This is a genomic window from Corynebacterium kalidii (genome assembly GCF_022869005.1).
GTDB lineage: Bacteria > Actinomycetota > Actinomycetes > Mycobacteriales > Mycobacteriaceae > Corynebacterium > Corynebacterium kalidii.
In genome coordinates this window covers 1-57,671 of the sequence record NZ_JALIEA010000005.1, presented here as the reverse complement: position 1 = coordinate 57,671, position 57,671 = coordinate 1, and the positions used below count along the sequence as shown (strand labels likewise).

The following is a 57,671-nucleotide window of genomic DNA, read 5'->3' as shown; positions in this document are numbered from 1 at the left end:
ACACCACAGGCCATCAGGTTCGGCACGGCGACGACCGGCGGCATCATCACCGCGGCGGCGTTGATTATGATCGTGGTGGCCGGGGCGTTCGCGTTCTCCGACATCGTGATGATGAAGTACATCGCCTTCGGCATGATCGCCGCCCTGGTCATCGACGCGACGGTGATCCGTATGCTGCTCGTCCCCGCCGTGATGTACCTGTTGCGCGAGGACTGCTGGTGGGCACCGAAGTGGGTGACCGCGCTGTCGAGGAAGATCGGCCACAACGAGCAGCTCGAGGGCTTCAGCCACGACAGCACGATAGCCGGGCCCGCCACCGATACTGCCACCGCCGCCGACACCGACGAGGCACCCGAACCGGTCACCGTCGGTGCGCCGGCAGACCCGTCCGAGGTGTCCCGTCCCGCTGGCGCGGTCGTCTCGCGCTCCCCGATCCCCGAGGCGTACGAGGCCCCTGAGGCACCCCTCGACCCGGCCGACCATGCCGATTCAGTCGGCCTGTCCGACTCTGTCGACTCCGCCGACCCGGCCGACCCGGACGCGGACTTCTACGGGGCCCACGCCACCACGGACGGGGCGATCCCCTTCACCGAGCTCATGCGCCGCCTGCAGGATGAGCGAGAGCGCCGCGAGAAACGGGAGCACTGAGCGACATCATGGCACCGAAACGCAGGTCGAGTCAGCTCCGCCACCACTGGCGGGTCTTTCTCCAGTGGGTGAAGGACCCGCGGGTGCGGGCACTGATCACCCTCATGCTGCTCGGCGCCATCATCTTCCTCGCGCGCGACCACTACCACTTCCTCGAGGAAGGGTGGGCGGCGATGCTGCAGGCCAACAACTGGTACATCCTCGCCGCCGTTGTGGCGATGGGGTTGTCGATGGTCGCCCAGGCCGAGGTGATGGTCGCGCTGCTGCGCCCCGCGGGCGTGCCGGTGAAACGCAGCAGCGCCAATGCTCTGGGGCTGTCGGCCAACGCCTGGTCCTCAACCTTCCCCGGCGGCCCGGCGATCTCCGCGGCGATGATCTTCCGCGAGCAGATGAAGTGGGGCGCCACCGGTGTGGTCGCCAGCTGGTACCTGGTGATCTCCGGGGCCCTGTCCGGCGCCAGCATGGCGTTGCTTGGCTTCGGCGCGGTGTTCTTCCTGCAGGCGAACGTGCACGTGTTCTCGCTGACCGCGTCCCTGCTGGTGCTCGTGTCGCTGATGCTGGTGGCGAACTGGGCCTCACGCCACCCGGACAAGGTCCAGGCGAAGCTGCTGTCCGCCATGACCTGGTTCAACACCAAGCGCCGGAAACCGGCGGAGCGTTTCCACGAGCAGATCCGCAGCTTCGCCCAGCAGCTCCGGGCCGTCGACCTCTCCCCGAAGTGGCTGAGCTACGCCGTCTCGGTCTCCCTGCTCAACTGGGTACTCGAGATCGTCTGCCTCTTCCTCTGCATCCTCGCCATCGGTGCGGAGCCCAGCATCGCCGGGGCGATCCTGGCCTTCATCGTCGCGAAGCTGATGGGCCAGGCGCAGATCACCCCCGGCGGTCTCGGCCCGGTCGACATCACGCTGACCACGATGCTGGTCGGCACCGCCGGGCTGGGTTCCGGCCAGGCCGTCGCGGCGGTGATCGTCTTCCGCATGGTCAGCTTCGCCCTGCTCACCCTGGTCGGCTGGCTGGTGTTCCTGTGGACGTTCGTCCGACCGGAGGAGGAGGGCGCCGACGACACCGGCGATCCCGGACGCCGTCGATCCGGTACAGGGCTGACGGTCCGGCAGATCACCGGCGGCTCCGCGGCCCGGGACCCGCGGCACACGACGAGCGACCAGGACGACGGGGTCATCGACCGCCTGCCCCGGTACCCGGGCCACCAGGAGACTGACGAGCGTCGGAACCGACAGGACCATGGTGAGCCGCGGCATACCGACGCCCCGGAGCCGGAGACCGACTGAGAACCCCGACGTCACAGTCGAGGGCGCCGGGCTCACGGTCACGGGGATCCCCGATCCCCTGCCCGGACTGCGGTAAGCGTACGCCGCAGCGACGATCAGCAGCGGCAGGATGAAATACCCCGCCAGCCAGTCCCAGACCGGCCAGTTCCAAGTCTCACAGTGCGTTGATCCGGTCCTGCAGCTGTCCGTTGATCGCCTCGACCGGCCTGTTGGATGCTCCGATGCCGACGTACGCCAGGATGTCCTCCCGTCGGAGCCGCAGTGTCCCCCGAGTTGCACCGGCGCCTCCACCCCCCTCGGCAGCCCCGTGCGCAGAGTGTTGATCAGCCGTGTCATCACCTTCTTTCCCTTGGGCCTGCACGGATGTGAGTACGCGGCGATGACCTCCTGGTAGAACCCGCAGGTGACCTGCAATGCCACGTAGTCATCGTCGGTGTCCCACAGCAGGGCCCGGCAGTGCTTGTACAGTGGATCATCCTGTCGTCCCCGTCGTCCGGAGGCTTCCTTCTGCAGTCGTTGACGACACCCCGTGAACTTGTCGGCGGCCAGATACACAACCTGAAACCCTTCTATGCTCACGACCTGCATCCCGGCCCGGAACTGCGGATCATGCTCAGCGAACCAGGTGCGCAGAATCTCGATACTGCGCCCCGAGACGTATGTCGATCAACCGTGCCGGCAGGTGCCAGGCGGCCAGTGGAGTCAGATCCACCAGGACCGTGACCCTCGAAGACGGCTACCCGGGGTCTGCGGGTGCGTTTCCACCCGTGCTCGTCGACACTGAGGGGCCGGCCCCCTCCCGGATGGGTCCGGGCAGCATTGACGGGCTCGGCCCCTGGGAGCCCGGGGCATTGTCGGTTTCCGTGCATCGAAACCACCATTGCCCCGGGTTCTCAGGCGCAGAGGGCTTTCCCAGAGGGCTTTCACTGTCACCGCAACACCCATGGACGTCGACCGCGAGGCGCTGGTAGGCGCCAGCGAGTCGCCCGACCGGTGAGTCTCGCCCTGTCGTCAGCACAGGCCGGTGAGGTCTGGAAGATCTTCCGGTCGCAGGAAGCCTTAGCGCAGGTGAAGCGTGGTAGCCGGATGCGTAGGCGAGTCGGGTAGCCGACCGTGGGCAGGTCGACTAGCTGCCGGGGCAGTGGTCGTCGACGGCGACCGAGGTGGCGTTGATGATGGTGATCGGTCCGGTGTCGGCGACGAGGTTCCCTGAATGGGGCACTTCTAAGGTCCTGGTTTGCCTCAGCTGGTGACTTCGCAAACTCCCCTCTTGCACCGGTCAGGGCTTCCTCCATGTTGTGCCACACCGCGGTCACCACCCACACTAGGTAGGTGTCGTGACACCCAGCAGCTTGGGAGCGAACCCGGGTCACGAGGCTGCTGGGGCCAGCCCCATGTGAGTCCACCTCCCGTCCACCCGGGGGCGCGTACACGGAGCAACAGCACCATGTCGCGCCGACCACCTAGAATGGAGGTCATGACGAACTCCCCCGACGCGACGTCCGGCCCCGCAGGCCCCCTCTCCGCCACCGCCGGCATCTCGACGACGATGGCCCTGGCCGTCGACGCCATCGCTGTCCTGGTCTTCGCCCTGTTGGGCAAGCTCTTCCACGCCTCCGACGGCTTCAGCGTGCTGGGCTGGCTGGGCACGGCATGGCCGTTCCTCCTCGGCCTCGCGGTCGCCTGGGCGGTGCTGTTCACCGGGGTCCTCCGCCCGGCGCCGGGCTCGGGGCTCGGGATCCTCATCGTCACCTGGTTCGTCGGCATCGTGGTGCGCGGCATCGTGACCATGTCCGTGGCGTGGGGATTCGTCGTGACCTCGCTGATCTTCCTGGGCATCCTGATGCTCGGGTGGCGGACGGTGGCGTCCTTCGTCAGCCGGCGACAGTCCGCGTCCTGACGAACTCCAGGAAGTCCGCCACCGGCGGCACCAGGTCCGCCGGCGCCGTGCCCGCGCCAGCCGACCAGACCACGCCGAGCTCGCGGACCCGCTCCGTGTCCAGGGGGATCACGGACATGCCCTCCATCTGCAGGTTCGGGTCCCCCAGGGGCAGCAACGCCACGCCGAGCCCCGCGGTCACCAACCCCGCCACCGTGGTCAGCTCCATCGACTCGAAGACCAGCCGGGGACGGAAACCACTGTCGGCGGCCAGGGTGTCGAGCAGCAGGCGGGTGCCGTAGCCCTCCAGCATCGCGACAAACGGTTCCTCGGCGGCCTCCGCCAGGTCGATACTGTCCCGGCCTGCCCACGGGTGCCCGCACGGCACGGCGAGGCCCAGCCGTTGCTCCGCCACCTCCTCCCAGCCCACGAGACCGTCCCGGATCGGGCCGACAGGACACGGGCCGACGATCGCCAGGTCCACCGTCCCCGCCGTCACCTGGTCCACCAGGTCGAGTGCGGCCCCCTGCACCAGCTCGAAGTCCACGGCGGGCCGCCGTGCCCGGAAGCCGCGCAGCAGGTCCGGCACGAGCCACGTCCCCAACGAATGCATGAACCCCAGCCGGACGGTGCCGCGCTCCGGGTCGACGAGACGGCGCACCTCCTCCACCCCGGCCCGCCACGTGTCGGTCGTGGCCCGCGCCGTCGCCGCCAGGACCTCGCCCCGCCGGTTGAGGACGAGGTGACGGCCCCGCCGGTCGAAGAGTTCGGCCCCCACCGTCCGCTCGAGGGCGGCGAGCCGGCGGGACAGCGTCGACTGGCTGACACCGGTGGCCACGGCGGTGTCCACCATGTTCCCGGTCTCCACCAGGTCCAGGAACCAGTCGAGGTCCACCGGTGCGGCCATACGGTCACCCTCCTATGCGTCAAACGGGACAGAGACGTCATGGTAATGCATTTTGATCGTCGGTGCGGAACACCGACGATGGGTGCATGGACGCGACCGACACCCCTCCCCGCCCGGGACTCTCCCCCGGCGACCCCGGCTACCGGCGGATCATGCTCGCCGCCGCCACCGCCGGCCTGGCGAGTTTCAACGCCATGTACCTCACCCAGTCCGTCCTGCCCGCCATCCACGACGGGCTGGGGGTCTCGCCCACCACCGCGGCGCTGACCGTCTCCGCCACCACGGGCATGCTCGCCGTCACGGTCATCCCGGTCAGCATCCTGTCCGAACGGATCGGACGTCGCCGCGTCCTGCAGGTGTCGGTCGTCGCCGCCGCCGCCCTGAGCCTGCTCCTCGCCGCCGCACCCGGCATCGGCACCCTGGTCGCCGTGCGCGCCCTGCAGGGCATCGCCGTCGCCGGTGTACCTGCGGTGATGATGAGCTTCCTGTCCGAGGAGATCCACCGCGACCACCTCGGACGGGTGATGGGCCTCTACATCGCCGGCACGACCCTCGGCGGCCTGCTGGGCCGGCTCGTCCCGTCCAGCGTGCTGGGGTTCACCGACTGGCGCGGCGCCGTCCTCGCCGGCGGGGCCGTCGCATTGCTGCTCGGGCTCGTCTGCGCCTGGGCGCTACCACCCCAGCGGAACTTCACGCCGAAGACACTGACCCTGCGGCACGAGCTCGCCGCCTTCCGACGCCACTGGCGCGACCGCCGGCTCATCGCCCTGTTCATCCTGCCGTTCCTGATGATGGGCAGCTTCGTGTCCCTGTACAACTACCTCGGCTTCCGCTTCACCGGGCAGTTCGGCCTGCCCGAGGCCGTGGCCGGCGCTGTGTTCCTGCTCTACCTCTCCGGGACATGGTCGTCCGCCCGCGCCGGTGCACTGGTCGCCCGGTACGGGGCGGCGCGGGTGCTGGTCACCGGTGTCGCACTGACCACCGTCGGCCTCGCCCTGGCCCTGGTCCCGAACCTGGTGATCACGGTCCTGGGCGTCCTGGTGTTCACCGCCAGCTTCTTCGCCGTCCACTCCACCGCGTCGACCCTGGTGGGGCAGATCGCCGACCGCGACCGCGCCGAGGCGTCCTCCACCTACGTGATGAGCTACTACCTCGGCTCCTCCGTGGTCGGATGGCTCTCCGGGTACTTCTTCCAGACCGGCTGGGTCGCGCTGATCGTTGTGCTCGTGGCACTACAGGCGACTGCGCTGGTGTTGTGCCTGATCACCACCGGTCGGACTGGATCAAGGTGACACACCCCACTACAATTTACGAATTCTTCACAGAAACAAGTACGACGGCGTTACGATGTTCGGCAGTCGGCTTCATATATACCAACCGAGGGTCCGCGGACAGCGTCCCTCATCTACGGAGGAACGAACATGGGACACACCAAGGGAAAGCGGTTCGCCGGGGTCATGGCGGTCGGACTCCTGGCCACGGCCGGAGTGGGCGTGGCCATGGCCCAGGGAGGCCTGTCCGCCAACCTGGCCCTGTCCAACACTGTCTTCAACCAGGAGGTCAGCGGTCTCGACGCCACCGGCGTCTCGATCTTCGGCGGTGTCGACAGCCAGCATGACGGCGACACCGGTGTCGCCCGCCTGATCTTCGAGGACGCCACCATCACCGACATGTGCATGACCGCACCGCTGAACCTCCCCGGCCTCGGCGAGAAGCGCTTCCAGATGCTCGTTCCCGGCGAGAACACCACGGCCGAACACCTCGTCCTCGGTTCCCCGGGGCTCGTCGGTGGCCTGAGCCTGTCCAACGCCCAGATCGGTGTCGACGCCAGCCAGCTCGACGACGAGGCACCGGCCGGCTCGTGGGGCCTGCACGCCGACGGCCTCAACGCGAAGGACCAGGTCATCAAGGCCACCTCCATCGCCGCCGACAAGCTGACCGCCGCCGGCTCCAAGGTGGGGATCGTCGACGCAGACAAGGCTGAGTGCTGATGTCCGACGACTCCACCACACCCCCGGGTGTGAACGGGGCCGGGGGTGTCTCCGACGACACGACGTCGACCGAGACGGTGGAGACCACGGAAGCGTCCGGCACCACCGAGCCCCGTTCAGAGAAGCTCGAGAAGCAGAACCGACGGTTCAGCACCTGGCGCAAGGAACGTCCTTTCGGCGCGGGCCTGCTGATGATGCTCGCCGGCATCGTGATCATGGCCCCGGCCTACCTGTCCTTCGAGATCTCGAACATCCAGATCCAGATCTCCACCATGGGCGGGGTCTCCACCCTGGTCATCGGCATCCTGCTGATCACCTGTGGCCTGATGTGCTGGTTCCGCGGTGAAGGACGGATCCTGGCCGGTGTCGCCGCACTGATCCTGTCGATCCTGGCACTGTGGCAGTCCAACTTCGGCGGCTTCGGGATCGGCCTGATCCTCGGTCTCATCGGCGGTGCCCTCGCACTCGCCTGGGACCCGCAGTCCCGGGAGGACGCGAAGACGGAGAAGGCCGCGAAGAAGGCGGCGAAGAAGTCCGGTAAGGGCGGCGGGAACGGCACGGCCGGCACCGCCGCTGGTGCTGGTGCTGGTGCGAAGTCGGTCATCGCCGTCCTCGCCGCCGTGGCCGTCGGTGTGGGCGTCCAGACGCCCGAGGCACGCGCCCAGATCCCCGGTCTGCCCGAGTTTCAACTCCCGGAGCTCCCGATCCCCGGGCAGGGCAACGGCGACGGCAACGGGACCGGCGACGGCGGGACGGACGGCACCCCGGGGGACAACAGCCCCCGGCTGCCGAGCCTGCCCCCGCTGCCCGAGGCCCCCGACCTGAACCTCCCCGAGTTCCGGATGCCCGACGGCAACCGGCTCCAGGAGGACCTGGACAACTCCCTGGAGAAGCTCGGCGTGGAGATCCCGGGGCTGAACGTGGCCCCGCCGGCGCCCGTGTCGACGATGCAGCCGCCCTACGGCGGGACGTTCACCATCAAGACCGACACCGCGAAGATGACGCCGGGCATGAAGCTGTCCTACGTCACCCTCGACACGCTGCAAGGGCCGAAGAAGGCCCTGCGTATCGACGCGGACCAGGCGGTCATGGAGAACCTCCGGGTGCAGTTCCCCAACTCGCTGGGCACCGACCTGCTCGACGACACCGAGGGCGCGACCAGTACCCTCACCGGGAACTTCCATATCTTCGTCCAGGAACTGACGATGACCCTGGAGCTGCTCGGCGTGGACACGATGATCCCGGTCACCATCAACGCCGACTGGGCCCCGGACGACATCGCCAAGGAGCTGTCGAAGATCGGACTGGGCCTGCCCGACCTGCTGTCCGGCAAGACCCGGGTGCTCGACGTCCGCCTCGAGACCTACCACGTCATGGCCGACCACATGGACTACCCCCACAAGAACATCGGCCCCTGGCACGAGAACTGACCCGTCGTCCCCGCCCGTCGTCCCCACGACGCGGCCCAGACGGACGAAGACCCCGGACAGTGCAACTGTCCGGGGTCTTCCCGTGCGCGCGGTGCGGGTGGGCGGCGGGGCCACTCACATCGGCATGATGGTGTGCTTCTTCTCCGGCTCCAGCACCCGCTTGTCCCGCAGCAGCCGCAGGGACTGACGCAGCCGCAGGCGAGTCTGCGAGGGGTCGATGATCTCGTCGACGTAGCCGCGCTCCGCGGCGACGTACGGGCTGGTCATGTTCGCGTTGTAGAAGTCCATGAACATCTTCTTCGCGGCCGGTCGCTGCTCCTCCGGCAGAGCCGCGAGCTGACGGCCCTGGATCATCACCGCGGCGCCTTCGGCACCCATCACGGCGATCTGCGCGGTCGGCCACGCCAGGTTCACGTCCGCACCGAGGTTCTTCGACCCCATCACCGCGTACCCGCCGCCGAACGCCTTGCGCACCACCACGGTCATCTTCGGCACCGTCGCCTCCACCATCGCGAAGCCCAGCCGGGCACCGCGGTGGATCAGCCCCAGCTTCTCCTGTTCCGCGCCCGGCAGGTAGCCGGGTGTGTCCACCACGAAGACCAGCGGGACGTTGTAGGCGTCGCAGATCCGGATGAACCGGGACGCCTTGTCGGCGGCCTCGGCGTCGAGACACCCGGCCAGCGACATCGGCTGGTTGGCGACGACTCCGACGGAACGTCCGTCGATACGGGCGAAGGCGGTGATCACGTTCTGGCCGTAGTCCGGCTGGACCTCCAGGACGTCCTCGTCGTCGAAGATGCGGGTGAGCACGTCCATCATGTCGTACCCGGAGTTCGGGTCGTCCGGGATCAGGCCCACGAGTTCGGCGTCCCGGTCGTCCAGGGCGTCCGGCGGTGCCGGGACGTGGGGCGTGGGCTCAAACGCGCTGCTCGGCAGGTGCGCGAGGAGCTCGCGGACGTAGCTGAAGGCGTCGTCCTCGTCGGCACCGACGTAACTGATGTTGCCGTTGGCGGCCTGGACCCGGGCGCCACCGAGGTCCTGCATGCTGATCTTCTCGCCGGTGACGGACTCGATGATCTGGGGGCCGGTGACGAACATCGTCGTCTGCTCCTCTACGGCCACCAGGAAGTCCGTCGTCGCCGGGGCGTATACCGCGCCACCGGCGCAGTTACCCAGCAGGACGGAGATCTGCGGCGACTGCCCCGACAACGGCAGCTGGCGCCGGGAGATCTCCGAGTACATCGCCAGCGACATCACCGCGTCCTGGATGCGGGCGCCGCCGGAGTCGTTGATGCCGATGACCGGGCAGCCGATCCGGGTGGCCATGTCCATGACCTCGCAGACCTTCTTGCCGAAGGTCTCGCCGACCGAACCGCCGTACACGGTCTTGTCGTGGGCGTAGATGGCGACGGGGCGCCCGTCGACACGGCCGTAGCCGGTCACCACGCCGTCGCCGTAGGGGGCGTCCGGAGTGCCGGGGGTGCGTCCGAGGGCGCCGATCTCGGTGAACGACCCCTCGTCCAGCAGCGCGTCGATGCGCTGGCGCGGGGTGGTCCGGCCTTCCTCGTCACGTTTCTGCCGGGCGCGTTCGCTGCCCGGGTCCTGGGCCTCCTCCAGCCTGGAGTGCAGGTCCTCCAGTTTCTCGGCGGTGGACCGTCCTGTACCGGGGGCGGTGCGTTCCGCGGCGGCGGTCTCGTCGCCGAACCAGGGGTGTTCCGGTGTTCCTGTCATGGGTCCCACGCTATCGCACCCGGTTCCGCTCGGAGAGGTCGCGCAGGTGCTCGGTGATCCGGGCACCGACGATGCCGATGGCCGGTTCGTCCGGGACGGCCAGGTGGTCGCCGGCGAGCTGGACGAGCTCCAGGTCGTCGACGACACCGTCCCACCCGCCGTCGGCGGGGATGTCGGCGAAGGACGGCTCCAGTTCGATCGCGCCGTCGTGCATGCCCTCCGACTTGAAGAGGGTCACCGGTGCGGTCACCTGCGACCACCGTTCGAAGTCCAGCGTGTTGAGGATCCGGGTGTCGACGAAGCTGGCCCGCTGGTGCTCCAGCACCCCGGCGGCCAGGCCGTGGGAGGAGGCGTCGGTGTTCTGCAGGAACATCGTCATCATCCCGATGAGCGCCTCCTCACCCTGGCTGTCGAGCAGGTCGTGGGGCACCGGCATGTCGATGCCGTAGGTCTTCTTCGCGAAGGCGGAGTAGCGGTCCCACCGTGCGTGCATCTCCTCCGTGGTGTCCGGCGCCGGGGTCGTTGGACGCACCAGGTCGAGCAGTTCCAGGTGTCCCACGGTCACCTCGCCCGAGGTCTCCAGCCGGTGGGCGACCTCGAAGGCCAGTGCACCGCCGAAGCTCCAGCCGCCCAGGACCACGGGTCGGCCCTCCGCCAGCGCGGTGATGTCGGCGACGTAGGCGTCCGCCCGCTCGTCGAGGGAGCCTTCCAGCCGCTCGACGCCGTAGACGGGGACGTCAGCGGGCAGCCGGCGGGTCAACGGCTCGTAGACCACGCTGGAACCACCGGCGGGGTGGAAGAGGAACACCGCGGGGCTCTCCGAGCCCTCGGGACGGGCCCTCAGGACCCGGATGTTCCCGTCGACGGAGGTCTCGAAGACGTCACGGACCAGGTTCGCCAACGGTTCCAGGGTCCGGGCCGCGCTGACCTGCTCCGGGGTGATCTCCGCCCCGGAGCGTTCGCTCAGCCGGGCGGCGACGGCGGCGGCGGTGGGGCCGTCGACCGGTGCCAGGGTGCTGGTCACCCCGGCCGGGGCCACACCGGTGAGCGAGGCCCAGGTGCCGAAGACCATACGTTCCGAGGCGTCGCGCGGCGCCACACCGACGCCCTCACCGGCACCGGCGGTCTCGCCGGTGCGCTCCGGACGCGACGTCGAGTCGGCGGCGGCAGGTTCCGCAGCGGCGCCGGCGTCGGCGGCTTCCCCGTCCTGCTGCTCGTGCACCATCTGCTCGACCAACGCGATGACCTCGTCCACAGAACCGTCGCGCAGTGCCTGCACGTTCAGCGGGGGCAGGGCGAAGTCGTACTCCACCCGGTTCTTGATGCGCATGCCCATCAACGAGTCCAGGCCAAGGTCGATCAGCGGCAGCTCACCGGGCAGGTCGTCGATGTCGTAGCCCATGGACTCGGAGACGATGCTGCGCAGCCGGTCGGCCACGGTCTCCCCCGACTCCGGGTCCCACCGCTCGGCGTCGGTGTCCACCGACGGCAGAGCATTGCGTCCGGGCTGCTGCCCGGCCTGCCCGGCCTGCCCCGCCTGGGCCACCTGGGCCGCTGCGTCGCCGGCGGCCTGCCCTTCCTGTGCCTCCTGCACCGCGCGGGACTCAGCGGCGGCGGCCCCGGTGGTCGGCGACGCGGCGAAAGCCTCGCCCGCCAGGCGGGACTCGCCCCGGTCGCCGTCCATGGCGTGGACGTGCACGCTCAGTCCGCCGAGGGTGCGGGTGACCAGCGTGGTCACCTCACCGTCGGTCGGCAGGGTGCCGTGGGTCTCCACCGCGGCGAGGACCGCGTCCGGGACGACCGCGCGCGCAGCCGCCTCGGCGACGGCGTCGACGCTGGGTACCTCCGCCGCGGAGACGGCGAACGCCGTCCGGCCGTCCGGCAACGCCACCCGGCGCCCCGGGAGGCCACGGACCGATCCGCCGCCGGGGCGTGCGGCGGTCCAGTACCGCTGCAGGTTCCAGTGCACCCCGGGGATGCCCGCCACCGCGCGACCGGGCAGCGCCGGGCGGCCGTCGACGGCGTTGAGCCGGCGGAAGTCCACGTCGGCGCCACGGACGTACAGCTCACCCACGGTGGCCAGGAGCGTGTCGATGCTCGGCTCCTTGCGCTTGAGCAGGTACATCAGGCTCGACTCACCGGCGTCGTGGGCGAAGGCGGTGTTCATCATCGGCATGAGCGCAACCGGGTTCGGGGAGAACTCCACGAAGGTGCGGAAGCCCTCGTCGAAGAGCGTGCCGGTGGCGTCCGACAGCCACACCGGGTGCCGGGTGCACCGCAGGAAGTAGTCGGCGTCGTGCACCACCGCGCCCGGACGGTACGTGACGCCACGGTCGACGCTGCTGTAGACCGGCGTGTGGATCGGCAGAGGGGTGATCCCGCTGATCTCGGCGTGGAGTTCACCGAGGATCGGGTCGAGCATGCTGGTGTGCCCGGCACCCTTCACCTTGAGCATGCGGGCGAACTTGCCCTCGCCCTCCAGGTGGGCGACGAGGTCGGCGACCGGCTGGGCCGGCCCGCCGACGGTGGTCATCCCCGGCGCGGCGTACACCGCCGGTTCCACGGCGGCGAACTCCGGGTGCTCCTTCTGGAACTCCACGAGGTCCTCTACCCCGAGTTCCACCACGGCCATCGCGCCCTGCCGGTCCTCGGGCAGCAGGGTCTCGCCCTCGCCCATGAGGCGCGCGCGGTGGCAGGCCACGGTCACCGCGTCCTCCATGGACAGCCCACCGGCGGCGTAGGCCCCGGCGATCTCACCCATCGACTGACCGACGACGGCCGCGGGACGCAGACCCAGGCCGGTCATCAGGTCGGTCAGGGCGATCTGGATGGCGGTGATGCCCACCTGGGCGGTCTCGGTGCCGAAGGTCTGTGCGTCGTCGAGCATCATCTCGACCACGGAGTAGCCGGCCTCCTGCCGCACCACCCGGTCGACCTCGTCGAGCCGTGCGGCGAAGAGCGGCGACAGGGTGTAGAGCTCCTTGCCCATCTTGCGGTGCTGCGAGCCGAACCCGGAGTAGACCCAGACCGCGCCTTCCCGCTCGGGGCTGTCGGCGACGCTGATCCCGGCGCCCTTGCGGCCCTCGGCCAACCGGGCAAGGCCGGCGGCCGCCTCGGCGGTGTCGTGTGCCAGGACCAGGCCGCGGGACCGGGCGTGGTTCCGGTTGCCCTGCACCGCGGCGGCCCCGGCGAGCACCGCCTGTCCGGACCTTCCTTCCAGCCACGACGCCAGGTCGGCGGCAGCGGTCCGACGGCGCGACGGCAGCAGGCCCGAGACCGGGAGCAGACGCGGCAGCGGGCGCCCCCCGGCGGAACCGTCGGCACCGTCGGTGCTCTCCTGCACCCCGGCCCAGTCGAAGGCGTCCGGCAGAGACGGGGTGGCCTCCTCGGCCGGGGCGGCCCCCTCGGGGGCGACAAGGACGACGTGGGCGTTGGTGCCACCGAAGCCGAACCCGGAGACACCGGCGACCGGCGCACCGGAGTACTCCGGCCATTCACGCGGGTCCTCGACGACCTCGAGGTGCTCGCGGTCGAAGTCGATGTACGGGTTCGGGCCGGTGAAGTTCACCGTCGGCGGGAGCACGCCGTGGCGCATCGCCGCGACGACCTTGATCACCCCGGCGACACCGGCGGCGGCCTCGGTGTGCCCGAAGTTCGTCTTCGCCGAGCCGAGCAGCAGCGGCGAAGCCACGTCGCGGCCGGCACCGAGCACCTGGCCCAGCGCGCCGGCCTCGATCGGGTCGCCGAGGATGGTGCCGGTGCCGTGCGCCTCGACGTAGTCCACCCGCGACGGGTCGATGCCGGCGTCGGCGTAGGCGGACTCGAGGACGGCTGCCTGGGCCTCGGGGTTCGGTGCGGTGAGTCCGTTGGAACGGCCGTCCTGGTTCACCGCCGAGCCGGCGATGACCGCAAGCACGTCGTCGCCGTCACGTCGGGCGTCCGACAACCGCTTCAGGACGACGACGCCGGCGCCGTCGGACCGGACGATGCCGTCGGCGTCCTCGGAGAACGCACGGATCCCGCCGGTGGGGCTCAGGACCCCGAGTTCGGAGAACGCGACGGTGGCGAAGGGGGTCGCCAGCAGGTTCACCCCGCCGGCGACCGCGACGGAGGAGTCGCCGTCGCGCAGTGAGCGCACCGCCTGGTGGATCGCCACGAGGGAGGACGAGCAGGCGGTGTCCAGCGCGACGGAGGGGCCGCGGAAGTCGAAGGCGTAGGAGATGCGGTTGGCGATGATCGAGGTGGAGTTGCCGGTCAGGGCGTACGGGTGTGCCTCGGACGGGTCCGCGGTGATGAGCATGCCGTAGTCGTTGTTCGAGGTGCCCATGAACACCCCCACGTCACGGCCGCGCAACCGGTTGGCCGGGATGGCGGCGTTCTCCAGCGCCTCCCAGGTCAGGGACAGCAGGATGCGCTGCTGCGGGTCCATGTTCGCCGCCTCCACCGGCGACAGCCCGAAGAACTCCGCGTCGAAGGAGGCGATGTCGTCGATGTAGCCGCCGGTGAGGACGGCCTCGGACATGCGGCGGGACATCTCGGGGTCGTCGGCGTACTCGCTCCACCGGCCCTCGGGGAGCTCGCCGACGCCGCTGCGGCCCTGCTCGAACATGCGCCACATGCCGTCGACGTCGTCGGCGCCCGGGTAGCGCCCGGACATGCCGACGACCGCGATCTGACGGTCCTGCGGGCTCAGCCCGCTGCCCTGTGCGCCGTCGTCCCGGCCGTCCCGGCGCCCGTCGGACACGGCGCGGGACGCACGCGCGCCACCGGCCATGACGAAGCTCGCCAGCGCGGCGATGGTGTTGTACTCGTAGGCCACCGTCGCGTCGAGGGCCACCCCGGTGAGACGTTCCAGCTGCCCGGAGAGGACCACCACGTCACGGCTGGACAGCCCGAACTCCTCCATGGGCCGGTCGTCGGTGATGTCGGCGGCATCCAGACCGGTCGTGGACTGCACCCAGTCCCGCAGCCAGCCGCGCATGCCGGCGGCCGTGGTCGGTGCCGGCGCGGCGGCTGACGGATTCGCGTTCCCGGGGGTTCCAGACGTTTCAGACATTTCGGAGTAGTTCATCCTTACTCATGACGGACAGTGGAGGGGCGGCCGGAACGGGTGCGACGGCCACCATCAACATAAGATCGACGGTGGCCGTCGCCACGCTACAGAAGTCTCACTGTAGTCGACTACCGGTTGAACCGACCGTCGAGATAGGCCTTCGCGCAGACGCGTCGGGCGATCTTGTTCGCCGAGGACCGCGGGATCGTGCCCTCGTCGACGATGCGGATGTCGGCGGGCTGGACACCGTGGGTCGCGGTGACCGCCGCCCTGATCTTCGCCACGGCGTCGGCGTCGCCGTCGGCCGGTGCCTCGGGGTCCCGCTCGGCGACGACGACCAGCTGCTCGGAGCCGGAGTCGTCGCCGGCGTTGTCGACGAGGTCGCCGGCGACCGCGAAGGCGGCGAGGACGCCCGGCAGGACGTGGCCCGCGGTGGCGTCCGCGGCCGTGGCCTCGATGTCCTGCGGGTAGTGGTTACGACCCGCGACGACGACGAGGTCCTTGATCCGGCCGGTGATGTAGAGCTGCCCGTCGACGACGACCGCGAGGTCGCCGGTGCGCAGCCAGTTGTCCTCCGGGGCGCCCTCGGCGGCGGAGTTCTCGGCGAGACGCTTGTCCACGGGCAGGACGTTGCGGAAGGTCTCGGTGGTGTCCTCCTCGCGGTCGAGGTAGCCGGCGGCGATGTTGCCGCCGTGGAGCCACACCTCGCCGACGGACCCCTCGGCGAGCTCCTCACCGGTGGCGGGGTCGACGATGGGCATGAAGAGGGAGGGGCCGGGCTCACCGACGCTCATGATCGGCACGGCGTTGGCGGTGTCGTCCCCGGAGACCTCCACGGCCCGGCCCTCGGCCAGCTGCCCACGGTCGAAGACGCGCAGCTTCGGACGCTCCTCGGTCTGCGGGGTGGTGACGAACACCGTCGCCTCGGCCAGGCCGTAGGACGGGCGCATCGTGGAGCGGCGGAAGCCGAAGGGCTCGAAGACGTCGCAGAACCGGTCCACGGACTGCAGGCTGACGGCCTCGGCGCCGTTGATGATGCCCTCGACGTGGCTGAGGTCGACGTCGGCCAGGTCGGAGCGCTTCGCCGGGTCGGCGTAGCGGGAGGCCAGCTCCAGGGCGAAGTTCGGCACACCGGAGTAGACGTTCACGCCGTCGCCGCGGTCGGCGAGCTGGCCGATCCACCGGCCGGGGTCCTGGATGAAGTCGCGCGGGGCCATGATGTCCTGCGGGATCCCCAGGATCAGCACGAACGACGACAGGATGATGCCCATGTCATGGTGGAAGGGCAGCCAGTTGACCAGCCGCAGCGGGGTCTTCAGCTGGGCGGCCTGGAAGACCTGCAGCACATTGGTCACGATGCTGCGGTGGGTCAGCACCACGCCGGCGGGCGTGCGGGTGGACCCGGAGGTGTACTGGAGGAACGCCGGGTCGCCCGACTTCGGCGCCAGCTCCGGGTGCTCCATCATCGCCATCATCGGGTTCTGCCAGTCCTCGGCCAGCGAGTCCGGCAGGGCGTCGACCGTGAGCACACGGGGACGCTCCGACGAGGGGAGGGAGGAGAAGTGGCTGCGCACGTGCCCGGCCGAGGTCTTGTTCGTCAGCACCACGGTGGGCGTGGACGACTCCAGGACCGCCGACAGGTGGTCGGCGTGGCCCGGCTCGGTGGGGTCGTAGAGCGGCACCGGCACGGTACCGGCGTAGAGGGCGCCCATGAACCCGAAGAGGTACTCGGGGCTGTTGTTGGCGAGGATCGCCACCCGGTCACCGCGCTCGGTGACCTGCTGAAGCCGGACGCACACGGCCTTGATGCGAGTGTTGACCTCGGCACGGGTCCAGGTCACCGCCTGCCCCTCGGCACCACCGCTGAAGTCGTGGAAGGTGATCAGCGGGGTGTCCACCGCACCCTCCATCTGTGCCATCGTGTACAGCATCTCGCACATGGCCGAGAGCGAGAGCTGGTCCGGGATCGCGATCTCGCCCTTGTCGTCGTAGAACTGTGCCATCGCGGCGCTGATGTCCATCAGGTATCCCTCATTACTGTGTGGGTAGCGGTCGTCGTACGTGGTTTCTGCAAAGAACTCACGTGGATTCTATCGTCTCGCCCACCCCGCCGCGGGAATTACCGGCCCTCGGCGATGATGTCGCGGACCCAGTTGTTGATCCATTCCGGCACGGTGCCGCCCTCGACGACGGTGCCGTTGCTGGAGTACTCGGCGTGGACCTTGTTGGCGTCGATGAGGTCGTTGGCCCGCTGCACGGCGTTGCCGATGTCGCGCGGCGCGCTGCACACCAGGTCAGCCGGGGCGCAGAACTGCAGGGTGTTGTCCTGCAGGGCGCCGAAGCCCTCAGGACGCGGCCCCCGCATGGACGCGCCCGGCACGATCGGCGCGACGAGCGCGCCGACGGGGCTCAACGCGATCTCCGCGCCGATGCCGGTGACGTCGGGGCTCCCGATGAGGTTGCCCTTGCCGTCCTCGCGTCGGCCGTCGGCGATCAGGGCGACGCCGGCGACGGCGTCGGCGGGCACGGTGGAGTGGCCGTTGCCGATGGCCGTGGCGAGGTCACCGGTGAGCACCGCGCCCTGGCTGAACCCGACGAGGATCATGCGGGTCGCCGGGCAGCTCTCGTGCACCGCGGTCATCTCCCCCTCGAGCCTGGCGTAGCCCTGGTTGCGGGAGTCGTCGTAGGACATCTCCCGCAGGGCCTGGATGTTGCGGAACTGCGCGGCGTAGGGCAGCGTCCAGGTCTTCAGCTGGCCGCCGTCGACCCCGTCGCCGAACTCCTCCTGCAACGGCCGGGTGACGTTGAGCAGCAGGGAGTGGGGTCGCGACGACGGGTGGATCGGATCGTCCTCCGGCGTCGACTCCCACGTGCCGGGGGCGGCGAAGAGCTGGTAGTCCGGGCAGGTCGCCGGCTGTTCGGGATCGGTGGTCCGGGTCGGGCCCGGCCCCGGTCCGGGCCCGGCGGAGTCGTCGGGCCCGCGGTTGACCCACTGGCCGATGCCGATGACCAGGACGACGGCGAGGACGAGGGCCGCCACGACGGTGAGGAACTTTCTCATGGCCAGTCAGAGTACCCGGTGTTCCTGGCAGTGATCTGGCAGCCCGGATCTAGCAGCCTGCCGACCGGGCGCGGCGGTCAGTCCCGGCGGACCGTCCCGTCGGTCAGTCCCGGCGGACCGTCCCGTCGGCGTCCTGGACGAGCGTACCGCCCTCGAAACGCACGGACCGGGAGCCGTCGGGGTGCACGGTCTCGTCGCCGAGGATGAAGCCCAGCTCACCGCCCTCGAAGCCCTGCTCCCGGTAGGCGTCGAAGAGCGGCCCGTGGTGGATCAGCGCGGTCCCGTGGTCCTGCGACCAGTAGATGACACCGTGCTCGAAATCCGTGAAATGGCCCGGGGTGGACGTCGCACTGTGATTGCCCACCGGGAAACCCAGCCCGTCCCGCACCGGCGCGTCCAGGCCCAGGTACCGCTCGGCGATCGCCCCGTGCAGCATCCGCACGTCACCGTCCGGGGTGCGCACGGCGACGCCGTGCTCGAAGCGCTGCACCTGGCCGGTCCGTCCGGCGACGGTGATGTCCTCCTCCGGCGCGACCGGGTAGCCCCACGGGCCGTACTCCCAGTTCGTCGGGCCCCAGGCGTCGATGATGTCCTGCTTCACCGTGACCGGGCCACGGCCGTCCTGGACCCGTGACCAGTAGATGTAGCCGTGCTCGAACCGTGCCCAGGCTCCGCCGTCGCGGGCCCAGGAATCCGGCTCCAGCGGGTAGCCCAGCCAGGAGTTGGGGCCGCCGAGCTCACGGTACTTCGCACCGGTACGGCCCCACGTGGCCACGGCGCCGTTGTCCGGGTCCGCGCCGTCCCTGAGGTAGACGACCCCGCCACGGAAGTCCTGGGCGGTGCCGGTGACCTTCCCGCCGCGGTCGCGGATCTCGTAGACCCCACTGATGCAGTCGCCGAGGTCGTAGTTGTTGTGGTTCGTCCGGTAGCGCTCGACCGCCTCGGCGAACGCGCCCTCGGCCTCACACTGCACCGCGGTGTCGGACTCCTCGAGCCCCAGGGCGTCGGCCATGTACGGCCACGCCTGCTTCATCTCGTACTCCCAGTACGGCCAGATGTGGGTGCCGTTGGGACGGAACTTCGTGACGGTGTCGACCCCGACGGCACGGGCGAAGTTCACGAAGGTCTGGCTGGTCACCCGGGACGCCGCCTCCATGGCACCGGAGTTGATGTCCGCCGCGCTGCCGGGGAAACTGCCCTCGGCGTCCCAGGCGCCGGCCAGGCCGTTGCCCGCCGCGACGTACACCGTGGTGCCGGCCCGCCGGAAGTTGCCCACCAGCAGCTTCGGGTCGTGGGTGAACCACGCCGGCGAATAGTAGTTGCCCCACATCCGGCGGGCGTCGTAGCCGGCCTGGCCCGTGATCATGCCGAAGGCGCGGGGCATCAGCGGCGACGACGTGTCGAGGTAGCCGGAGAACGAGGCGGCGAAATCGAACATCTCCGCGTTCCGGCCGGCCAGGATCATCGCGCCGGTCGCACCCATCGACAGGCCGTTGACCGCACGCCGGTCGTTGGTGCGCCAGCCCTGCTCCAGGACCGCGGGGAGTTCCTCGGTCAGGAAGCTCTCCCACCGGAAGTGCTTCCCGCCGTCCGGCGCCTGCCAGTCGGTGAAGAACGACCCGCCGCCACCGACGGGCAGGACCAGGTTGACGTTCTTGTCGGCGTAGAACCGGACGGCGTCGGTGGCGTAGGACCAGGCGCTCTCGTCCTCGCTGCTGTAGAGCGGGCCGAGCTGCCAGACCGACGGGAAGGTCTTCTCCGGGGCGCTGTACCAGTCGCGCGCCAGGTGGACCTGGACCTTGACCGGCTGGCCCGGCATGGCGGCGGAGTTGATGTGCAGCATCACCCAGCGGTCGGTGATCCACTCGACCTTCTCCACCGACACGCCCTCGGGCAGGCCCGGCAGATCCTGGCTGGTGACGGACAGGGGCTCACGGGCCGGTGCCGGACCGGGGTCCATGAACGCCAGCGGGGACGCCTCCGGCGCGGTGTCGGCGGGGGCGTCCACCGCGGCGGCGGCCTCGTCGGACACTCCGTCGGGACGTTCCCGGCCGTCGGTGGCGTCACCGGGTGCGTCAGGTGCAGCGGGTGCGGCAGGGGGCGTGGCGGGGTCGGCGGGGTCGGCGGCTGCCGGTACCGCCGGCGAGAACACCAGGGCACACGCCAGCAGGGTGGCGGTGACCCGGGCACGCCGGGACAGGCGCAGGGACACGGGGACTCTCCTCGGAAGACACAGGGGACCTAACCCCTGCTCCATCGTGGCGAGACTCAGGATTTATACATGCCGACATAAATTTCTACCCCTGGGTGACTGACGTCACCCAGGGGTAGGTCACCATCTGCGCCTGAGCGGCCGCTCAGGCGCAGTAGTTCTTCTCGGCGGCCTCGACGATGATCCGCTGCGCCTCCTCGGCGGGCACCGTGGTGAGCTCCTGCACCTCGAGCTGCCCGGCGATCATCGGGACGGCGAAGCCCTCGCGCCCCTCCTCCTTGGCCAGGCACTGCTCGCGCGCGGCGGCGATGACCTGGTCCTGGATCGCGGAGTCCTCCAGGTTGATCTCCCGGTCCTTGAGCTCGGCGAGGAAGGCGTCGTCCTCCGCGGTCCGCGGCGCGACCTCCCCACCGGGCTCCTCGACCTCGTTGACCTCCCCGTCGCGGGGGGCGTCGCCACCGGAACCTGTGCCCGGCGCCGGGGCCGGCGAGGACGACGCGGCGGACGAGGACGGCGAGTCGCTCTTCGACGGGGACCCGTCGGCCGACGAACTCACGCTGGGGACGCCGCCGTCCCCCTCCTCACTGTCCACGGTGGAGTCGCCGCCGCAGGCGGCCACGCTGCCGGCCAGCAGCAGGGCCGCCGCCACCGAACCGACCTTCGTCGCCGTCGCCGCGCGGGCGTGGCGGAATGTGCAGACACTCATCGCGGATCCTTCTGGATGTTGCCGTTGACTTCACGGATCTCACCGTGCTGGAACTTCACGACCTCGCCGCCGGCGGGGATGCCCTGCTGGTCCTCGACGGGCCAGCCGAAACGTCCCTGCTCGTACCGGTCCTCGCCCCAGGCGTCGAAGATCCGGCCCTTCCGGATGATGTGGGCGCCGCTGGAGGCCGACCAGTAGATGTTGCCGTGCTCGAACTGGGTGAACGCGCCACCGTTGACCTTGATCTCCTCGGAGCGCGGGAAGCCCAGACCCGAGTCGGCGGGGCCGCCGGCCTCGAGGTACTTCTCCCCGATCTTGCCCTCGATCATGCGGACCTTGCCGTCCTTGTCCCGCACGGCGACACCGTTCTGGAACTTCTGGACGGCACCGCCACCGGGCACCTGCTCGACGGCGGCGACGGGGTAACCGAAGGGGCCGGTCTCCCACTTGCTGCGGCCCCAGGCGTCGACGATGTCGTTCTTCACCGCGACGGCACCGGTCTGCGGCGTCCAGTAGACGATGCCGTTCTCGAAGCGCTGCAGAATGCCGCCGCCCTTCAGGCCGGACTGCTCTTCACCGGTGGGGTAGCCCAGCCAGCTGCCGGGACCGCCCATCTCGGAGTAGCGGGCGCCGATCCGGCCCCACGACGCCCACGCCTTGTCGGCGCCCTTCTTCCAGTAGACCCGGCCGTTGCGGAAGTCCTGGACCTTGCCGCCGTTGGCGGCGTCGTACTCGTTGGTCGTGCAGGTGCCCAGGTTCTGGCTACGCTGCCGCTTCTCCGCCTCGGCGATCTTGCCCACCGCGGCGCACTTGGCGCCACGGTCCTCCTCGGACAGGCCGAAGGTCTGGGCGATGTAGGGCCACGCCTGGGTCATCTCGTACTGCCAGTAGGGCCAGTCGTGCGTCCCGGAGCTGCGGTACTTGGTGACGACGTCCACGCCGGCGCGGTTGGCTGCGTTGGCGAAGGTCTGGGTGGTCATCCGCGACATGGCCTCCAGGCCGAAGGCCGCCGGGTTCGCCGGGTAGCCCGGGATCGGACCCTGCTGGTCGTACGGTCCGGCGTTGCCGTTGCCGGCGGACAGGTACACCGTCATGTCCTTGAGCGCGCCGACGTGCTGCTTCGGGTCGTTCTCCTTCCAGCGCTGCGAGCCGTACGGGCCCCACATCCGCTGGGCGTCGTAGCCGGCGCCGTCGTTGGTGGCGTAGTTGATCGCCTGGGGCACGCCCGGCGAGGTGGTGTCGAGGTACCCGGAGAAGGACCCGACGAACTGGAAGAGCTCAGGGTGCCGGTGGGCGAGGTTCACCGCCGCGGTACCGCCCATGGAGATACCGGTGATGGCGCGCTGCTCGCTGGTACGCCACCCTTCACGCAGGACGGCCGGGAGCTCCTGGGTCAGGAACGTCTCCCACTTGTAGGTCTTGCCGGGCTCGGGCTGCTGGTCCCAGTCGGTGTAGAAGGAGGAGTTGCCGCCGACGGGCATCACGACGTTGACGTTCTTGTCGGCGTAGAACTGCTGGATGTTCGTCGACAGCGTCCAGCCGGACTCGTCGTCGCGGGCGCGCAGACCGTCCAGTGCCCAGACGGACGGGAAGTCGCGGTCCGGCTGGCTGTACCAGTCACGGGCCAGGAGGATCTGCACCAGCACCGGCCCCTCGGGCATCGACGGGGTGTTGATGTAGACGTTCGCCCACCGGTCGGAGAGCCACTCCACGCGGTCGACGTCCACACCCTCGGGCAGACCGGGCAGGTCCTGGTCGGTGACGTCCTGCGCGGGACGCTCCGGGACGTTGTCCGGGTCGAGGTAGTCGCCGAGGCCGGTGCCGTTGGCACCCTGACCTCCTCCCAGGGAGCCCTGGGCGGCGGCCGGTGCCGCCAGCGGCACGGCGAGCGCCACCGACAGCGGCAGCGCGAGGACGGCGGCACCGACGCGCCGTGACGTCCGTCGGGACGGACGGGTGGCGGGGGACTTCCCGGTGCGGGTGTTCGCGGCAGTTCTCATGGTGGTGGCGTTCTTCCTTCGTCGGTGCGTCTCGTCAGGATCGGCGGTGTCGGCGGCATCGGACCCCCGCAGCGGGTTCCCCTCCCACTGCCGGGCTCCGGTCGGAAACCGGTGTCCGCCACAGCTGGCCGTGACGGCGACACCGGCAATTATGGCAATCCGGTCACCGGTTTCCCGGGACAACACGCCAAAACCTTGAAGTTTTACTTGAGACTTAGCTTCTGCCGGAAGTCTAGCACCCCCGCCGGGCCCGCACCGGGAACCGGCCACCCCAGGGGGTCAGGAGAGCACGAGGATCCAGATCGCCACATGGTGCAGGCCACCGGCCACGATCGTCGCGGCGTGGAACACCTCGTGGAAACCGAACCACCGCACCGACGGATTCGGCCGACGCAGTCCATAGACCACCGCACCCAGGGAGTAGATGATCCCGCCGACCACGATCAGCACCCCGGCGACCAGCGGGATCGTGTCGACGAACCCGCCGACCTTCAGCACCGCCAGCCAGCCCAGCGAGAGGTACACCACCACGTCCAGCCACCGCGGGTGGCCGATCCAGAAGACGTTCATCACCACCGCGGCGACCGCCAGCACCCAGCAGACCGGGAGAATCCACAACCCCTCCGACCACGAGTCGAACGCGAACACCGCGATGGGCCCGTAGGTCCCGGCGATGAAGATGGCGATCATCGAGTGGTCGGCGCGGCGCCACGCCTGGACGGTGGTCTCACGGCGCCACGGCACGCGGTGGTACAGCGCCGACACGGCGAACAGGCCGATGAGGCAGAGGGAGTAGAGCACGGCGGACCAGGACAGGGCGCTGCCGCCGTGCAGGATGAAGGAGGTCGCGGTCAGGGCCGTGCCCGTGCCCGCGAAATACCACGCCGCGTTCTCGTGGAGCCGGCCCCGCAGGAGCGGCCGGTCTCCCCGGTCCACCGGCCGTGGACGACGCCGCTCCCCTGGCTCCTTCGCTTCTGTTTCCATACTTTCCCAGTGTATGCGTGCGGCCCGGGAGATGTCGGTCATCTCCCGGGCCGTCCCCCAACCGTCCTCCGCGTCAGGATCCCCCTTACGTCCCGCTTATGTCAGCAGACCAGCTTGCCTGCGCGGTAGCACACGTTCAGCGCGTCGAGGATCTTCGGACGTGCCTTCTGCAGCTCCGGGGTCCACAGCGTCCAGTTGTGCACGCCGACCGTCGGGTAGCTGGCGGTCACGTTCGCACCGGAGGCCCGCGCGGCCAGTTCGAAGGTCGCGGTGGAACCGCGGGCCCCCCACTCCAGGCCGATGCCGGCGATACCGCCGACCGGGTTGGCCATGAAGTCGTCCCGCGGCCCGGGGATACCGGCGGCGGCGGAGAGGTACACCGGCATGCCCGCCAGCTTCGGGGCGTTCAGCAACGGGTCGTTCGCGAACCGGGTCGGGTGGAGCGGGTGGCCCCACATGTCCCAGATGTTCGCACCCGGGGAACCCTCGTTCATCGCGAACTGCAGCGCCATGTACATGCCCGGGGCCGTGGTGTTCAGGTAACCGGACAGCGAGGTGACCTGCTTGAACTGGTTACGGTGACGGGAAGCCAGGTTGATCGCGGCAGTGCCGCCCATCGACAGGCCGACCAGTGCGTTCTTGTTGGGGCTGATGCCGAAACCGCTCTGCAGCTGGGCGGGGAGCTCGCGGGTCAGGAAGGTCTCCCACCGCGGCTTCTTCGGCGTGGTGGTCCCGTTGAACGGGCCGATCCAGTCCGCGTAGAACTGGGAGGCGCCGCCGACCGGCATGACGACGTTGACGTCGTCGTTGACGAACATCTCCGGGGCGTGGCCCAGGTAGGTCCACGCGTTCCAGTCGTCACGGGCCCGCAGGCCGTCGAGCAGGTAGATCGCCGAGTCGCTGTTGGAGCGCTTGATCTGGACCTGGATGTCCTGACCCATCGCCCCGGAGTAGAACCAGCAGTTCTGGACGAAGTGGTTGTAGTTGGCCCAGGTGCAACGGGGGCCCAGGATCCCGCGGTCGTCGGCGCTGGCCGTCGGGGTCGCGACGGCGGCCAACCCGAAGGCGGTCCCGATCGCGACGATCAGGGCCATGATCTTACGGCCCAGCGAGCCGGTCGCGGACCGGTGCTTTCCGGTGGCAGTCGTCATGTTTTCCTTTACGTGCTTTTGTCAGACGGCGGCGCCGGTGTCGTCACCGCCGTCATTGCCTACAGTGTCCGGAACGTTACCAAACAGTGATCTTTTCCGCCAAGGATATCGGCCAGTCGTCCTCCAGCGTTACGCCAGGGGACGTCCAGCTACGCCACAGCGGGGATCACGTAGACGGCGACCGCGATCGTCGCCACCCAGATCAACGCCAGGGCCTGCAGCGTCCGGTCGCTCAACGCGATCTCGTCCGGCGCACCGCCGTCGCCACGGTCGACGTCGGCGGCGTACCGCAGGATCGCCACCGTGAACGGCACCATCGAGACCTGGTACCAGACCGCCGCGTGGCCGGGGTGCTGCTGGCTCATGTCGAAGCCCCACAGCGCGTACGCCAGCACCACGGCCGTGGCCGCCAGCGTCCAGACGAACCGCAGGTAGGTCGGGGTGTAGCTCTCCAGGGACTTGCGGATCTTCGCCCCCGAGCGCAGCGACAGCTTCAGCTCCGCGTAGCGTTTGCCCGCCGCCATGAACAGCGAACCGAACGCGGCGACCAGCAGGAACCACTGCGACAGGTCGATACTCGCCGCCACACCACCGGCCATCGCCCGCAGCATGAACCCGGAGGACACCAGCGCGATATCGATCACCGGCTGGTGCTTCCAGCCGAAGCAGTAGCCCAGCTGCAGCACGATGTACACCGCGATCACGATCGCCAACGACCCGCCGTTGGACGCCAGGAAACTCAGCCCCACCGCCCCGACGATGAGCACCACCGCCATGGTGTAGGCCAGGCCCACCGGCAGGACACCCGCCGCGATCGGACGGAACCGTTTCGTGGGGTGCTGCCGGTCGGAGTCGACGTCCTTGGCGTCGTTGACCAGGTAGATCGACGACGCCCCGAGGCAGAACACGACGAAGGCGATGATGATGTCGGTGATCACCCGCCCCTGGAAGAGCAGGTCGCCGCCGGCCGCCGCCGGTGCGGCGACGACGAGAACGTTCTTCACCCACTGCTTCGGGCGCAGCGCCTTGAACATCGCCTCCGGGAGGTTCCGGGGCGCGCGGTGGCCCGGGGCGTCTGAAGTGCCCGCGGCTCCCGCGGCCGAACCACCCCCGGACTCCTCGCGCGCGTAGGTCCGGTCCTCCCACGCCGCCGGCTCCTCGAGACCTGAGGTGTGCGGCTCCGACCCGATGAACGCCTGGCGTTCACCCGGGCGCTCGTTCGTGTCGTGGGTTTCGGTGGGGTCGAATTCCGGATCCGTCCCGGGACGAGTCATCGCTTGATCTCCTTCGCAGTTCGGTGGACGGCCTTCTCCGTCGCCACGCCGAGGGCAACACCGGCGAGGACGTCGGTGGGGTAGTGCACGCCGAGCACCAGGCGGGACGCCATCATCACCGGCACCCCGGCCAGGGGCAGACGTGAACCGGTGATCCGGCTCAGCGACGCCAGCGCCGCGGCGGTGGACGTCGCGTGGGACGAGGGGAAGCTCAGCCGCGACGGGGTACCGACCCCGACCCGGATCCGCGGGTCCGACGGCCGTCGCCGCCGCACCACACGCTTCAGGACGACGGACGCGGCGTGCGCGGCGAACGCGGACACCCCGAGCTCCACCCACGGCTCCACCGTCCGACCGCGGACAGCGGCCACCGACGCCCCGGCACCGGCCAGGGCGAACCACCCGAGCGCGTGCTCGCCGAAATGGCTGAGCCCACGGGCCGCACCCAGCACGACGGAACCCTCCGGGTCACCGGGGACGAGTGCGTCCTGCACGGCGACGAGGACATCCGCCTCCGGGCGCCCCATCAGCGCTCCCCCGGTTCGAAGATCCGGGCCCAGGCGTCGACGCTGGTCAGCTCCGGGTGGGCGACGCGGTAACGCTGCCGCATCTCGTCGAAACGGGTCGCGACCTCCTTCTGCAGGCGGGCGGACTCCGTGGCCAGCTCCCGGGCCTTGTCGCGGTCACGCTTGCGGTAGACCACACCGGTACCGTCGGCGGTGGTCACGGTCACGCCGTCGAGACGTCCCAGGGAGAACCACCGGGCCTCGATCGGCGGCAGGTTGACCTGCGGGACCTCGTGGTGGTGCGGGTCGGCCGGCCGCAGGTTGTTCGCCACGACCTTCGCCAACCGGGTCACCTTCGCCAGCGGGGACAGCGGGATGTCCGTGAGCTTCGCCGGACCGCCGTCGGCCGCCGGCAGCGTCGACGACGACGGGACGACGACGGCGTCCGGGTACTGCTTGCGCAGCGCGTTGATCCGCGGCAGGGCCGTCTCCAGGATGTCGAAGAGCTGGTCGGGCCCGGCGAGGAAGTCCTTCATCGCCTCGTTCTGGATCGCCACGGTGGAGTACTCCAGGCACATCAGGTGCTTCGCCGTGGCCTTGGTCATCGAGGCGATGATGCCGGTGGGGCTGCCCTCGTGCTGGAGGGCGGCGACGATCAGGCGGTTACGCAGGTGGAAGTACGCCTGCCAGTCGATCGCGTCGTCCTTGTCGGACCAGGCCATGTGCCAGATGGCGATGCCCGGCCACGACGCCGTCGGGAAACCGTGGTCCCGGGCACGCAGCCCGAACTCGCCGTCGTCCCACTTGATGAACAGCGGCAGCGGCTGACCGACCGTGTCGGCGACGACCCGCGGGATCATGCACATCCACCAGCCGTTGTAGTCGGCGTCGATGCGGCGGTGCAGGTCCTTCGAGTCGACACGTTCGCCCGAGGCGTTCGTGCCGTACTCCCCGCGGTCGCGCAGCGGGTGGTTGTAGAAGTCGTGGTCGTAGTGGGTGTGCGGGGCCGCGGTCCACATGAAGCTGCCGCGGTCGATGATCTCACCCATGGTGTGCAGGTGGCTGCGCTCCTGCAGGTTCAGCATCTGCCCGCCCACCAGCATCGGCGAGGCCGCGTAGCGCGACGCCGCCAGGGCGCGCAGCACACTGTCCGGCTCGATGGCGATGTCGTCGTCCATGTACAGGATGAACGGGCTGTCCGTGCCACGCTCCGGGTGCCGCGCCTCGTACATGATGCGCGAGTACCCGCCGGAACCACCGAGGTTGCCCTGCACCGGCATGCGCAGACGGTCGCCGAAGTGCTGCTCCACCGCCGGGAACCCCGGCTCGTCCTTCGGGTGCTTCGTGCCCTGGTCCGGCATGATGAGCGCGTCCACCACCGAGTCGACCACCGGGTCGGAGGACAGCGCCTCCAGCGCGGCGACGGCGTCCGCCGGACGGTTGAACGTGGGGATGCCGATGGTCACCCGCGGCTCCGGGGCGGGCAGGAGGTCGCCCTCCTTGAGGGTCGTCGTCTCCCCCGTCGCCGGGTCGGTGACGACCGTGTCCGAGACGACGCGCTGCTCGCCGGCGTCCCTGGTGGCGAACCAGCCGGCACTGTGGATCGTGGTCTCGGACTCACAGGTGATGTCGAACCAGATCCAGCCGCCGTCCTCGAACGGCGCCAGGGACACGGTGAACTCCGCGACACCGTGACCGCTCCCGTCGACCTCGACGATGCCGCCGGTCACGGCGATACGCGAGCCGTCGATCTTGGAACGGTAGATGTCGATGCGGGCGTCGCCGGTGAGGTCGACGCGCAGCTGCACCTCGTCGAGCTGGCTCCAGCGGCGCCAGTAGGACGCCGGGAACCCGTTGAAGTAGCTCTCGAAGCTGACCTCTTCCCCCGCGGGGATCCGTGCGGACGTCCGGGACAGTGCGGTCACACGACCCGGGGTCTGCTCGTTCTCCACGATGTAGAGGGAGCGGACGTCCCGGGGTTCTCCCCTCTTCGGCAGAATGACCCGGGCGAGGCGCCGCGGGTCGTAGCGATCGTCACGGCGATCGTCGCTCATCTCAGTGGTTGCGCTCATCAAGTTCTACGCCGGCCTCCGTTAGACAGTTGTACGCCGACGATTATTCCCCATCATCACGGTCCGGACGTAGTCGGGCACGCGGATTCCACCTGTGAATCGCCTGCGAGAGGCTGCGGGACGCTGGGGGACGCTGGGGGGCGGCTGGGTTAGTGCTCGGTGGGTGCCGGGTGGGTGCTCGGTCGGTCGGACGCGACGGCCCGGCGCGACGGCAGAGCTGTCAGCCCTGTGGCAGAGGTGGCGGTCGATTCCAGACCGCAGATCGACCAGGCCCCCTGCCCGGTCGCCCGACAGGTCTGCCACACCGGCCCCGACGGCGATGAACCGGCAACCTACCCGGGAGTATGCGATGTCCTTTACCATCGGAAAGCATGACCGCCGACATCCTCTCGACCGACGACCTCGCGTTCCTCCTCTACGACTGGCTGGACGTCGAGTCTCTGACCGAGCACGACAGGTTCGCCGACCACTCCCGCGACACCTTCGACGCCATGCTGGACGCCTCCCGCACCCTGGCGCACACGTGGTTCCGCCCCCACATGCGAGCGTCGGACCAGGATGAACCCACCTTCGACGCCGAGGGTGTCCACACCCACGAGGCGATCGCCCCGGCACTGCGGGCCTTCGCGGAGTCCGGACTGACCGCCGCTTCCTTCGGCGAGGAACACGGAGGCGTGGACCTGCCGCTCACCGTGTCCCGCGCCTGTTTCGCCTGGGCCCAGGCCGCCAACATCGCCACCGCCGCCTACCCCATGCTGACCATGGCCAACGCCGCACTGATCCTCGCCCACGGGACGCCGGAACAGGTCGCCACCTACGCTGAACCGCAGCTCGCCGGGCGGTACAGCGGGACGATGTGCCTGTCCGAACCGCACGCGGGGTCCTCCCTGGCGGACGTGACGACCGGTGCCCGGCGCGAGGCGGACGGCACCTGGCGGATCACCGGGACGAAGATGTGGATCTCCGGGGGCGACCACGGGATGACGGACAACATCGTCCATCTCGTCCTCGCCCGCACCGGTCGCGCGGAGGACGGTGTGAAGGGCCTCAGTCTCTTCATCGTCCCGAAGTTCCTGACGTCCGGGGAGCGCAACGACGTCGTCCTGGCCGGCCTGAACCACAAGATGGGTTACCGCGGCACCACGAACACGCTGCTGAACTTCGGCGAGGGCGCCCACACCCCCGGCGGGTCATCAGGAGCGGTGGGGTATCTCGTCGGTGAGGAGAACCGCGGGCTGCAGTACATGTTCCACATGATGAACGAGGCCCGGATCGGCGTGGGCACCGGTGCCGCAGCCCTGGCGATGACGGGCTACCTGGAGTCGCTGGACTACGCCCGCAGCCGTCCGCAGGGCCGCCCTGTCGGGGCGAAAAACCCTGCCGGACCGCAGGTCCCGATCATCCGGCACGCCGATGTCCGGCGCATGCTGATGGCGCAGAAGACCTACGCGGAAGGGTCGATGGCGTTGTGCCTGTACGCCGCGCACCTGGTGGATCTGGCCGCGACCTCCACCGGCGAGGAACGGCGGCGCCATGAGCTGCTCCTGGACGTCCTGACCCCGGTGGTGAAGAGTTTCCCGTCCCAGTACGGTCCCGCGGCCAATGACCTGGCGATCCAGGTCCTCGGCGGGGCCGGGTACACGCGCGACTACAACGTGGAGCAGTTCTACCGGGACAACCGGCTGAACCCGATCCACGAGGGAACGCACGGCATCCAGGGCCAGGACCTGCTGGGACGCAAGGTCCTGATGCAGGACGGGGCGGGGCTGCACCTCCTCGCCGACACGGTCTCGGAGACGGTGAAGTCCACGGCGCTTCTGTTCCCGGAGTTCTCCACGGCTCTCGCCGACCGCCTACGGCGGCTTCTCGAGGTGACCGGGGCCCTGTGGCAGGACGGGGACGCCACCGCCGCGCTGGCCCACGCCACGGACTACCTGGAGGTAACCGGGCACGTCGTCGTCGCCTGGCTCTGGCTGGACATGGCGTTCGCGGCGGAGGCTGCGGGATCGCCGCTGGCGGAGGGGAAACGGGCTGCGGCGCAGTACTTCTTCACCTGCGAGTTGCCGAAGGTCGACCCCGTCCTCGAGCGGCTCGGCGCCCGCGACTCCCTACTCAACGACCTGGACGAGTCGGTGTTCTGACCCCATCCCGGCAACCCCACAGGTCGGTGGGACCAACCTGTGGGGTTGCTGCGTCGGCAGGCGAGAAGGAACCCGGAGCCGGAGAGGCCCCACTACCCCAGCATCTGCTCGCGGACCTCGACCCGGCGCACCTTCCCGAGCTGGTCGGCGGGCAGTTCGTCGAACACCTGGAACACCCGCGGGACCTTGTAGCGCGCCAGGCCCTCCCGGCAGTGCTCCTTGAGCACCTCCTCGTCCAACCTGGCGCCGTCGGCCAGGACGATGCCGGCCGCCACGGTCTCCGAGCCGTCCTCACGCGGCAGCCCCACCACGCTGGCCTGCGCCACGGAGGGGTGCTCGGTGAGCACCTCCTCCACCTCCGCGGGGTACACGTTGAACCCACCGGTGACGATCATCTCCTTGATGCGGGAGACGATCCGGACGAAACCGTCGGCCTCCTTCACCGCCATGTCGCCGGTGCGGAACCACCCGTCGACGAACGACGTCGCGTTGGCGTCCGGACGGTTCAGGTAGCCGCCGAAGACCTGCGGACCCTTCACCACCAGCTCGCCGGCCTCCCCGTCAGGCAGTTCGCGGGACGGGTCGTCCTGGTCGACGACGCGCACGTCCGTGTCCGGGAACGGGATCCCCACGTACCCGGGACGCCGGTCGGTGCTCATCGGATTGCCCACCACGATCGGCGAGGTCTCCGTGAGCCCGTAGCCCTCGACGAGCAGCCCGCCGGTCATGTTCTCCCAGCGCCGCACCAGCTCCACGGGCAACCCGGAGGCGCCGGAGAAACTGGCCTTGACCCCGGAGATGTCGATCTTCTGCTGCTCCGCGATGTCCATGATCGTCTGGTACAAGGCGGGCACACCGGGCACCCAGGTGGGCTTCTGCTTCTTCATCGCCGACGCCAGCAGGGGTTTCTCCGGCGCCGGCAGCAGCAGGACCGTCCCGCCGATCAGCGGGCCGAGGGTGATGTTCATCGTCAGGCCGTAGGCGTGGAAGATCGGCAGGGCGGCGAGCATCCGCTCGGCCTCCTCCCCGTCGCCGAGCCCGGGGACCCAGGCACGTCCCTGGATGATGTTGGCGCAGAGGTTGGCGTGGGACAGGGCGGCGCCCTTCGGCGTGCCGGTGGTCCCGGAGGTGTACAGCACGATGGCCGGGTCCGTGGGCGCGACCTCCGCGGTCTCGATCAGGGCCCGACCCTCGGACTCCGAGGCGTCCTTGACCAGGTCGGCCCACTCGGTGAGCCCGTCGGTGCTGCCCTGCAGCTTGTCGCGCATGGCCCGCACGGGTTTCACCGGCAGCTTCAGCGCCGCACGCAGGTAGACCGGCATCGCGCGGGTGACGGTGACCGGGATGATCTGCTCCAGCGGGGCGACGGTGCGCAGCTCCCGGGCCACGTCCACCGCCTTGTCCCAGAAGATGCCGACCTTGGCGCCGTGGTCCTTGAACGCGACGGTCAGCTCACGGGCGGTGTAGAGCGGGTTGTGCAGCGTGGCGGTCGCGCCGAGGGACAGCACGGCGTAGAAGCTGATCAGCGCCTGCGGACAGTTGGGCAGGGCGATCGCCACCCGGTCGCCCTTGCGGACCCCGCGGTTGTGCAGCATCGACGCGGCCTTGCGGACCTGCCGTCCGTATTCCGCGTAGGTCAGGGACGAGCCGAAGAAGGTCATGGCGGGACGGTCCGGCCAGGTCTTCACCGCATGGTCGAAGATGGCGGCGAGGGTGCGTTCGTCGTCGCCGTCGTAGGCCAGTTCGGGACTGGTCCACTCGGGGTAGTACCGCTGCCAGGGCCGGGGGCTCGTGCTGTCGCTCATGACCCCACAGGTTACGCCTGTATGATCGGTCTCCCTGATTCAGGCACCACCGACCGGAAGGGTCACCACCATGTCCACCTGGCTCAACCCCTACCTCAAGTTCCGTGACACCGCCGCCGACGCCCTGGAGTTCTACGCCGGGGTCTTCGGCGGGAAGGCGGACATCCTCACATTCGGTCAGGCCGGTGCGGCCGACACCCCCGAGCGTGAGCCGCTGGTGATGCACGGCCACCTGGAGACCCCCGACGGGTGGACCTTCATGGCCTGCGACACCGCCGACACCGACCCGCGCGAATTCGACGCGCCCCCGGTCGACCTCTGCATCGGCGGGGACGCCGACGAGTACGACAAGGTCGCCGGCTGGTTCGCCGCCCTCTCCGACGGCGGCACCGTCTTCCTCCCCCTGGAGAAGCAGATGTGGGGCGACTACTTCGGGCAGCTCCGGGACAGGTTCGGCGTCTCCTGGATGGTCAACGTCGCCGCCGGGGAGCAGCAGGGACAGTAACCCGGACCGCCTACCCACCAGCCTTCAGCAACGGTTCAGCCTGCCCGTGGGACACTGGAGACCATGCGGATTCTGCTGGTGGATGACGAGAAGCGGCTCGCCGACGGTGTACGTCGCGGCCTGGAGGCCGAGGGCATGGTCGTCGACGTCGCCCACGACGGCGCCACCGGGCTGGACATGGCGTCCGACGCCGACTACGACGTCATCGTCCTCGACGTGATGATGCCCCGCATGAACGGCTACCGCGTCTGCCAGTCCCTCCGCGCCGACGGCGACCACACCCCAATCCTGTTCCTCACCGCGAAGGACGGGGAATGGGACGAGGTGGAGGGCCTCGACACCGGCGGCGACGACTGGCTGACCAAACCCTTCTCCTTCCCCGTCCTCATCGCCCGCGTCCGCGCGCTCGCCCGGCGCGGCGGACGCGAACGCCCCGCCGTCCTGCAGGCCGGCGACCTCACCCTCGACCCTGCCGCCCGGCAGGTGTTCCGCGGCGACGACGAGATCACGCTCACCGCCCGCGAGATGGCGGTGCTGGACTTCCTGCTGCGCCGCCGCGGCGAGGTCGTGACCCGGCGGGAGATCCTCGCCAACGTGTGGGGTGACTCCTTCACCGGCGACGCCAACATCGTCGAGGTCTACGTGGGGCACCTGCGCGCCAAAGTCGACCGTCCGTTCGGGCGCCAGGCCATCGAGACGGTCCGCGGCGTGGGCTACCGGCTGTCCGGGACCGGTGGCTGAGCCGTGGGCCGACCACGATTCCGACGCCGCGCGTCCCGCTCTATCCGCGCCCGCGTCACCGCCGGGGCGACGGCCTTCGTCACGCTCGTCCTCGTCGTCAGCGCCGTGGTCGCCGTCCTGGTCCTCGGCCGGGTACTCACCGCCTCCGTCGGGGAGTCGGTGGACCAGGACCTCGAGTCCCTGACCTCCCAGATCGACGAGAACCCGTCACGGGCGGTGGGCGTGGTCGCCGCCATCGACGACGACCAGCTGGTTCGCTGGGAGAGCCACGCCACCGGTGCAGGCACGGTGGTCAACGACGACGAGGCCCACCTCCTCCCCACCCCCGGTGACGCAGGTCAGCGCGTGACCGTGGACGGCGAGCCCTACCTGGTGATGTCGGAGACCACCGACACCGGCACCCTCACCGTCGCCCGGACCACGGAACACGTCGACGAGACCGTCGGCGCCGCGACCGTCCTGCTGGCCGTCGCCGTGCCACTGGTGGTCGTGCTGGTGGGCGCCGTGGTGTGGATCGTCACCGGCCGTGCGCTGCGTCCGGTCGAGCGACTGCGCCGCCAGGTCGACAGCATCACCGCCGAGGAACTGTCCCGCCGCGTCGACGCCGGCGACGACGAACTCGGGGCACTCGCCGCGACCATGAACCGCATGCTCGGACGCCTCGAACACTCCCAGGCGGTGCAGCGCAGGTTCGTCAGCGACGCCTCCCACGAACTCCGCTCACCACTGGCGACGATGCGCCAGCACGCCGAACTCGGCGCGTCCTACCCCGACGCCACCTCCCTGGGAGAGCTCAGCGAGGTCGTCATCGACGAAGGCGAACGGATGCAGAACCTCGTCGACGGGCTCCTGCTGCTCGCCCGCCTCGACGAGAACCACAGACCCCCGACGGAACCGGTGGACCTCGACGACGTGCTGCTGGCGGAGGCGGACCGGGTGGCACGGGTCAGCGGACACACCGTGGACATCTCCGGTGTCGGGGCCGCCCAGGTGACGGGCAGCCCCCGCCTGCTCGGCCGGGCGGTGCGCAACCTCGTCGACAACGCCGCACGGCACGCGGAATCCCGCATCGTCCTGACCCTGCGGACCGACGACAGCGCCGACCCAGTGGTCGTGCTGAGCGTCGCCGACGACGGCACAGGCGTCCCCGCGCCGGACCGGGACCGCGTCTTCGACAGGTTCACCCGGCTGGACGAGGGACGGGCCCGCGACGCCGGCGGGAGCGGACTCGGACTCGCCATCGTCAAGGAAGTCGTCGAAGCACACCACGGACACGTCACCGTCGAGGCAAGCCCGGACGAGCCGACCCGCGGCGGCGCCCTGTTCACGGTCGTCCTCCCCGCCGACGGTTCCTGAAGAACCGTTCAGCCCGCTTCAGGGAGGGTTCAGTACCTGTCGGACATAGTGAGGGCATGACATCGAACAACGCACCCCAGAACCAGCCCAACGAACCAACCACCCAGGCAATACCTGCGGCGACTCCTGAGGCAGCTCCTCAGGCAAAGCCCCGCAAGAAGCGCAAGGGCCTCCTGGTCGGCGCCGGCGCAGTCGCCGCCCTGCTGATCGCCGGAGGAATCGGCTACGGCATCTCCGACGCCGACGACGACACCGAGGAGGTCCGCACCGTCTCCGCCGCCGAGAACCGCGGCAACGACAGCGACGACTGTGACGACCGTGACGGGCGTGATGACCGCGATGACCGCGGTGCCGGCGACAGCCGCGATACCGCGGGGTCGGACGTCGCGTCGTACCGGGACGCCGCCGAACAGGCGATCGCCGAGGCCGGCGGACGCGGGGCCAGCTCAGTCAGCCTCGAAGGCAACGGCCACGAGGTCGACGTCGAACTGGATGACGGCGGGTCAGCCGAGGTCCACGTCTCCACCGACGGTGCCATGCGCATCGAGACCGAAGGCCCCGACCGCTTCGACCAGGACGACCCGACCCTCGACCTGGCGGCCCTGGACAAGATCTTCGACGCGGCACTGGCGGCGTCCGGCGAGGCCGGTGTCCGTGACGGGGTCGTGGACTCCGTCTCCGCCTCCGACGACCGTGGCGTGACCTACGAGGTCAGCGTCCGGGGCACCGACGGCCACGAGTTCGACGTGGACCTGGCCGAGGACCTCTCCGTGGTGTCCACCGACATCGACGACTGACGGCCGGGGAGCCTCCCCTTCGCTCCCGTCCCCCTTTCCCCCGGATGTCGAATGATCGCCCTCCCAGGTAGGTCACAGGCCGAAAAGCCTGCCTGGGAGGGCGATCATTCGACATCTCGTGACCGACATCTGCATCTGCCACCGGTGACCGCCACCGGCGGGCGGCTACAGCAGCGGGGCGACCTTGTTGTCGTACATGCTCAGCGCCGCGCCGATGGCCATGTGCATGTCCAGGTACTGGTAGGTCCCCAGGCGTCCGCCGAAGAACACCTTGTTGTCCGTGGTCTCCGCCTCGGCCAGCTCGCGGTAGCGCAGCAGCTTCTCGCGGTCCTCGGGGGTGTTGATCGGGTAGTACGGCTCGTCCCCGCCCTCGGCGAAGCGGCTGAACTCCTTCATGATCACGGTCTTGTCGCCGGGGTAGTTCTTCCGCTCCGGGTGGAAGTGCCGGAACTCGTGGATGCGGGTGTAGGGGACGTCCGCGTCGTTGTAGTTCATCACCGGGGTGCCCTGGAAGTCGCCGGTGTCGAGCACCTCGGTCTCGAAGTCGAGGGTGCGCCAGCCCAGCCGGCCCTCGGAGTAGCCGAAGTACAGGTCCAGCGGGCCGGTGTAGACGACCGGGGCGTCCGGGTTCGCCGCGCGCAGCTCGTCACGGACGTCGAACCAGTCGGTGTCGAGCCGCACCTCGATGTTGGCGTTCTTCGCCATGTTCTCCAGCCACGCGGTGTAGCCCTCCACCGGGAGACCCTCGTAGGTGTCGTTGAAGTAGCGGTTGTTGAAGGTGTAGCGCACCGGCAGACGCGAGATGTTCGCCGCCGGCAGATCCTTGGGGTCGGTCTGCCACTGCTTGGCGGTGTAGTCGCGGACGAAGGCCTCGTAGAGCGGGCGGCCGATCAGCGAGATGCCCTTCTCCTCGAGGTTCGTGGCGTCCTCCGGGTTCAGCCCGTCGGTCTGCTCCTTGATCAGTTCACGGGCCTCGTCGGGGCTGTAGTACTTCCCGAAGAACTGGTTGATCAGGCCCAGGCCCATGGGGAACTGGTAGGCGGTGCCGTCGTGCATGGCGAACACGCGGTGCTGGTAGTCAGTGAAGTCGGTGAACTGGTTGACGTAGTCCCAGACCTTCTTGTTGGAGGTGTGGAACAGGTGCGCCCCGTACTTGTGGATCTCGATGCCCGTCTCCGGCTCGGCCTCGGAGTAGGCGTTGCCGCCGATGTGGCTGCGACGCTCGACGACGAGAACCCTCTTGTCCAACTGGCTGGCGGCGCGCTCCGCGACCGTCAGCCCGAAGAACCCGCTTCCGACGACGATCAGGTCATATTCACTGTTCCGGTCACTCATGGTCAGTAACGATACAGGCCGTGGCCTGGCCGGGTGCGGCGCCATGCCGGTGGCTCTACTATGGAGCGCCATGAGTTCCCGTGCAATCGAGCTGCCCACGACCATGCCGGCCGTCGCGGTCACCGGCGAGTTTCCCGTGGACGACCCGCGGTGTCTGACCGACGTGGTCGTCCCTCTTCCCGAGATCGGCCCGCGTGACCTCCTGGTCGAGATCCAGGCGGTGTCGGTGAACCCGATCGACACGAAGATGCGCCGCCGGGCCGGCGAGGCGCTCGCGCGGGGCGAACAGCCGATCCTCGGCTACGACGCGGCCGGCGTCGTCCGCAAGGTCGGTGAGGACGTCGGACGGTTCAGCGTCGGCGACCGGGTGTTCTACGCCGGCAGCCAGCTGCGCGACGGCACCAACGCACGTTTCCACGCCGTCGATGAGCGCATCGTCGGCCACCGCCCCACGACGTGCTCGGCGACCGAGGCCGCCTCCCTCCCCCTGACCGCGCTGACCGCCTGGGAGGCCCTGTTCGAGCGGCTGGGCGCGTCGATCGACTCGAACGGTTCCCTGCTGGTCCTCGGCGGGGCCGGCGGTGTCCCCAGCGTGATGATCCAGCTGGCGCGGGCGCTCACCGGCCTGACGGTGATCGCCACGGCCTCCCGTGAGGAGTCGCGCGACTGGGTCGTCGAGATGGGTGCGCACGAGGTCGTCGACCACCGCCGGAACCTGGCGTCGCAGGTCCTCGACCTCGAGCCGGACGGCATCGACCTGGTCTTCACGTCGAACTCCTCCGGTCACGCCGAGGAGCTGGCGGAGATCATGACGCCGCAGTCCCGCCTGTGCCTGATCGACGACCCGGAGGACTTCCAGATCGCGCCGTTCAAGCGGAAGTCCATCTCGATCCACTGGGAGTCGATGTTCACCCGTACCGCCTTCGACACCGACGACGTCGACGAGCAGGGTGTGATCCTCGACCGTGTCGCCGGGATGGTCGACGACGGCCGCCTGATCCCCACCGTCGGTGAGACGATGATCGGGATGAACGCCGCCACGCTGGCCGAGGCGCACAGCGAGATCCAGCGCGGGCATGTCACCGGCAAGATCGTGGTCCGGATCTAGACTGCGCGCGCCGCGGAGGTTGGCCGCACGACTCACACTTGTACAAGTTAAAGTCACACTTTTACAAGTGTAAGTTGCACACCTGCAGCGCTATCTCAAGTGGCACAAACTGTAGAACATGGTCCGCACACCGCACGCGGTGACGGCGGTCCCCCTCAGAACCACTGCTCCAGCACCTCGGCGACACCGTCCTCGTCGTTCGACGAGGTGCGGTGGTCGGCGACGGCGAGTACCTCGTCGACGGCATTGCCCATGGCCACGCCCATCCCCGCCCACCGCAGCATCGCCAGGTCATTGGGCATGTCCCCGAACGCCACGACGTGGGCCGGGTCGAGTTGCGGCACCGCCCGCGCCCCCGTGCCTGCCGCGCGGCCGTCCCCCAGCGCGTGTGCGACCCCGGACAGCTTCGAGACCCCGGGCACGTTGATCTCCAGCAGACCACCGCTGAACGACCACGTCACGTGCGCCACCTGCGGGTCGACGACCGGGTTGACCAGGTCGAACAGGTCCGCGCTCCCCATGCTCGCGTGACGCACCAGCAGCTTCACCGCGGGGACGGAGCACAGGTCGGCCAGGGGCTCCACCGAGTGTTCCTCGGTGTCCCAGGCGTGCGGGTACTCCGGCTGCACCGCGAAGAGTTCCTCGGCCCGGTCGAAGGCACTGCGCCCCGCGCGTTCCACGGCGAAGGTCACCGGGGGCAGGCCGCGCTCGGCGAGCCACGGGCCCGTCGTCTCCGCGATCGTCGCGGTGACGCCGGCCAGCACGTCCGCCGGGAGTTCCGCGGCGTAGGTGATCCGGTCGGTGGCGGAGTCGTAGACGACGGCACCGTTGGCGCACACGCACATGGGCCGCAGGCCCAGCTGTTCGATCACCGGCAGCATCCACCGTGCGGGGCGTCCCGAGGCCGGGATGAACGTGACCCCCGCCGCCACCAGGCGGTTGATCACCGCGCAGGCCCTCGGCGACACCCGCTCCGCGGACGTGACGAGTGTGCCGTCGAGGTCACTGACGACCACGGTCGGAGCGCCCGGCGCCACCGGTGCGGAGGTCACCTAGCGTCCCAGCTTCCCACGCAGACGCCCCAGCACGGACTTCTTCTTCTCCGGCGTCACACCCGCCGCCTTCTCCGCGTCCCGACGGATCCGCTCCTCCTTGCGCTTCGCCGCGTCCAGGCGGTCCTTCTCCGTGGCCTCCTCCAGAGACGGGGCGGAGCCGCCGAGCGAGGCCGGCATCCAGTACTCACCGTCGGGGAACGGGCCGAACGCCTCGGCGTAGCGGGCCCGGGACGTGTCGAGGATCCCGACCATCGACGCGTGCAGGCGGTCGGTCACCTCCCTCGGGGACCCGTCGAGGTCCACCGGCTCACCGACGCTGATGATCAACGAGGCGTTCTTCGGCCGCCAGATCGGCTTGCGGCCCTTGGTCCAGATACGCTGCGACCCCCACAGCACCACCGGGATCAGGGGCACGCCCGCGTCCTGCGCGATGCGCGCCGCGCCGTCCTTGAACTCCTTGATCTCGAACGACCGGGAGATCGTGGCCTCGGGGAAGATGCCGATCAGGTCGCCGCCGGCGGCCCGGCGCGTCGCCTCACGGACGGACCCGGCACCGTCGGCCCGGTCGACCGGGATGTGGTGGCAGCCCGACATCGCGGGACCGGCGACCGGGTTGTCCCAGATCTCCTTCTTCGCCATGAACCGCACCAGGCGTCCGCCGTTCACCGCGGAGGGGATCCCGCCGAACACGAAGTCCCAGTACCCGGTGTGGTTCACCGCGAGCACGGCCCCGCCCTCGGTGGGGATGCGTTCCGGGTGATGGATCTCGACCTTCAGCCGCTGGACGTGGCGCATCCAGAACTTGGCGAAGGGGATGATGATCCGCCCGTAGAAGGGCTCCTTCGATTCCGGGTGTGCGGGTGTGGTCGGCACACCGGTGGGGATCTCGAAGCCTCTGGGAATCCACATGCCGTGTCACTTCTCCTCGTTGTGTCGCGCGGTCACTGCTGGGTTCACTTCGGGGTCAGGACGTCCTTCCCCACGAACGGTCGCAGCGCCTCCGGCACGACAACGGAACCGTCGGCCTGCTGGTTGTTCTCCAGGATCGCGACGAGCCACCGGGTGGTGGCGAGGGTGCCGTTGAGGGTGGCGGCCGTCTGCGCCCGGCCATCCCCATCACGGTAGCGGGTCTTGAGCCGCCGTGCCTGGAAAGTGGTGCAGTTCGAGGTGGAGGTCAGCTCACGGTAGGTCTCCTGGGTGGGGACCCAGGCCTCCGTGTCGAACTTGCGGGCGGCCGAGGAGCCGAGGTCGCCGCCGGCCACGTCGATGACGCGGTAGGGCACCTGGACGGCGGCGAGCATGTCCTTCTCCATCGCCAGGAGTTCCTGGTGCTGCTGCTCGGCGTCCTCCGGGCGGCAGTAGACGAACATCTCGACCTTGTCGAACTGGTGGACCCGCAGGATACCGCGGGTGTCCTTGCCGTAGGAGCCGGCCTCGCGGCGGAAGCAGGACGACCAGCCCGCGTACCGCACCGGACCGTCGGACAGGTCGATGATCTCGTCCTTGTGGTAGCCGGCCAGGGCGACCTCGCTGGTGCCGACCAGGAACATGTCGTCGGCCTCGAGGCGGTAGATCTCGTCGGCGTGGGCGCCCAGGAAGCCGGTGCCCGCCATGATCTCCGGACGCACCAGCACCGGCGGGATCATCAGCTGGAAACCGTGGTCGCGCGCCTTCTGCGCCGCCAGCTGCAGCATCCCCAGCTGGAGCAGCGCCCCGTCGCCGGTGAGGAAGTAGAACCGGGCGCCGGAGACCTTCGCACCGCGTTCCATGTCGATCAGGCCGAGGGACTCGCCGAGTTCCAGGTGGTCCTTCGGGGTGAAGTCGAACTCGCGGGGTTCGCCGACGTGCTCGAGCACGACGAAGTCGTCCTCCCCGCCGGCCGGGGCGCCGCTGACGACGTTCGACAGCGCCATCTGCAGGTCCTGCACGTCCGCCTCCGCGGCCGACTGCGCCTCGTCGAGCTCCTTCACCGCGGCGGACCGTTCCTTGCCCTCGGCACGCATCTTCTCGCGCTCCTCGTCGGAGGCGTCCTTCATGGCCTTGCCCATGGACTTCGAGAAGGCCTTCTGCTCGGCACGGGCCGTGTCGGCGGCGGCGATGGCCTCGCGACGCCGCTCGTCCGCCTCCAGGAGCCGGTCGACGAGCGCCGGGTCCTCGCCACGGGTGCGTTGGGATTCACGGACGACGTCGGGGTTCTCCCGCAGGAACTTGAGATCAATCATGCCCAGTAGTTTAGCTACAGTGGTCTGCACAGTGTGCAGCCAGTGCACGGCGCTGCCCGAGATTTCCCGTGATGTTTTCCAGTGATGTCCGGTTCCCGTGAGAGAATGCGTGTTATGCCGTCCAGCACCCCGTCATCCGCCACCGACCGTCCTGCCGACGCACGTTCCCGCAGGGGACGCCGCAGGACGGTCACCGTGCTGCTCACGGCCGCCCTCGCCGGCGGTGTGGGTGCCGGTACGTACGAGTACTTCGCGCCGCAGGGGGCGTCCGTCGTCGCCCAGCGTGGGGCGGACCGTACCGAGGAGGCGCCGGAGCTGGTCACCTTCACCGACGCCGACACCGCCGACTGCGTGAACTGGTCGCAGGACGGCGACATCGCCACCGACTTCGCCGTCGTGGACTGCGCCACCCCGCACCGCTTCGAGGTCGCCACCCGGGAGGACCTGTCCCAGTACCCGACCAGCGAGTTCGGGCCGGAGGCCCCGCAGCCGGACCTGGAGCGCCAGGGGAAACTGACCTCCGAGCTGTGTGAGGGACCTACCCGCACCTACCTGGACGGGCGTCTCGACCCGCAGGGCCGGTACTCCATCGTCCCGATCCTGCCGCCGGAGGCCGCGTGGGACGGCGGCGACCGCACGATGCTGTGCGGGGTCGCCGTGCCTGACGCGGACGGGGTGTACGCCGAGACGACGGGACGCGCCGCCGAGACGGACCAGTCCCCCGCCGAACCGCCGGAGACGTGCATGCGCGCCCGTGGGGACGAGGTGGACGTCGCCGACTGCACCCAGCCCTACTCCTGGCAGGTGACGTCCGTGGAGAACCTGGGCGACACCTTCACCGGGGCGTGGCCCACCATCGAGGAGCAGAACGACCACCTCGACGCGGTGTGCACCGCCGCCGCCATCGCGTTCCTCGGCGGCGGGGACGACGAGAACCTTTACCAGTCGACGTTGACGCCGTTCTGGACCACGCTGCCGCAGGAGTCCTGGAACGCCGGCTCACGGACCGTCAACTGTGCACTGACCAAGGCCCGGGACGGTGGCGGCTTCGCCGACCTGCAGGGCGATGTCCGTGGCGAGTTCACCATCGACGGCAACCCGCCGAAGGAGCAGCCGGAACGGAACCCACGCCGCGACGAGGCGAGCCGCACCGGGGGCTCCGGGGACTCCGGCGGCACCGCCGGTGAGGCGCCGTGATCGAGGTCAGCGACGACGACTTCGAGGACCTGGTCGACCGCGGGCTCCGGCTGATCCCGCGTCAACTGCTCGACGCCCTGGACAACGTCGCCATCGTGGTCGAGGACCACAACGAGGACGACCCGTCGATCCTCGGGCTCTACCACGGCGTGGCGCTGACCGAACGCTCCGTGGAGTGGCCCACGTTCCTCCCCGACAAGATCAGCATCTACAAGGACGCCCTCTGCCGGTACTGCTCCAGCCACGAACAGCTCGTCGATGAGGTGGCGGTCACCGTGGTCCACGAGATCGGGCACCATTTCGGTATCGACGACGAGCGTCTGCACGAACTCGGCTGGGGTTAGGCCTGGGGTTAGGCCCGGGGTCAGCCCTGGGGTCAGCCCGCCCGGGGCGGCTCCCCGGCCCCCGCCCAGTCGGTGACCTTCCATCCCCCGGCGAGGGCGTCGCCGAGGTCCTGCGGCGCCACGGCCCCGCCCAGGTCCGGGACCTCCAGGTCGACCCGCTGGGTGTTCGGCAGCAGGGTCCGCACCGCGAACTCGGGGTCGACCCGCCCCAGGTAGGCGGCGACCAGTCGGATCACCGCCCCGTGGCTGACCACCGCCAGGTCGGCCCCGGCACCCTGCGCGGCGGCCAGCACCGGCAGCAGGGTGCCCAGGAACCGTCCGACGACGTCATGCCCGGTCGAGGCGCCGGGCACGGGCACGTCCATGGAGCCGCCCAACCATTCGGCGAAGGTGCGGTGGTAGTGGTAGTGCGACTCCGGGTCCGTGCGCATCTCGTACCGTCCGGCGGGGATCTCGGAGATCCCCGGCACCGCACCCGGCATGACCAGGGGCAGGAAACCCGCGGCAGACCCGACCGGGGACGTGCCGGTGGTTCCGCGGCCTGCCGGTGGCCGGGTGTCGCCGCCGCCGAGTGCCGCCGGCGCCTCCGCCGAGGGCGCCTGGTCCGGACCGATCTCCGCGTCCCCGGCCCCGTCGGTGACCTCGAGTGCGGCGAGCCGCGCGACGGAGTCGGCGAAGGTGCTGCCCGGCGCGGTGTGCTCCAGCCGCAGGCCTCGTCCGGTTCCGCCGAGGACGATGCCGGCGGCGGTCTGCCGGGCACGCAACGCCTGCGACGACACCATCGCCAACGGTGTGTCCGGCCCGTCGCCGGCGAGCCGTTCGCCGGCGGCACGGGCCTGTGACCAGCCAAGGTCGGTCAGCGCGGCGCCCGGCAGGCTGGTGTCCAGGGCATGGCGGACGTTCGACGTGGTCTGGCCGTGGCGGATCAGCAGCAGTCTGGTCACGGCCGGTCACCGTCCCCAGCCTTGTCCCCAGCCTTGTCGCCGGCCCGGCCCAGGCCCTGGACCCAGTCCCATGACGCGGCGTAGTCGGGCGGCACCGAGCCGTCCGGACCGTCCTCGCCACCGACCCAGCCCTCCTGCGGCCAGGAGCCGAGGAACCGGATGCGGTCGCAGTAGCGGTGCAGCCCGGCCAGGGCCTCGGCCACCGCACAGTCCTCGAGGTGTCCGACGAGTTCCACGTGGAAGTCGTAGGTGCCCGCCTTCTCGCGGGTCGGCCGGGACTCTATCCGTGACATGTCGACCCGACGGGTCGCCAGTTCCATCAGGGCCATCACCAGTGAGGCAGGCACGTTCGGCACCTGCAGCACGATGGCGGTACGGTCGTGGCCCGTCCGCGGCGTCGGCTCCTGCGGCAGCCCCACCAGGACGAAGCGCGTGCGCGCGCCGGCGATGTCCGCGACCCCCTCGGCGAGGGACTCCAGCCCGTGGATGTCGCCGGCACGTGCCGGTGCGGCCGCGGCGTCGGCCTCCCCGGCGGCGACGGCCGCGGCGGCGGCACCGTTGGAGCTGGCGGGGATGAACTCCGCATGGGGCAGGTGCTCGGCGGCCCACCGCCGTACCTGGGCGCGGGCGACCGGGTGGGTGGTGAACGTCCGGACGTCCTCCAGCCGCGTCCCCGGACGGACAAGGACGGAGAAGACGACGGAGACGTCGTGCTCACGCAGGATCTGCACCGGGGCGCCGTCGGCCAGGGAGTCGAAGGTCTGTGTGACCGGCCCGTCCACGCTGCTCTCCAGGGCGACGACGGCGCGGTCCACCGTCCCCGCCCGGACGAGGTCCAGGGCCTCCGCCGGGGACGTCACCGGACGGTGGGTGACATCCGCCGGCAGGTGGCCGGCGGCCGTCATGTCCAGGACGGCCTGTTCGGTGAAGGTTCCACGCGGGCCGAGGTAGGCCACCGTCTCGATGTCACTCATGACACCAATCTACCGGGCGCCGGTAGTGTGTCCGACATGAATCCCCCACCGTCCGCCGGCGGCACCGAGGCCGCGGCACTGCGTCTGGAGCGGCTGTGCGCACGCACCGGACTGTCCCCCGCCCAGCTCGGGGTGGTCAGGATCTACGACCGTGCCCACGAGGACCCCCGGGAGTTCGGCCCGCTGCGTGGCCTCGACGTCCTGGTCAAGGACCTCAACCGCGTCGCCGGCGAGGTGACGACCTTCGGCTCCGTGGGGCACGACGTCGTCGCCGACGCCCACGACACCGCCGTGCTGCGACTGCTGGAGGAGGGTGCCCGCCTCGTCGGCACCAGTGTGACCGCCGAGTTCGGGGCGACGGTCTACACCGAACCTGCCTACGGCCCCGGGCCGGTGAACCCGGTCGACCGGCGGATGACCACCGGCGGGTCCTCGTCCGGTGCGGCGGTAGCGGTGGCCCGTGGCGTGGTCGACGTCGCCCACGCCAGCGACGGTGGCGGGTCGATCCGGGTGCCGGCCGCGGCGGTGGGGCTGCCCGGGCTGAAGCCCGCGCACACCGTGGTCGGCGGCGGACTGCCCGACCCGGCGGCGCAGGGGGTCATCGCCCGCGACCTCGACCTCACCGCCCGCGCCCTCGGGCTTCCCCGGTCGAGCGCCCCGACACGCCCGCTGCGGGTCGGGCACACCAACCGTCCGTTCCACACCACCACCGCCGTGGACCCGACGGTGGCCAACGCCACCGCGGCCGCCGCGTCACTGCTGGTCACCCACCCGGCCGTCAGCGGAGTGCGCCCCGTGGCCGCCCCGTACCCGGTGGAGCACTTCGGTGTCTTCTCCCGCATCATGGCGGCACGGTGCCGGGACCTCCCCGACCCCGCCACACCGATGCCGCGGTGGTTGCGGCAGCGGGGACGGGAGCTGACCGGCGCGGAGGTCACCGCCGCCGCCGAGGCGGTGGCGGTGTTGCCGGAGCAGGTGCTCGCCGCGTGGGACCGTGTCCCGGACGGTGCGGACAGCCCGTCTGATCCCGTGGATGTCGTCGTCACACCGATGCTGGCGTGTGCGCCGCCGCATATCGGGGCGTTCTCCGCGCGTTCCGCCCCGGACGCCGGTGGTGACCCCGCCGAGGACTTCCACGCGCAGACGGCATGGACGCCCTGGGCGACGCTCTGGAACCTCACCGGGTGGGCGGCCCTCTCGGTACCGCTGGTGACCCCCGACGCCGCGCCCGGACGGTGGCCGGTCTCCGTCCATCTCGGGGCGGTCTCCGACCGGGTCTCCCCCGCCGAGCTCCTGGACCTGGCACGCCACCTGCAGCGGAGCATCGCCGGGATGGTGGACGCCGACACCTCGGTCCTCGACGCCGTCACCGTGGACGGCCCCGGCGACCTCGACGCCGTGCTCGGCGAAAGTACAGGGGCCAGCTCGGGGGCCAGCTCAGGGGCACGGCGGTGAACCGTGCGGACCAGCGGGCAATCCGGTGGGAACTCCTCATCGTCCTCGCCGTCACCTTCGGCGCCTCGGGGGTGCGTGCGACGCTCCGGCTGCTGGAGGCGGCCACCCTGCCGGAGGACCTCAACAAGCAGACCACCACCCTCAACGCCCGCCAGTCCACACTGACCTGGCTTGACCCGGCGTTCCAGCTGATCTCCACCGGTGTGCTCGTCGCGTGGGGCGGGCTGGCGCTGTTCCTGCTGCTACGGCATGTGCCGCCTGCGCTGGCGGGACGGCCCGGCGCGTCCGGGGTGCACCTGCGCCCCCGGTGGCGCGACATCGCCCCCGGCGCGGGCCTGGCTGCGCTGATCGGTGTCCCGGGCCTGGCGTTCTACGTCGGCTCGGTGCAGCTGGGGTTGTCCCGGGAGGTCATCCCCACCGGGCTGGACCGCAGTGTCCAGGACCTGGTGCTGCTGGTGCTGAACTCGTGGGCGAACGGCGTCGCCGAGGAGCTGCTGGTGGTGGCGTGGCTATGCTGCCGGCTGCGCCAGCTCCGGCTGCCGTGGATGTGGGTGTTCCTGGCGTCGGCGGTGCTGCGCGGCAGCTACCACCTCTACCAGGGCTACTCGGCGGGCCTGGGGAACATGGTGATGGGCCTGGTGTTCGTGTGGTTCTTCTACCGCACCGGCCGGGTGTGGCCACTGGTCGTCGCGCACGGGCTGATCGACACCGTGGCGTTCGTGGGCTACCAGGTGCTGGGGTCGACGCCGGGCCTGTGACGTGCACCGCTGGCCCGGCATCCACGCATTCCGGTCAGCCGAAGGCCTCGAGCTCGCGCTTGACGACCTTGCCGATCGGGTTACGAGGCAACGGCCGGTCCATCAACACCACGTCACGGGGCACGGCCGGGGCCATGAAGTTGTCCCGGACGTGGTCACGGACAGCGTCCTCGGTCAGCTCAGCGGAACCGTCGGTGACGACGTAGGCCTTGACCCGCTGGAACTTCTCGTCGTCCTCCACACCCACACAGTAGGACTCCGCCACACCGTCGAGCCGGTCGATGATGTCGGACACCGACGTCGGCCAGATGTTCTCGCCGCCGACGATGATCATGTCGTTGTTACGGCCCAGCACCCGCAACCGACCGGACTGCGGGTCGATGACACCCTTGTCACCGAGGTCCAGCATGCCGTCGCGGTAGTCGGGCTTGTCGCGGTTGCCGAGGTAGCCCTTCATCGACATGGCGTTGTGCGCGTGGATGATACCGACCTCGCCGGCGGGGACCTGCTTACCGGTATCGGGGTCGAGCAGCTCCAGGCGGCCGTTCCAGACCTGGTGGCCGGCGGTGGTCGGGTCCTCGACGAGGTCCTGCGGGGTGGCGTAGGCCACGAGCAGGCCCTCGGTGGAGCCGTACCCGCTCGACACGATGTTGCCGTAGCGCTCCTGCAGGCCGCGGACGAGGTCCTCGCTCATGGCGTTGCCGGCGTTGAGGATCCATGTCATCGACGACAGGTCGTAGGAGCCGTCGTCCACGGCAAGGACGTCCTTGAGGAAGACCGCGGAGCTGAGCATGCCGGTGCACTCGTAGTCCTGCACCTGCTGGAGCACCACCTCAGGCTTGAACACACGCTGGGTGACCAGGGTGCATCCGGCGGTGATCGCCAGCACGGCCGCGCCCCAGCCGAGCACGTGGAAGAGGCTGGCGGTGAGCTGGAGCCGGTCGCCGGCCTTGACCTCGAGCCCCTTGAGCACCGGGCCGAGGACGCCGACGGGGAAGCTCGGCTCGGTGTGCTGCACGGCCTTCGGCGTACCGCTGGTACCCGAGGACATGAGGATGACGCCGCCCTGGGTGGGGCGGGACGGGAAGGCGTCGTTGTACGGTCCGGGGCTCGTCCAGAACTCCCCGATGGTCGGGTAGTCGATGTCGGTCCGGTAGCCCTCGGCGACGTCCGCGTGGATGAGGGTGGCGCCGAAGTCGCTGAGGTCCTCGGGGAACCGGTCGTCGAACTCGGAGTCGAAGAAGATGGCGTCGAGCTGGTGCTCCTTGACGATCTCGGCGATCTGGTTCTTGCTGGCCCCGACGTTCAGCAGGAAGACGGTGTAGCCGAGGTAGCCCTTGGCGGCCAGGGGGAGCAGGAACCCGCGTCCGTTACGCGCCATGATCCCGACGCGACTGTCCGAGGTGATGCCGTGGCTGGCGAGGGCGTGGGCGGTGAGCCTGGAGTAGTTGGCGAGCTCCTGGTAGGTCAGCTCACCGTCGTCGTCGACGAGCGCCAGCCGGGAGGGGAAGCGGGCGGTGGTCCCCTCGAGAAGGCCCGCGAGGCTGGTCCCGTAACGCCCCAGTGCCTTCGCCACCCCCAGACCGCCGGCGGGGGTCGACCCCTTGAGGAATCCGGTGTCTACGAAGGCCTTGGCCCCTTTCACGGCGCCTTTGAGGTCATAGGACAGCTGTTCGAACACTGTCGCTCCTTTTCTGGGGTTGTCGTTCATCGGGCTCGGTGTGCACAGTAGGTCCGGAAGACACGGTGAGCACGGCAGGCACGGCGCGTCGACGGCCGTGGTCGCTCTCCGCGTCCCCCGGGGAAACATACGCGTGGCGTGGCGTGACCCCTGACGAGGGGGTGCCGCGCCGCACGCGGGGTCGGCAAACTACTTTCGTCCACCATACCGGCGACAACCCCTCCGGCGTTACCCGGTGACACCCGGCGACCCCGGGACCGGGTGCACCACACGAAGAAACATGCGCCTCATCTGCCACTTCAGCCACAGGGGTTACATTTTCGGGGATTAGTGGATAAAGTCACGGTAATGTAACGTCGTTGCCCCCGGGAACGGTAAAGCAGACCGGATCCGTCCACGGCATGTCGGGGACACGCCGGGACACATGACACCTTCAGGAGAGGAACCTCAGAAATGAGCGCACGACACCGCACGGCATCGCGGGCAGGCCGCCGCATCGCCGGACTCGCAGCCGCCGCCGTGGCCACCGTCGCCGCCCTGTCCGGGACGCTGCTCTCCGCCCCGGAGAGCCAGGCGGCCCCCGGCAACACCGTCGTCCTCGGCGACTCCATCGTCGCCAACCCGGACATCTACAACTACCTCGCCGGCAAGGGTCTGCCGCTGCCCGACCCGATCCTGAGTGGTTCCGGCTGCGGTACGGACAACCGCTTCGCCAACTCCTACGCACAGGCGTCCGGCCAGCATGTCGACAACTACTCCTGCGCCGGCGGCTCCTACCGCACCGGCGGCATGCACGTCTCCGAGCAGGCCGACCGCGCCAACCGTGGCGGTGCCCTGAACGCAGGCACCCGCGAGGTCGTCATCTGGGCGGGCGCGAACGACACCTACCCCTACGTCCTGGGTGAGAAGATGCCGGTCCCGCAGATCGAGCGCCAGCTGCGCGACTCGGTGAACCGCACCGTCACCAAGGTCAAGCAGCACGCCCCGAACGCCACCGTGAAGGTCCTGGGCTTCCCGCACATCACCAACGGCGCCGGCCAGGTCTGCCCGATCAACCTGATCCCCAACGTGCAGGTCCCCAGCGCGCTGATCCAGATCTCCGACATCGAGTGGGGCCTGGAGCGCGCCCTGCGCAGCGGCGCCACCAGCGCCGGTGCACAGTTCGTCGACCTCAAGGGCCCGAGCCGTGGCCACGAGATGTGCTCGAACGACCGGTGGGTCGTCGGCCTGATCGACACCACCTCCGAGCGACGTAACCTCCCGCTGCACATGACCGACACCGGTCTGCGCGCCATGGGCCGCGCCGCAGCCAACGCCTGACACGTCCCCGGTGTCCCCCGGCCGGGGCCCGACAGTCCGTCACGGACCGTCGGGCCCCGGCTTTTCGCGTACCCGGCGCCGGCAATCAGCAGCCGGGGTACGGCTCTACCGGCTCTACCGGTTCTACCGCCTACGCTTCTTCTTCCGCTTCTGCGCCGCCGACTCAGCAGCCTCAGCAGCCGCAGCGGCCCGGGCCGCCCGGTTGGCGGTACCGACGACGGGGATGATGCTGACGAGGACGATCACGAAGGGGACGACCCCCAGCGCGGTCACCCATGCGCCCTCGAAGATGAACGAGAGGATGATGATCACCGCCGCCAGGACGGAGACCCCGAGGGTCACCGTCCGCGCCACCGGGGCGGCGGCCTCGTGGCCCGCCGCCCAGGCGCCGTCACTGGCTTTCGTGGCCCGGGTGCGGATCCCCACGGCCCCCGATCGTGGCAGGTCACCTCGGGCAGCGGCCTTCGTCACCTGCGAGAACACCATGGACAGGACGACTGCCATGACCGCCGGGAACGCCACCGCCATCAATGCATCACTCATGTGCAGCATCCTACGGGACTCCGTTTTCCAGCCGCCCAACCCGTAGTATGTCCCCATGTCACCTACCCCTCCCGAGAACAGCGGCCGTCCCCGAGACTCCGTCGCGCGCGACAGGAACGGGCGGCCGATCCTCGACCGCTACGGACGCCCCGTACCCCGTCGCCCCTCGGACGGCCCGTCGGCGCGCCCCTCGGGCGCCGTCCCGCCCGAGGACGCGACCCGGGTCTACGGCGGAGGACGCGGCGGTGAACGCGGGGCCGAACCCCGGCACCGCGCGGAGCCGCGGAACCAGGGCGAGCCGCCGCAGTACCGTCGACAGCCGGAACAGCCGCCCCGGCAGGCCCCGTACCAGCCTGTCCAGCAGCACCAGCAGTACCGGCAGCCGCCACAGCAACCGGAGCAGCCACAGCAGCCCTCCGGTCCGCCGCCCCGGTCACGGCGGCCACGGACACGTCGGCGGATCCGTCCGTTGCGGGTGCTCGGCGTGCTCCTCCTGGTGGTGCTCCTCGTCGTCGGCGGTACCGCGTGGTGGGTCGACTCGAACCTCAACCGTGTCGACGCGCTCGCCGGCTACGACGGGCGGATCGGCAACACCTCAGGGACGAACTGGCTGCTGGTAGGGTCGGACTCGCGGGACGGCATGAGCGCCGAGGACGGTGAGCGCTACGCGGCCGGCGACCTCTCCGAGGGTGGGGCACGCACGGACACGATCATCGTGGTCCACGTCCCGACGTTCGGCGGGAAACCGACCATGGTCTCCATCCCGCGCGACTCCTACGTGTCGATCCCGGGCTACGGCGAGGGCAAGATCAACTCCGCCTTCGCCTTCGGCGGCCCGCAGCTGCTGCAGCAGACCGTCGAGGGCGCCACCGGACTGCGCATGGACCACTACATGGAGATCGGCTTCGGCGGGTTCGGCAAGATCGTCGACGCCGTCGGCGGGGTGGAACTGTGCCCGGACGAACCCATCGACGACCCGATGGCCGGCCTGAATATCGAGGCCGGCTGCCAGGAGATGGACGGGCCGACCGCACTGGGCTACGTGCGCACCCGCTACACCTCCGCGAACGGTGACCTGGACCGGGTGGAACGTCAACGTGAGTTCCTCGGCGCGGTGGTGTCGAAGGTGGGGTCCCTCGGCACACTGGTCAACCCGTTCCGGGTCTTCCCCCTGGTCAACGCCTTCTCCGACGCGCTGACGGTGGACGAGGGCGACCACGTGTGGCACCTCGCCAGGCTCGCGCTCGGCATGGTCCGCGGCGCGGACCAGCAGACCGTGCCGGTGGGCGGTTTCGCCGACACCGACGCCGGCAGCGTGGTGCTGTGGGACGACGCCGCCGCCGAGGACCTGTTCAGCGGGCTACGCTGAGCACGTCGGACCCGGCGGCGGGCGCGATGGGGGGACGGTCAGTTCAGGACGGCGAGGGCGGCGTCGTAGTCGGGCTCGGTGGTGATCTCCGGGACGAGCTGCGAGTGCAGGACGGTGCCGTCGGTGTCGAGGACGACCACCGCGCGGCCCAGCAGGCCGGCGAGCGGGGAGTCGGTGAGCGTGACCCCGAAGTCCTCACCGAAGGACGAGCGGAAGGCCGAGGTGGCCTCGACGTTCTCGATGCCCTCGGCGGCACAGAAGCGGCCCAGGGCGAACGGGAGGTCCTTCGAGACGGACACGACGGCGGTGTTCTCCAGGCCGGCGGCGCGCGCGTTGAACTCGCGCTCCGAGGCGGCGCAGACGCCGGTGTCCACCGAGGGGAAGATGTTCAGCACCACGCGCCGGCCGCGGAGCGAGTCGCCGTTGACGTCCTTGAGCGCCGCGGAGACGGTGGTGAAGTTCGGCGCCTTGTCGCCCACGGCGGGCAGGTCACCGACGGTGTGTGCAGGATTTCCTTGGAATGCGGTATCAGCCATGCCCCCATGGTGGCACAGATCGGCCGTCAGCGGATCGTGACCTCACGGGCGATGATCGTCTGACGGGACTTCTGCTCCTCGGCGGTGAGCGCGCCGCCGTCGGCGATCCCGGCCAGGGCGTCGGAGATCCGGGCGTCGAGCTCCTGCAACGGCGCGGCGAACTCACTGGCGTCGACGGTGTTGTCCAGGTCGAACACCGGCACGAGGATGCCGTGGGTACGGAAGACACCGGCGAAACGGGTGTCCTCGCCGAGGTTCAGCTGACCGGCGGCATGCACGCGGGCCAGGGCGGGGAGCAGCTGCGCCTCCGTCTCCGGACGGACCCAGCGGATGTGCGCCTTCTCGCCCGGGTCAATCCACCATGCGGACCCGGTGATCTCCGCGTCCACCCGGACGCTCGGCAGCACCGACGCGTTGGCCTGGTCGAGCGACGCGACGACCTGCGGGTTGGTCCGCTGGTCCTCGGTGAGCCACCAGTTGAAGTCCCTGCACACCTCGATCTCCGGCTCCTGCGCCGCGACCAGCAGCGACGACAGCGCCGGCTCGGTCCCGTCGGCCACGGCGACGTCCAGGCTGCTGCCCGGCTCGGCGGTCCGGGCCCACTCCAGGGCGAAGGCCAGGTCGCGGTTCGGGTTGTCGCCACGGTGCTGGGTCTGCAGGGCGACCAGTGCCTCGCCGCCCTCGTCCTCGGCACGGACCAGCGCGGCAGCCGCCCCGGGCAGGACCGTGCAGACCTTCACCGTGCGGGTGAACCCGGCGTCCTGCTCCGTCTCCGCGGTGAAGTAGGCGGACGGGACGAACTCCTGCAGCGCGATGAGGTCGGTCTCGGCGGCGAACCCGTCGTAGGGGCGCGGGTCGCGTTCCAGCGCGGCACGCTCCGCGGCGCGCTTGGCGAGCTTCGCCTGGCGACGGCTCATGCCCTCGGGCAGGTCGTCCTGGTTCTGGTTCTTCCTGTTCTTCTTAGCCACGGCCCACAGTCTAGCGGTCGGGGCCATCGTTCAGGGGAGCCCCACCGCGTCCCCGACCACCCGCCGGGCCCGGTCCGGGTAGTCCGTGGCGACCCACCGGACACCGTGGCGCCGCAGCCACAGCAGGTCGTCGTCCCGGTTGGCGGTGAACACGTAGGTCCGGTCGCCGGCGCCGACGACGTCCTGGGGCGCCTCCCTCGCCCGGTGCACCGACAGCCCCTGGGACGGGGCGACGCCCGCGGGTTCCCACCGTTTGAGCAGGCGCCACAGGAGGTACTCCTTGTGCAGGTGGATGCGGTGGATACCGGGGTTCAGCGCGGCGAAGCGGGCCAGCGAACCGTGGTCGAAGGAGATCAGGTGCACCCGGTCGGCCAGCTCACCGTCGGCCATCCCCGCCGCGTGCAGCTCCCGGTTCATCGCCGCCTCCAGGCGCCCGTCCCGCTCCCGCACACTGCCCAGCCGCTTGGTCTCCACGAAGAGCTCCGGACGGTACTCCCCCGAGCCTGCGTCCCGGATGAACTCCAGCAGTTCGCGCAACGTGAGGATCCGTTGGGGACGCCCGGCGGTGCCGACGTTGAACTCCCACAGCTGTGCCAGCGGCATGTCCGCCACGGCCCCGGTGCCGTCGGAGGTGCGGTCGACCGTGGCGTCGTGGATGACGACCGGGACCCCGTCCGCGGTGAGCCGGATGTCGCACTCGACCCCGTCCGCCCCGAGTTCGACGGCGTGTTCGTAGGCGTCGAGGGTCAGTTCGGGCCGGTATCCGCTCGCCCCGCGGTGCGCGATGATCTTCACACACCCATTGTTACCCGATCCCCGCCATGGCGACGGCGGCCGCACTGTACTATCGGTGCCCGTGGAAGATTTTCCGGCAGGTGCCCGACCCCCACTGGTGGGGGGCACGGGACGGGGCGTCCCGAGTAGACCGGTCAGCGACACGGCACTGGTGTTCGAGGGTGGGGCGATGCGGGCCGCCTTCTCGTCCGCGATGGTGCAGGCCCTGCTCGAGGAGGGGATCCAGTTCGACTGGACCTACGGCAACTCGGCGTCGGCCGTGCACGTCGCCACCTACCTGTCGCACGACACCCGACTGGCGCGCGACTACTTCACCGTGTTCCCCGGCGACCCGCTGTTCGGCGGGATCCGGCCGTTCCTGCGCGGTGACGGGTTCTTCAACGCCCGCTACATCTTCGGCCCCGACGCCCAGGTCGAGGACCGCAGCATGGTGCCGGACTGGGACGCGATCACCGCCAGCCCGGGCAACTTCCGGATCTCCGGTTTCAACGGACGCACCGGCGAGACCGTGCACTGGGCCCGGGAGGACATGCACGGACTGGACGATTTCCTGCGCCACGCGCGCGCCTCGGCGTCGCTGCCGATCGTCATGCCGCCGACGAAGATCGGCACCGAGGTCTACTTCGACGGTGCCTTCGGGTCCACCGGGGGCATCCCCGTGGACTCCGCCATCGAGATGGAGGGGTTCGACCGCTTCCTGGTGGTGATGACGCGCACCCGCTCCTACCGCAAGAGCGCCTCGAAGTTCACCTGGTTCGTCAAGCGGGCGTTCCCCCAGTACCCGGCGCTGGCGCAGTCCATGCTGGACCGGCACGCCCGCTACAACCGGACCCGCGACTGGATCTTCGAGCAGGAGCGGCGCGGCAAGGCGTACATCTTCGCCCCGCACCGCATGCCCCTGGGCAACGGCACCCGCAAGCTCAACGAGCTCGCGGAGACCTACGAGGCGGGCCTGGCGCAGGCCCGCGAGGAGATGCCGCTGATCCGTCGTTTCCTGCGGGTCTGAGGCGGCGCACGGCTACTCCCCGCCCCGGAGGTCGAACACCCCGGCGTCGTCCATGACCTGCTGCAGGGTGTCGGCGGAGGTGTCGAACTGCTCCTGTTCGATGTCGTCCAGGCCGAGCTCGATGACCTCCCGGACACCCCGGCTGTTGACCACCGCGGGCGTCCCGATGTAGATCGCCGGCGCGTCGTCCCGCCCGTACTCGCCGTCGACCAGCGCCGACACCGGCAGGACGACATCCTCGTTACGCAGGACGGCGCGGGTGATCCTGGCCAGGCCGACACCGATACCGAAACTCGTGGAGCCCTTGGCGTTGATGATCTCGTAGGCCGCGTCGCGGGTACGCCGGAAGATCTCGCCGACGCTGTCCCCGCCGTCCGGCGACTGCGCCAGCCGGACGGGCAACGGCACCCCGGCCACCGTGCCCGCGGAGAGGACCGGCAGCTCGGTGTCACCGTGCTCACCGATGACATAGGCGTGGACGGAGGTCGGTGCGACCTGGAAGTACTCCCCCAGCGCGGAGCGGAACCGGGCCGTGTCGAGGATCGTCCCCGAACCGATGACCTGGTTCGACGGGACTCCGGCGATCCTCCAGGTGGCGTAGGAGAGGATGTCGACCGGGTTGGTGGCCACCAGGTAGACGCCGTCGAAGCCGGAGTCCCGGACCCGGCCCACGATGTCGCGGAAGATGGACACGTTCTTGTCCACCAGGTCCAGGCGGGTCTCCCCGGGTTTCTGTGCCGCCCCGGCGCAGATGCACACCACGGCCGCGTCGGCGCAGTCGGTGTAGTCACCCTGGGTGACCCGCGTGCCGTAGCCGGACCACGGCACCGCGTGGTTGAGGTCCTGGACATGACCCCAGGTCTTCCGTTCGTCGACGTCGATGACGACCAGGTGGTCGCAGAGCCCCTGGTTCACGAGTGCGTAGGCGTAGGCGACGCCCACGTCGCCCGCCCCGATCAGAACGATTCTCGTACCTGTGCTGGTTCTCACGGCTGCTCCTGCGGGGGTAGGTCGGCGGGCCAGTGCCACGGTGGATTGAATCCCAGCGTACGCCGGGAACGGGATCACCGCAGGTGGGATACCCCGGAACCGTCGGGCCATAATGTTCTTGTAATTGAACTTCAGTATTCAATGTGTAAATCATTGCGAGCGGCACGGAAACTGACCAGACTGGTGGACGGAAATAAACGGTTACCCTGAACGAAAGGATCGAGAACATGGCTGTGTACGAGCTTCCCGACCTCCCCTACGACTACGACGCCCTCGAGCCGCACATCTCCGCCGAGATCATGCAGCTGCACCACGACAAGCACCACGCCACCTACGTCGCCGGCGCCAACACCGCCCTCGACGCCCTGGAGAAGGCCCGCGAAGACGGCACCAACCCCGACCAGATCCGCGCCCTGTCGAAGAACCTCGCGTTCAACCTCGGCGGCCACACCAACCACTCCATCTTCTGGAAGAACCTCTCCCCCAACGGCGGCGGCGAGCCCACCGGCGAACTCGCCGAGGCCATCGACCGCGACTTCGGCTCCTTCGACAAGTTCAAGGACCACTTCTCCTCGGCAGCCCTGGGCCTCTACGGCTCCGGCTGGGCCGTGCTGGGCTACGACCACATCGCCGGCCGCCTGGTCGTCGAGCAGCTCACCGACCAGCAGGGCAACATCTCGGTCAACCTCACCCCGCTGCTGATGCTCGACATGTGGGAGCACGCCTTCTACCTGCAGTACAAGAACGTCAAGGCCGACTACGTCAAGGCCGTGTGGAACGTGTTCAACTGGGACGACGTCGCCGAGCGCTTCGCCGCCGCCAAGGCCTGACC

The 57,671-nt window shown here is 69.8% G+C and carries 46 protein-coding genes (1 of these 46 running past the window's edge); 20 read left to right on the top strand and 26 right to left on the bottom strand.

What is annotated here, in order from left to right; all coding sequences use genetic code 11:
- From MUN33_RS00340 to MUN33_RS00330, 3 genes are all read left to right on the top strand, one after another.
- Positions 1-648, top strand: partial view of an MMPL family transporter gene (locus MUN33_RS00340; protein ID WP_244802924.1) — the 3' end only. Its footprint begins 1,851 nt before the window's first position; 648 of the gene's 2,499 nt are visible here — the last part of the coding sequence; the start codon falls outside the window, past its left edge; it ends in the stop codon at positions 646-648.
- Positions 649-656: 8 nt separating this feature from the next.
- Complete coding sequence (locus MUN33_RS00335; protein WP_244802923.1) at positions 657-1,937, top strand: lysylphosphatidylglycerol synthase transmembrane domain-containing protein; 1,281 nt, start codon at positions 657-659, stop codon at positions 1,935-1,937.
- A gap of 1,477 nt (positions 1,938-3,414) precedes the next feature.
- Positions 3,415-3,837 (top strand): DUF3054 domain-containing protein, encoded by a 423-nt coding sequence (locus tag MUN33_RS00330; protein ID WP_244802922.1) that lies wholly within the window; start codon positions 3,415-3,417, stop codon positions 3,835-3,837.
- On the opposite strand, the gene MUN33_RS00325 is transcribed toward MUN33_RS00330, so the two are convergent.
- Positions 3,812-4,723 (bottom strand): LysR family transcriptional regulator, encoded by a 912-nt coding sequence (locus MUN33_RS00325; protein WP_244802921.1) that lies wholly within the window; start codon positions 4,721-4,723, stop codon positions 3,812-3,814. The genes MUN33_RS00330 and MUN33_RS00325 overlap by 26 nt on opposite strands.
- 86 nt (positions 4,724-4,809) lie before the next feature.
- Here MUN33_RS00325 and MUN33_RS00320 point away from each other — a divergent pair, with 86 nt between their 5' ends.
- From MUN33_RS00320 to MUN33_RS00310, 3 genes are all read left to right on the top strand, one after another.
- Entirely contained in the window at positions 4,810-6,015 is a 1,206-nt protein-coding gene (locus tag MUN33_RS00320; RefSeq protein ID WP_244802920.1) for an MFS transporter, read from the top strand.
- A 129-nt stretch (positions 6,016-6,144) separates the two neighbouring features.
- Complete coding sequence (locus MUN33_RS00315; protein WP_244802919.1) at positions 6,145-6,714, top strand: DUF6230 family protein; 570 nt, start codon at positions 6,145-6,147, stop codon at positions 6,712-6,714.
- Positions 6,714-8,144 (top strand): DUF6114 domain-containing protein, encoded by a 1,431-nt coding sequence (locus MUN33_RS00310; RefSeq protein WP_244802918.1) that lies wholly within the window; start codon positions 6,714-6,716, stop codon positions 8,142-8,144. The genes MUN33_RS00315 and MUN33_RS00310 overlap by 1 nt, the downstream gene beginning before the upstream one ends.
- A gap of 114 nt (positions 8,145-8,258) precedes the next feature.
- Here MUN33_RS00310 and MUN33_RS00305 read toward each other — a convergent pair whose 3' ends face one another.
- From MUN33_RS00305 to MUN33_RS00250, 12 genes are all read right to left on the bottom strand, one after another.
- The gene (locus MUN33_RS00305) at positions 8,259-9,875 is read right to left on the bottom strand and encodes an acyl-CoA carboxylase subunit beta (protein ID WP_244802917.1); all 1,617 of its coding nucleotides are present in this window, start codon (positions 9,873-9,875) and stop codon (positions 8,259-8,261) included.
- A 10-nt stretch (positions 9,876-9,885) separates the two neighbouring features.
- The gene (pks13, locus tag MUN33_RS00300; RefSeq protein ID WP_244802916.1) at positions 9,886-14,931 is read right to left on the bottom strand and encodes a polyketide synthase Pks13; all 5,046 of its coding nucleotides are present in this window, start codon (positions 14,929-14,931) and stop codon (positions 9,886-9,888) included.
- Between the two features lie 125 nt (positions 14,932-15,056).
- Positions 15,057-16,949, bottom strand: a complete 1,893-nt coding sequence (locus MUN33_RS00295) for a FadD32-like long-chain-fatty-acid--AMP ligase (protein ID WP_244802915.1) — start codon at positions 16,947-16,949, stop codon at positions 15,057-15,059.
- Positions 16,950-17,047: 98 nt separating this feature from the next.
- Positions 17,048-17,989 (bottom strand): cutinase family protein, encoded by a 942-nt coding sequence (locus tag MUN33_RS00290; RefSeq protein WP_244802914.1) that lies wholly within the window; start codon positions 17,987-17,989, stop codon positions 17,048-17,050.
- Between the two features lie 103 nt (positions 17,990-18,092).
- On the bottom strand, positions 18,093-20,201 hold the full coding sequence (locus tag MUN33_RS00285) for an alpha/beta hydrolase-fold protein (protein ID WP_244802913.1): 2,109 nt from the start codon (positions 20,199-20,201) through the stop codon (positions 18,093-18,095).
- 145 nt (positions 20,202-20,346) lie between these two features.
- Positions 20,347-20,907, bottom strand: a complete 561-nt coding sequence (locus tag MUN33_RS00280) for a DUF732 domain-containing protein (protein WP_244802912.1) — start codon at positions 20,905-20,907, stop codon at positions 20,347-20,349.
- The gene (locus MUN33_RS00275) at positions 20,904-22,907 is read right to left on the bottom strand and encodes an alpha/beta hydrolase-fold protein (protein WP_244802911.1); all 2,004 of its coding nucleotides are present in this window, start codon (positions 22,905-22,907) and stop codon (positions 20,904-20,906) included. The genes MUN33_RS00280 and MUN33_RS00275 overlap by 4 nt, the downstream gene beginning before the upstream one ends.
- A 279-nt stretch (positions 22,908-23,186) precedes the next feature.
- Positions 23,187-23,891, bottom strand: coding sequence for a PAQR family membrane homeostasis protein TrhA (gene trhA / locus MUN33_RS00270; RefSeq protein ID WP_244802910.1), 705 nt, complete (start codon positions 23,889-23,891; stop codon positions 23,187-23,189).
- A gap of 101 nt (positions 23,892-23,992) precedes the next feature.
- Positions 23,993-25,042, bottom strand: coding sequence for an alpha/beta hydrolase (locus MUN33_RS00265; protein ID WP_244802909.1), 1,050 nt, complete (start codon positions 25,040-25,042; stop codon positions 23,993-23,995).
- Positions 25,043-25,191: 149 nt separating this feature from the next.
- Positions 25,192-26,316 (bottom strand): decaprenyl-phosphate phosphoribosyltransferase, encoded by a 1,125-nt coding sequence (locus MUN33_RS00260; protein WP_244802908.1) that lies wholly within the window; start codon positions 26,314-26,316, stop codon positions 25,192-25,194.
- Positions 26,313-26,843 (bottom strand): phosphatase PAP2 family protein, encoded by a 531-nt coding sequence (locus MUN33_RS00255; RefSeq protein WP_244802907.1) that lies wholly within the window; start codon positions 26,841-26,843, stop codon positions 26,313-26,315. The genes MUN33_RS00260 and MUN33_RS00255 overlap by 4 nt, the downstream gene beginning before the upstream one ends.
- Positions 26,843-28,894 (bottom strand): glycosyltransferase, encoded by a 2,052-nt coding sequence (locus MUN33_RS00250; RefSeq protein ID WP_244802906.1) that lies wholly within the window; start codon positions 28,892-28,894, stop codon positions 26,843-26,845. Before MUN33_RS00250 ends, MUN33_RS00255 begins: the two co-directional genes overlap by 1 nt.
- Positions 28,895-29,265: 371 nt before the next feature.
- Between MUN33_RS00250 and MUN33_RS00245 the strand changes: the two genes are divergently transcribed.
- Positions 29,266-31,035 carry an acyl-CoA dehydrogenase gene (locus MUN33_RS00245; protein WP_244802905.1) on the top strand — a complete coding sequence of 590 codons (1,770 nt, stop codon included), beginning with the start codon at positions 29,266-29,268 and terminating at the stop codon, positions 31,033-31,035.
- A gap of 92 nt (positions 31,036-31,127) precedes the next feature.
- On the opposite strand, the gene MUN33_RS00240 is transcribed toward MUN33_RS00245, so the two are convergent.
- Positions 31,128-32,840 (bottom strand): long-chain-fatty-acid--CoA ligase, encoded by a 1,713-nt coding sequence (locus tag MUN33_RS00240; protein WP_244802904.1) that lies wholly within the window; start codon positions 32,838-32,840, stop codon positions 31,128-31,130.
- A gap of 70 nt (positions 32,841-32,910) precedes the next feature.
- On the opposite strand from MUN33_RS00240, the gene MUN33_RS00235 reads away from it, so the two are divergent.
- The 4 genes from MUN33_RS00235 to MUN33_RS00220 all read left to right on the top strand — a co-directional run bounded on the left by MUN33_RS00235 (position 32,911) and on the right by MUN33_RS00220 (position 36,239).
- The gene (locus MUN33_RS00235) at positions 32,911-33,345 is read left to right on the top strand and encodes a VOC family protein (protein ID WP_244802903.1); all 435 of its coding nucleotides are present in this window, start codon (positions 32,911-32,913) and stop codon (positions 33,343-33,345) included.
- 63 nt (positions 33,346-33,408) lie between these two features.
- Positions 33,409-34,086, top strand: coding sequence for a response regulator transcription factor (locus tag MUN33_RS00230; protein ID WP_244802902.1), 678 nt, complete (start codon positions 33,409-33,411; stop codon positions 34,084-34,086).
- Positions 34,087-34,089: 3 nt separating this feature from the next.
- On the top strand, positions 34,090-35,442 hold the full coding sequence (locus tag MUN33_RS00225) for a sensor histidine kinase (RefSeq protein WP_244802901.1): 1,353 nt from the start codon (positions 34,090-34,092) through the stop codon (positions 35,440-35,442).
- A 56-nt stretch (positions 35,443-35,498) separates the two neighbouring features.
- Positions 35,499-36,239 carry a hypothetical protein gene (locus MUN33_RS00220; RefSeq protein WP_244802900.1) on the top strand — a complete coding sequence of 247 codons (741 nt, stop codon included), beginning with the start codon at positions 35,499-35,501 and terminating at the stop codon, positions 36,237-36,239.
- Positions 36,240-36,404: 165 nt separating this feature from the next.
- Here the strand turns inward: MUN33_RS00220 and glf are convergent, their stop codons facing one another.
- Positions 36,405-37,574 carry a UDP-galactopyranose mutase gene (gene glf, locus MUN33_RS00215; RefSeq protein WP_244802899.1) on the bottom strand — a complete coding sequence of 390 codons (1,170 nt, stop codon included), beginning with the start codon at positions 37,572-37,574 and terminating at the stop codon, positions 36,405-36,407.
- Between the two features lie 70 nt (positions 37,575-37,644).
- Between glf and MUN33_RS00210 the strand changes: the two genes are divergently transcribed.
- Positions 37,645-38,682: a zinc-binding alcohol dehydrogenase family protein gene (locus tag MUN33_RS00210; protein ID WP_244802898.1), complete on the top strand. Its 1,038-nt coding sequence runs from the start codon at positions 37,645-37,647 to the stop codon at positions 38,680-38,682.
- Between the two features lie 155 nt (positions 38,683-38,837).
- Here the strand turns inward: MUN33_RS00210 and MUN33_RS00205 are convergent, their stop codons facing one another.
- The 3 genes from MUN33_RS00205 to serS are packed head-to-tail and all read right to left on the bottom strand — an operon-like array spanning position 38,838 to position 41,959.
- Complete coding sequence (locus MUN33_RS00205; RefSeq protein WP_244802897.1) at positions 38,838-39,734, bottom strand: HAD family hydrolase; 897 nt, start codon at positions 39,732-39,734, stop codon at positions 38,838-38,840.
- Positions 39,735-40,646: a lysophospholipid acyltransferase family protein gene (locus MUN33_RS00200; RefSeq protein ID WP_244802896.1), complete on the bottom strand. Its 912-nt coding sequence runs from the start codon at positions 40,644-40,646 to the stop codon at positions 39,735-39,737. It abuts the gene before it with no gap.
- Positions 40,647-40,690: 44 nt separating this feature from the next.
- Positions 40,691-41,959 (bottom strand): serine--tRNA ligase, encoded by a 1,269-nt coding sequence (gene serS / locus MUN33_RS00195; RefSeq protein ID WP_244802895.1) that lies wholly within the window; start codon positions 41,957-41,959, stop codon positions 40,691-40,693.
- Positions 41,960-42,073: 114 nt separating this feature from the next.
- On the opposite strand from serS, the gene MUN33_RS00190 reads away from it, so the two are divergent.
- Both MUN33_RS00190 and MUN33_RS00185 read left to right on the top strand, forming a co-directional pair.
- Entirely contained in the window at positions 42,074-43,156 is a 1,083-nt protein-coding gene (locus tag MUN33_RS00190) for a septum formation family protein (protein WP_244802894.1), read from the top strand.
- Positions 43,153-43,500: a metallopeptidase family protein gene (locus tag MUN33_RS00185; protein WP_244802893.1), complete on the top strand. Its 348-nt coding sequence runs from the start codon at positions 43,153-43,155 to the stop codon at positions 43,498-43,500. The genes MUN33_RS00190 and MUN33_RS00185 overlap by 4 nt, the downstream gene beginning before the upstream one ends.
- Before the next feature lie 32 nt (positions 43,501-43,532).
- Here the strand turns inward: MUN33_RS00185 and MUN33_RS00180 are convergent, their stop codons facing one another.
- Together MUN33_RS00180 and pheA are read right to left on the bottom strand one after the other, a co-directional pair.
- Positions 43,533-44,444, bottom strand: a complete 912-nt coding sequence (locus tag MUN33_RS00180; protein WP_244802892.1) for a histidine phosphatase family protein — start codon at positions 44,442-44,444, stop codon at positions 43,533-43,535.
- Positions 44,441-45,418, bottom strand: coding sequence for a prephenate dehydratase (pheA, locus tag MUN33_RS00175; RefSeq protein WP_244802891.1), 978 nt, complete (start codon positions 45,416-45,418; stop codon positions 44,441-44,443). Before pheA ends, MUN33_RS00180 begins: the two co-directional genes overlap by 4 nt.
- Positions 45,419-45,454: 36 nt before the next feature.
- Here pheA and MUN33_RS00170 point away from each other — a divergent pair, with 36 nt between their 5' ends.
- Positions 45,455-46,873: an amidase family protein gene (locus MUN33_RS00170; protein WP_244802890.1), complete on the top strand. Its 1,419-nt coding sequence runs from the start codon at positions 45,455-45,457 to the stop codon at positions 46,871-46,873.
- A complete protein-coding gene (locus MUN33_RS00165; protein WP_244802889.1) occupies positions 46,870-47,631 on the top strand; it encodes a CPBP family intramembrane glutamic endopeptidase in 762 nt (253 codons plus the stop codon). The genes MUN33_RS00170 and MUN33_RS00165 overlap by 4 nt, the downstream gene beginning before the upstream one ends.
- A gap of 34 nt (positions 47,632-47,665) precedes the next feature.
- Here MUN33_RS00165 and MUN33_RS00160 read toward each other — a convergent pair whose 3' ends face one another.
- Entirely contained in the window at positions 47,666-49,312 is a 1,647-nt protein-coding gene (locus tag MUN33_RS00160) for an AMP-binding protein (protein ID WP_244802888.1), read from the bottom strand.
- 453 nt (positions 49,313-49,765) lie between these two features.
- On the opposite strand from MUN33_RS00160, the gene MUN33_RS00155 reads away from it, so the two are divergent.
- Positions 49,766-50,632 carry a GDSL-type esterase/lipase family protein gene (locus tag MUN33_RS00155; RefSeq protein WP_244802887.1) on the top strand — a complete coding sequence of 289 codons (867 nt, stop codon included), beginning with the start codon at positions 49,766-49,768 and terminating at the stop codon, positions 50,630-50,632.
- 123 nt (positions 50,633-50,755) lie between these two features.
- Here MUN33_RS00155 and MUN33_RS00150 read toward each other — a convergent pair whose 3' ends face one another.
- Positions 50,756-51,175, bottom strand: coding sequence for an SdpI family protein (locus tag MUN33_RS00150; RefSeq protein WP_244802886.1), 420 nt, complete (start codon positions 51,173-51,175; stop codon positions 50,756-50,758).
- A gap of 55 nt (positions 51,176-51,230) precedes the next feature.
- On the opposite strand from MUN33_RS00150, the gene MUN33_RS00145 reads away from it, so the two are divergent.
- Positions 51,231-52,544, top strand: a complete 1,314-nt coding sequence (locus tag MUN33_RS00145; RefSeq protein ID WP_244802885.1) for an LCP family protein — start codon at positions 51,231-51,233, stop codon at positions 52,542-52,544.
- A gap of 38 nt (positions 52,545-52,582) precedes the next feature.
- On the opposite strand, the gene tpx is transcribed toward MUN33_RS00145, so the two are convergent.
- The 3 genes from tpx to MUN33_RS00130 are packed head-to-tail and all read right to left on the bottom strand — an operon-like array spanning position 52,583 to position 54,843.
- Positions 52,583-53,080, bottom strand: a complete 498-nt coding sequence (gene tpx, locus MUN33_RS00140; protein WP_244802884.1) for a thiol peroxidase — start codon at positions 53,078-53,080, stop codon at positions 52,583-52,585.
- 26 nt (positions 53,081-53,106) lie between these two features.
- Positions 53,107-54,048 (bottom strand): DUF5926 family protein, encoded by a 942-nt coding sequence (locus MUN33_RS00135; RefSeq protein WP_244802883.1) that lies wholly within the window; start codon positions 54,046-54,048, stop codon positions 53,107-53,109.
- Positions 54,049-54,078: 30 nt separating this feature from the next.
- On the bottom strand, positions 54,079-54,843 hold the full coding sequence (locus MUN33_RS00130) for a glycerophosphodiester phosphodiesterase (protein WP_244802882.1): 765 nt from the start codon (positions 54,841-54,843) through the stop codon (positions 54,079-54,081).
- Between the two features lie 61 nt (positions 54,844-54,904).
- Here MUN33_RS00130 and MUN33_RS00125 point away from each other — a divergent pair, with 61 nt between their 5' ends.
- Positions 54,905-55,849, top strand: coding sequence for a patatin-like phospholipase family protein (locus tag MUN33_RS00125; RefSeq protein ID WP_244802881.1), 945 nt, complete (start codon positions 54,905-54,907; stop codon positions 55,847-55,849).
- 12 nt (positions 55,850-55,861) lie between these two features.
- Here MUN33_RS00125 and MUN33_RS00120 read toward each other — a convergent pair whose 3' ends face one another.
- The gene (locus tag MUN33_RS00120) at positions 55,862-56,839 is read right to left on the bottom strand and encodes an L-lactate dehydrogenase (RefSeq protein ID WP_244802880.1); all 978 of its coding nucleotides are present in this window, start codon (positions 56,837-56,839) and stop codon (positions 55,862-55,864) included.
- 227 nt (positions 56,840-57,066) lie between these two features.
- Here MUN33_RS00120 and MUN33_RS00115 point away from each other — a divergent pair, with 227 nt between their 5' ends.
- The gene (locus MUN33_RS00115; RefSeq protein ID WP_244802870.1) at positions 57,067-57,669 is read left to right on the top strand and encodes a superoxide dismutase; all 603 of its coding nucleotides are present in this window, start codon (positions 57,067-57,069) and stop codon (positions 57,667-57,669) included.
- Positions 57,670-57,671 lie beyond the last annotated feature (2 nt).

Bases quoted from the DNA above. Each gene is read 5' to 3' on its own strand.
- MUN33_RS00335 (WP_244802923.1), top strand. From the start codon at position 657: ATGGCACCGAAACGCAGGTCGAGTCAGCTCCGCCACCACTGGCGGGTC.
- MUN33_RS00330 (WP_244802922.1), top strand. From the start codon at position 3,415: ATGACGAACTCCCCCGACGCGACGTCCGGCCCCGCAGGCCCCCTCTCC.
- MUN33_RS00325 (WP_244802921.1), bottom strand. From the start codon at position 4,723: ATGGCCGCACCGGTGGACCTCGACTGGTTCCTGGACCTGGTGGAGACC.
- MUN33_RS00320 (WP_244802920.1), top strand. From the start codon at position 4,810: ATGGACGCGACCGACACCCCTCCCCGCCCGGGACTCTCCCCCGGCGAC.
- MUN33_RS00315 (WP_244802919.1), top strand. From the start codon at position 6,145: ATGGGACACACCAAGGGAAAGCGGTTCGCCGGGGTCATGGCGGTCGGA.
- MUN33_RS00310 (WP_244802918.1), top strand. From the start codon at position 6,714: ATGTCCGACGACTCCACCACACCCCCGGGTGTGAACGGGGCCGGGGGT.
- MUN33_RS00305 (WP_244802917.1), bottom strand. From the start codon at position 9,875: ATGACAGGAACACCGGAACACCCCTGGTTCGGCGACGAGACCGCCGCC.
- pks13 (WP_244802916.1), bottom strand. From the start codon at position 14,931: ATGTCTGAAACGTCTGGAACCCCCGGGAACGCGAATCCGTCAGCCGCC.
- MUN33_RS00295 (WP_244802915.1), bottom strand. From the start codon at position 16,949: ATGGACATCAGCGCCGCGATGGCACAGTTCTACGACGACAAGGGCGAG.
- MUN33_RS00290 (WP_244802914.1), bottom strand. From the start codon at position 17,989: ATGAGAAAGTTCCTCACCGTCGTGGCGGCCCTCGTCCTCGCCGTCGTC.
- MUN33_RS00280 (WP_244802912.1), bottom strand. From the start codon at position 20,907: ATGAGTGTCTGCACATTCCGCCACGCCCGCGCGGCGACGGCGACGAAG.
- MUN33_RS00275 (WP_244802911.1), bottom strand. From the start codon at position 22,907: ATGAGAACTGCCGCGAACACCCGCACCGGGAAGTCCCCCGCCACCCGT.
- trhA (WP_244802910.1), bottom strand. From the start codon at position 23,891: ATGGAAACAGAAGCGAAGGAGCCAGGGGAGCGGCGTCGTCCACGGCCG.
- MUN33_RS00265 (WP_244802909.1), bottom strand. From the start codon at position 25,042: ATGACGACTGCCACCGGAAAGCACCGGTCCGCGACCGGCTCGCTGGGC.
- MUN33_RS00260 (WP_244802908.1), bottom strand. From the start codon at position 26,316: ATGACTCGTCCCGGGACGGATCCGGAATTCGACCCCACCGAAACCCAC.
- MUN33_RS00255 (WP_244802907.1), bottom strand. From the start codon at position 26,843: ATGGGGCGCCCGGAGGCGGATGTCCTCGTCGCCGTGCAGGACGCACTC.
- MUN33_RS00250 (WP_244802906.1), bottom strand. From the start codon at position 28,894: ATGAGCGCAACCACTGAGATGAGCGACGATCGCCGTGACGATCGCTAC.
- MUN33_RS00245 (WP_244802905.1), top strand. From the start codon at position 29,266: ATGACCGCCGACATCCTCTCGACCGACGACCTCGCGTTCCTCCTCTAC.
- MUN33_RS00240 (WP_244802904.1), bottom strand. From the start codon at position 32,840: ATGAGCGACAGCACGAGCCCCCGGCCCTGGCAGCGGTACTACCCCGAG.
- MUN33_RS00235 (WP_244802903.1), top strand. From the start codon at position 32,911: ATGTCCACCTGGCTCAACCCCTACCTCAAGTTCCGTGACACCGCCGCC.
- MUN33_RS00230 (WP_244802902.1), top strand. From the start codon at position 33,409: ATGCGGATTCTGCTGGTGGATGACGAGAAGCGGCTCGCCGACGGTGTA.
- MUN33_RS00220 (WP_244802900.1), top strand. From the start codon at position 35,499: ATGACATCGAACAACGCACCCCAGAACCAGCCCAACGAACCAACCACC.
- glf (WP_244802899.1), bottom strand. From the start codon at position 37,574: ATGAGTGACCGGAACAGTGAATATGACCTGATCGTCGTCGGAAGCGGG.
- MUN33_RS00210 (WP_244802898.1), top strand. From the start codon at position 37,645: ATGAGTTCCCGTGCAATCGAGCTGCCCACGACCATGCCGGCCGTCGCG.
- MUN33_RS00200 (WP_244802896.1), bottom strand. From the start codon at position 40,646: ATGTGGATTCCCAGAGGCTTCGAGATCCCCACCGGTGTGCCGACCACA.
- serS (WP_244802895.1), bottom strand. From the start codon at position 41,959: ATGATTGATCTCAAGTTCCTGCGGGAGAACCCCGACGTCGTCCGTGAA.
- MUN33_RS00190 (WP_244802894.1), top strand. From the start codon at position 42,074: ATGCCGTCCAGCACCCCGTCATCCGCCACCGACCGTCCTGCCGACGCA.
- pheA (WP_244802891.1), bottom strand. From the start codon at position 45,418: ATGAGTGACATCGAGACGGTGGCCTACCTCGGCCCGCGTGGAACCTTC.
- MUN33_RS00170 (WP_244802890.1), top strand. From the start codon at position 45,455: ATGAATCCCCCACCGTCCGCCGGCGGCACCGAGGCCGCGGCACTGCGT.
- MUN33_RS00155 (WP_244802887.1), top strand. From the start codon at position 49,766: ATGAGCGCACGACACCGCACGGCATCGCGGGCAGGCCGCCGCATCGCC.
- MUN33_RS00150 (WP_244802886.1), bottom strand. From the start codon at position 51,175: ATGAGTGATGCATTGATGGCGGTGGCGTTCCCGGCGGTCATGGCAGTC.
- MUN33_RS00145 (WP_244802885.1), top strand. From the start codon at position 51,231: ATGTCACCTACCCCTCCCGAGAACAGCGGCCGTCCCCGAGACTCCGTC.
- tpx (WP_244802884.1), bottom strand. From the start codon at position 53,080: ATGGCTGATACCGCATTCCAAGGAAATCCTGCACACACCGTCGGTGAC.
- MUN33_RS00115 (WP_244802870.1), top strand. From the start codon at position 57,067: ATGGCTGTGTACGAGCTTCCCGACCTCCCCTACGACTACGACGCCCTC.